The sequence below is a fragment of the Streptomyces sp. NPDC001902 genome, assembly GCF_042891295.1.
Taxonomy (GTDB): domain Bacteria; phylum Actinomycetota; class Actinomycetes; order Streptomycetales; family Streptomycetaceae; genus Actinacidiphila.
In genome coordinates, this window is record NZ_JBIATA010000014.1 from 111,575 (window position 1) to 167,637 (window position 56,063).

General features: G+C 73.8%; 53 protein-coding genes (2 of these 53 running past the window's edge). 33 read left to right on the forward strand and 20 right to left on the reverse strand.

Annotated elements, in window-relative coordinates; genetic code table 11:
* A protein-coding gene (locus ACFYYN_RS23130) for a GNAT family N-acetyltransferase (RefSeq protein WP_500547345.1) crosses the window boundary here: on the forward strand, positions 1–149 show its end. It extends 319 nt beyond the left edge of the window; the window shows 149 of its 468 coding nt (coding positions 320–468); its start codon lies beyond the left edge, outside the window; it ends in the stop codon at positions 147–149.
* Positions 150–165: 16 nt separating this feature from the next.
* Here ACFYYN_RS23130 and ACFYYN_RS23135 read toward each other — a convergent pair whose 3' ends face one another.
* Positions 166–1,311, reverse strand: coding sequence for a citrate synthase (locus ACFYYN_RS23135; RefSeq protein ID WP_500547346.1), 1,146 nt, complete (start codon positions 1,309–1,311; stop codon positions 166–168).
* 115 nt (positions 1,312–1,426) lie between these two features.
* On the opposite strand from ACFYYN_RS23135, the gene ACFYYN_RS23140 reads away from it, so the two are divergent.
* Positions 1,427–2,656: a citrate/2-methylcitrate synthase gene (locus ACFYYN_RS23140; protein ID WP_500547347.1), complete on the forward strand. Its 1,230-nt coding sequence runs from the start codon at positions 1,427–1,429 to the stop codon at positions 2,654–2,656.
* A gap of 19 nt (positions 2,657–2,675) precedes the next feature.
* On the opposite strand, the gene ACFYYN_RS23145 is transcribed toward ACFYYN_RS23140, so the two are convergent.
* Together ACFYYN_RS23145 and valS are read right to left on the reverse strand one after the other, a co-directional pair.
* Complete coding sequence (locus ACFYYN_RS23145) at positions 2,676–2,996, reverse strand: hypothetical protein (RefSeq protein ID WP_500547348.1); 321 nt, start codon at positions 2,994–2,996, stop codon at positions 2,676–2,678.
* A 210-nt stretch (positions 2,997–3,206) separates the two neighbouring features.
* Positions 3,207–5,780, reverse strand: a complete 2,574-nt coding sequence (gene valS / locus ACFYYN_RS23150; RefSeq protein ID WP_500547349.1) for a valine--tRNA ligase — start codon at positions 5,778–5,780, stop codon at positions 3,207–3,209.
* A gap of 106 nt (positions 5,781–5,886) precedes the next feature.
* Here valS and ACFYYN_RS23155 point away from each other — a divergent pair, with 106 nt between their 5' ends.
* Positions 5,887–6,366, forward strand: coding sequence for a MarR family winged helix-turn-helix transcriptional regulator (locus ACFYYN_RS23155; protein ID WP_500547350.1), 480 nt, complete (start codon positions 5,887–5,889; stop codon positions 6,364–6,366).
* A gap of 9 nt (positions 6,367–6,375) precedes the next feature.
* Positions 6,376–6,831, forward strand: a complete 456-nt coding sequence (locus tag ACFYYN_RS23160) for a universal stress protein (RefSeq protein WP_500323170.1) — start codon at positions 6,376–6,378, stop codon at positions 6,829–6,831.
* A 21-nt stretch (positions 6,832–6,852) separates the two neighbouring features.
* On the opposite strand, the gene ACFYYN_RS23165 is transcribed toward ACFYYN_RS23160, so the two are convergent.
* Positions 6,853–7,812, reverse strand: a complete 960-nt coding sequence (locus ACFYYN_RS23165; RefSeq protein ID WP_500323169.1) for an NADP-dependent oxidoreductase — start codon at positions 7,810–7,812, stop codon at positions 6,853–6,855.
* A gap of 215 nt (positions 7,813–8,027) precedes the next feature.
* Here ACFYYN_RS23165 and trxA point away from each other — a divergent pair, with 215 nt between their 5' ends.
* From trxA to ACFYYN_RS23225, 12 genes are all read left to right on the forward strand, one after another.
* Entirely contained in the window at positions 8,028–8,411 is a 384-nt protein-coding gene (trxA, locus tag ACFYYN_RS23170) for a thioredoxin (protein WP_499515391.1), read from the forward strand.
* Between the two features lie 45 nt (positions 8,412–8,456).
* Positions 8,457–10,115, forward strand: a complete 1,659-nt coding sequence (locus ACFYYN_RS23175; protein WP_500547351.1) for an AMP-binding protein — start codon at positions 8,457–8,459, stop codon at positions 10,113–10,115.
* A 222-nt stretch (positions 10,116–10,337) separates the two neighbouring features.
* Complete coding sequence (locus ACFYYN_RS23180) at positions 10,338–10,925, forward strand: endonuclease (RefSeq protein WP_500547421.1); 588 nt, start codon at positions 10,338–10,340, stop codon at positions 10,923–10,925.
* Between the two features lie 225 nt (positions 10,926–11,150).
* Positions 11,151–12,428 carry an ergothioneine biosynthesis glutamate--cysteine ligase EgtA gene (egtA, locus tag ACFYYN_RS23185; protein WP_500360195.1) on the forward strand — a complete coding sequence of 426 codons (1,278 nt, stop codon included), beginning with the start codon at positions 11,151–11,153 and terminating at the stop codon, positions 12,426–12,428.
* On the forward strand, positions 12,425–13,756 hold the full coding sequence (gene egtB / locus ACFYYN_RS23190; RefSeq protein ID WP_500547352.1) for an ergothioneine biosynthesis protein EgtB: 1,332 nt from the start codon (positions 12,425–12,427) through the stop codon (positions 13,754–13,756). The genes egtA and egtB overlap by 4 nt, the downstream gene beginning before the upstream one ends.
* Before the next feature lie 31 nt (positions 13,757–13,787).
* A complete protein-coding gene (gene egtC, locus ACFYYN_RS23195) occupies positions 13,788–14,543 on the forward strand; it encodes an ergothioneine biosynthesis protein EgtC (RefSeq protein ID WP_500547353.1) in 756 nt (251 codons plus the stop codon).
* Positions 14,540–15,502, forward strand: coding sequence for an L-histidine N(alpha)-methyltransferase (gene egtD / locus ACFYYN_RS23200; protein ID WP_500547354.1), 963 nt, complete (start codon positions 14,540–14,542; stop codon positions 15,500–15,502). Before egtC ends, egtD begins: the two co-directional genes overlap by 4 nt.
* 122 nt (positions 15,503–15,624) lie before the next feature.
* Positions 15,625–17,166, forward strand: a complete 1,542-nt coding sequence (locus ACFYYN_RS23205) for an FUSC family protein (RefSeq protein WP_500547355.1) — start codon at positions 15,625–15,627, stop codon at positions 17,164–17,166.
* A gap of 14 nt (positions 17,167–17,180) precedes the next feature.
* On the forward strand, positions 17,181–17,732 hold the full coding sequence (locus ACFYYN_RS23210) for a MarR family winged helix-turn-helix transcriptional regulator (RefSeq protein ID WP_500323400.1): 552 nt from the start codon (positions 17,181–17,183) through the stop codon (positions 17,730–17,732).
* 136 nt (positions 17,733–17,868) lie between these two features.
* Positions 17,869–18,651 carry a GNAT family N-acetyltransferase gene (locus tag ACFYYN_RS23215; protein ID WP_500323158.1) on the forward strand — a complete coding sequence of 261 codons (783 nt, stop codon included), beginning with the start codon at positions 17,869–17,871 and terminating at the stop codon, positions 18,649–18,651.
* A gap of 1 nt (position 18,652) precedes the next feature.
* Entirely contained in the window at positions 18,653–19,570 is a 918-nt protein-coding gene (locus ACFYYN_RS23220) for a lysophospholipid acyltransferase family protein (RefSeq protein ID WP_500547356.1), read from the forward strand.
* A gap of 155 nt (positions 19,571–19,725) precedes the next feature.
* Positions 19,726–20,595, forward strand: a complete 870-nt coding sequence (locus tag ACFYYN_RS23225; RefSeq protein WP_500323155.1) for a S1 family peptidase — start codon at positions 19,726–19,728, stop codon at positions 20,593–20,595.
* Positions 20,596–20,602: 7 nt separating this feature from the next.
* Here the strand turns inward: ACFYYN_RS23225 and ACFYYN_RS23230 are convergent, their stop codons facing one another.
* Entirely contained in the window at positions 20,603–22,426 is a 1,824-nt protein-coding gene (locus ACFYYN_RS23230; protein ID WP_500547357.1) for an AMP-dependent synthetase/ligase, read from the reverse strand.
* Positions 22,427–22,573: 147 nt separating this feature from the next.
* Here ACFYYN_RS23230 and ACFYYN_RS23235 point away from each other — a divergent pair, with 147 nt between their 5' ends.
* The 4 genes from ACFYYN_RS23235 to ACFYYN_RS23250 all read left to right on the forward strand — a co-directional run bounded on the left by ACFYYN_RS23235 (position 22,574) and on the right by ACFYYN_RS23250 (position 27,480).
* Positions 22,574–22,816 carry a hypothetical protein gene (locus ACFYYN_RS23235; protein ID WP_499515380.1) on the forward strand — a complete coding sequence of 81 codons (243 nt, stop codon included), beginning with the start codon at positions 22,574–22,576 and terminating at the stop codon, positions 22,814–22,816.
* A gap of 163 nt (positions 22,817–22,979) precedes the next feature.
* Positions 22,980–24,455, forward strand: a complete 1,476-nt coding sequence (locus ACFYYN_RS23240; protein ID WP_500323153.1) for an SDR family NAD(P)-dependent oxidoreductase — start codon at positions 22,980–22,982, stop codon at positions 24,453–24,455.
* 92 nt (positions 24,456–24,547) lie between these two features.
* A complete protein-coding gene (locus ACFYYN_RS23245; RefSeq protein WP_500323151.1) occupies positions 24,548–26,890 on the forward strand; it encodes an FHA domain-containing protein in 2,343 nt (780 codons plus the stop codon).
* A 5-nt stretch (positions 26,891–26,895) separates the two neighbouring features.
* Positions 26,896–27,480, forward strand: a complete 585-nt coding sequence (locus tag ACFYYN_RS23250; protein WP_500547358.1) for a hypothetical protein — start codon at positions 26,896–26,898, stop codon at positions 27,478–27,480.
* Between the two features lie 921 nt (positions 27,481–28,401).
* Here the strand turns inward: ACFYYN_RS23250 and ACFYYN_RS23255 are convergent.
* The gene (locus ACFYYN_RS23255; protein ID WP_500547359.1) at positions 28,402–29,700 is read right to left on the reverse strand and encodes a streptophobe family protein; all 1,299 of its coding nucleotides are present in this window, start codon (positions 29,698–29,700) and stop codon (positions 28,402–28,404) included.
* An 88-nt stretch (positions 29,701–29,788) separates the two neighbouring features.
* Here ACFYYN_RS23255 and ACFYYN_RS23260 point away from each other — a divergent pair, with 88 nt between their 5' ends.
* Positions 29,789–30,652, forward strand: coding sequence for a DUF6777 domain-containing protein (locus tag ACFYYN_RS23260; RefSeq protein ID WP_500547360.1), 864 nt, complete (start codon positions 29,789–29,791; stop codon positions 30,650–30,652).
* A gap of 148 nt (positions 30,653–30,800) precedes the next feature.
* Here ACFYYN_RS23260 and ACFYYN_RS23265 read toward each other — a convergent pair whose 3' ends face one another.
* Both ACFYYN_RS23265 and ACFYYN_RS23270 read right to left on the reverse strand, forming a co-directional pair.
* A complete protein-coding gene (locus ACFYYN_RS23265) occupies positions 30,801–31,256 on the reverse strand; it encodes a Crp/Fnr family transcriptional regulator (RefSeq protein WP_499515374.1) in 456 nt (151 codons plus the stop codon).
* 48 nt (positions 31,257–31,304) lie between these two features.
* Positions 31,305–32,594, reverse strand: a complete 1,290-nt coding sequence (locus ACFYYN_RS23270; RefSeq protein ID WP_500547361.1) for an alpha/beta family hydrolase — start codon at positions 32,592–32,594, stop codon at positions 31,305–31,307.
* A gap of 87 nt (positions 32,595–32,681) precedes the next feature.
* Here ACFYYN_RS23270 and ACFYYN_RS23275 point away from each other — a divergent pair, with 87 nt between their 5' ends.
* Positions 32,682–33,419 carry a DUF72 domain-containing protein gene (locus ACFYYN_RS23275; RefSeq protein ID WP_500323144.1) on the forward strand — a complete coding sequence of 246 codons (738 nt, stop codon included), beginning with the start codon at positions 32,682–32,684 and terminating at the stop codon, positions 33,417–33,419.
* Positions 33,416–33,700 (forward strand): acylphosphatase, encoded by a 285-nt coding sequence (locus tag ACFYYN_RS23280; RefSeq protein ID WP_500547362.1) that lies wholly within the window; start codon positions 33,416–33,418, stop codon positions 33,698–33,700. Before ACFYYN_RS23275 ends, ACFYYN_RS23280 begins: the two co-directional genes overlap by 4 nt.
* Positions 33,701–33,742: 42 nt before the next feature.
* Here ACFYYN_RS23280 and ACFYYN_RS23285 read toward each other — a convergent pair whose 3' ends face one another.
* The 4 genes from ACFYYN_RS23285 to polX form a co-directional block, all read right to left on the reverse strand.
* Positions 33,743–35,176: a lipase maturation factor family protein gene (locus tag ACFYYN_RS23285; protein WP_500547363.1), complete on the reverse strand. Its 1,434-nt coding sequence runs from the start codon at positions 35,174–35,176 to the stop codon at positions 33,743–33,745.
* 30 nt (positions 35,177–35,206) lie between these two features.
* Positions 35,207–35,989, reverse strand: a complete 783-nt coding sequence (locus ACFYYN_RS23290; RefSeq protein ID WP_499515369.1) for a VOC family protein — start codon at positions 35,987–35,989, stop codon at positions 35,207–35,209.
* A 129-nt stretch (positions 35,990–36,118) separates the two neighbouring features.
* Complete coding sequence (locus ACFYYN_RS23295) at positions 36,119–36,508, reverse strand: hypothetical protein (RefSeq protein WP_500547364.1); 390 nt, start codon at positions 36,506–36,508, stop codon at positions 36,119–36,121.
* A gap of 61 nt (positions 36,509–36,569) precedes the next feature.
* Entirely contained in the window at positions 36,570–38,303 is a 1,734-nt protein-coding gene (gene polX, locus ACFYYN_RS23300) for a DNA polymerase/3'-5' exonuclease PolX (protein WP_500547365.1), read from the reverse strand.
* Positions 38,304–38,432: 129 nt separating this feature from the next.
* On the opposite strand from polX, the gene ACFYYN_RS23305 reads away from it, so the two are divergent.
* From ACFYYN_RS23305 to ACFYYN_RS23315, 3 genes are all read left to right on the forward strand, one after another.
* On the forward strand, positions 38,433–38,648 hold the full coding sequence (locus ACFYYN_RS23305; RefSeq protein WP_500323137.1) for a dodecin: 216 nt from the start codon (positions 38,433–38,435) through the stop codon (positions 38,646–38,648).
* Positions 38,649–38,726: 78 nt separating this feature from the next.
* On the forward strand, positions 38,727–39,176 hold the full coding sequence (locus ACFYYN_RS23310; RefSeq protein ID WP_500547366.1) for a VOC family protein: 450 nt from the start codon (positions 38,727–38,729) through the stop codon (positions 39,174–39,176).
* A gap of 128 nt (positions 39,177–39,304) precedes the next feature.
* Positions 39,305–40,012: a type 1 glutamine amidotransferase domain-containing protein gene (locus ACFYYN_RS23315; RefSeq protein ID WP_500547367.1), complete on the forward strand. Its 708-nt coding sequence runs from the start codon at positions 39,305–39,307 to the stop codon at positions 40,010–40,012.
* Here ACFYYN_RS23315 and ACFYYN_RS23320 read toward each other — a convergent pair.
* Positions 40,009–41,295 carry an MFS transporter gene (locus tag ACFYYN_RS23320; protein ID WP_500547368.1) on the reverse strand — a complete coding sequence of 429 codons (1,287 nt, stop codon included), beginning with the start codon at positions 41,293–41,295 and terminating at the stop codon, positions 40,009–40,011. The genes ACFYYN_RS23315 and ACFYYN_RS23320 overlap by 4 nt on opposite strands.
* 95 nt (positions 41,296–41,390) lie before the next feature.
* On the opposite strand from ACFYYN_RS23320, the gene ACFYYN_RS23325 reads away from it, so the two are divergent.
* The 4 genes from ACFYYN_RS23325 to ACFYYN_RS23340 all read left to right on the forward strand — a co-directional run bounded on the left by ACFYYN_RS23325 (position 41,391) and on the right by ACFYYN_RS23340 (position 45,866).
* A complete protein-coding gene (locus ACFYYN_RS23325; RefSeq protein WP_500547369.1) occupies positions 41,391–41,930 on the forward strand; it encodes a CGNR zinc finger domain-containing protein in 540 nt (179 codons plus the stop codon).
* Between the two features lie 150 nt (positions 41,931–42,080).
* Positions 42,081–42,641, forward strand: coding sequence for a (2Fe-2S)-binding protein (locus ACFYYN_RS23330; protein ID WP_500547370.1), 561 nt, complete (start codon positions 42,081–42,083; stop codon positions 42,639–42,641).
* A gap of 4 nt (positions 42,642–42,645) precedes the next feature.
* Entirely contained in the window at positions 42,646–43,635 is a 990-nt protein-coding gene (locus ACFYYN_RS23335; protein WP_500547371.1) for an FAD binding domain-containing protein, read from the forward strand.
* Entirely contained in the window at positions 43,632–45,866 is a 2,235-nt protein-coding gene (locus tag ACFYYN_RS23340) for a xanthine dehydrogenase family protein molybdopterin-binding subunit (protein ID WP_500547372.1), read from the forward strand. Before ACFYYN_RS23335 ends, ACFYYN_RS23340 begins: the two co-directional genes overlap by 4 nt.
* Positions 45,867–46,152: 286 nt before the next feature.
* Here the strand turns inward: ACFYYN_RS23340 and ACFYYN_RS23345 are convergent, their stop codons facing one another.
* The 5 genes from ACFYYN_RS23345 to ACFYYN_RS23365 are packed head-to-tail and all read right to left on the reverse strand — an operon-like array spanning position 46,153 to position 51,009.
* Positions 46,153–46,800: a DedA family protein gene (locus ACFYYN_RS23345; RefSeq protein ID WP_500547373.1), complete on the reverse strand. Its 648-nt coding sequence runs from the start codon at positions 46,798–46,800 to the stop codon at positions 46,153–46,155.
* A gap of 4 nt (positions 46,801–46,804) precedes the next feature.
* Positions 46,805–48,013, reverse strand: a complete 1,209-nt coding sequence (locus ACFYYN_RS23350; RefSeq protein ID WP_500547374.1) for an ABC transporter ATP-binding protein — start codon at positions 48,011–48,013, stop codon at positions 46,805–46,807.
* 10 nt (positions 48,014–48,023) lie between these two features.
* The gene (locus ACFYYN_RS23355) at positions 48,024–48,863 is read right to left on the reverse strand and encodes a carbohydrate ABC transporter permease (protein ID WP_500323123.1); all 840 of its coding nucleotides are present in this window, start codon (positions 48,861–48,863) and stop codon (positions 48,024–48,026) included.
* Entirely contained in the window at positions 48,860–49,744 is an 885-nt protein-coding gene (locus tag ACFYYN_RS23360) for a carbohydrate ABC transporter permease (protein ID WP_500547375.1), read from the reverse strand. The genes ACFYYN_RS23355 and ACFYYN_RS23360 overlap by 4 nt, the downstream gene beginning before the upstream one ends.
* Positions 49,741–51,009, reverse strand: a complete 1,269-nt coding sequence (locus tag ACFYYN_RS23365; RefSeq protein WP_500547376.1) for an ABC transporter substrate-binding protein — start codon at positions 51,007–51,009, stop codon at positions 49,741–49,743. Before ACFYYN_RS23365 ends, ACFYYN_RS23360 begins: the two co-directional genes overlap by 4 nt.
* Positions 51,010–51,174: 165 nt before the next feature.
* Between ACFYYN_RS23365 and ACFYYN_RS23370 the strand changes: the two genes are divergently transcribed.
* The 3 genes from ACFYYN_RS23370 (at position 51,175) to ACFYYN_RS23380 (ending at position 54,355) form a co-directional block, all read left to right on the forward strand.
* Complete coding sequence (locus ACFYYN_RS23370; RefSeq protein ID WP_500547377.1) at positions 51,175–52,434, forward strand: FUSC family protein; 1,260 nt, start codon at positions 51,175–51,177, stop codon at positions 52,432–52,434.
* 20 nt (positions 52,435–52,454) lie between these two features.
* Positions 52,455–53,261: a 4-hydroxy-tetrahydrodipicolinate reductase gene (dapB, locus tag ACFYYN_RS23375; protein WP_500323118.1), complete on the forward strand. Its 807-nt coding sequence runs from the start codon at positions 52,455–52,457 to the stop codon at positions 53,259–53,261.
* A 152-nt stretch (positions 53,262–53,413) separates the two neighbouring features.
* Positions 53,414–54,355, forward strand: coding sequence for a hypothetical protein (locus ACFYYN_RS23380; RefSeq protein ID WP_500547378.1), 942 nt, complete (start codon positions 53,414–53,416; stop codon positions 54,353–54,355).
* A gap of 78 nt (positions 54,356–54,433) precedes the next feature.
* Here ACFYYN_RS23380 and chvE read toward each other — a convergent pair whose 3' ends face one another.
* Together chvE and panD are read right to left on the reverse strand one after the other, a co-directional pair.
* Positions 54,434–55,534, reverse strand: a complete 1,101-nt coding sequence (gene chvE, locus ACFYYN_RS23385) for a multiple monosaccharide ABC transporter substrate-binding protein (RefSeq protein ID WP_500547379.1) — start codon at positions 55,532–55,534, stop codon at positions 54,434–54,436.
* Between the two features lie 274 nt (positions 55,535–55,808).
* Positions 55,809–56,063 carry the 3' portion of an aspartate 1-decarboxylase gene (panD, locus tag ACFYYN_RS23390; RefSeq protein WP_500547380.1) on the reverse strand. The gene runs 168 nt beyond the window's last position, so the window shows 255 of its 423 coding nt (coding positions 169–423); the start codon falls outside the window, past its right edge; its stop codon occupies positions 55,809–55,811.

A 56,063-nucleotide genomic window follows, 5' to 3' on the forward strand; every position in this document is an offset into this window, starting at 1 on the left:
CCGCGCAGGCCCGCGCGGCCGGCCACGGGACGCTGACGCTCGGCGTCCACCGCGTCAACCCGGCCCTCCACCTCTACGAGGGCGCGGGCTACCACCGCACGGGCGAGGACGGCGACTACCTCCTGCTGGAACGCCCCTCGGCGCCCTGACCGGCCCCCGGACCCCTCACGTCGCCGGCACCGACTGGGGCGGCACCGGGCCGACGTAGCGGGCGGCCGGACGGATGATCTTGCTGTCCTCGGCCTGCTCCAGGACGTTGGCGCACCAGCCCACGACACGGGCGCAGGCGAAGGTGGGGGTGAACATCTCGCGCGGCAGGCCGCACAGCTCCATGACGACGCCGGCGTAGAACTCGACGTTGGTGTGGAGTTCACGGCCGGGCTTGAGCTCGGCGAGGATCGCCTCGACCCGCGCCTCGACCTGGACGGCGAGGTCGACGAGCGGGCCGCCGAAGGACCGGGCGATCTCCTTGAGCATCCGGGAACGGGGGTCCTCGGTGCGGTACACGGGGTGGCCGAACCCCATGATGCGGTCGCCCGCCAGGACGCGTTCACGGATCCACGGGTCGATGCGGTCCGGGGTGCCGATGGCGTCCAGGGTGTCCAGGGCCCGGCTCGGGGCGCCGCCGTGCAGCGGGCCGGACAGCGCGCCGACGGCGCCGGTGAGGCAGGCGGCGAGGTCGGCGCCGGTCGAGGCGATGACGCGGGCGGTGAAGGTGGACGCGTTGAAGCCGTGGTCCACGGTGGAGATCAGGTACCGCTCGACGGCCCGGGCGCGGGCCGGGTCGGGCTCCTCGCCGGTGAGCATGTACAGGTAGTTGGCCGCGAACGGCAGGTCGTCGCGCGGTTCCACCGGCTCCAGGCCCTGACCGAGCCGGTACAGGGCGGTCAGCAGCGTGGGCACGACGGCGGTCACGGTGAGCGCGTCGGACAGCCGACGCTCCGGGTCGATGTCGTACAGCGGGCGGAACCCCTCGGCCGCCCCCAGCAGGGACAGCGCCGAGCGCAGCCCGGCGAGCGGGCCGCTGAGCGCTCCGGAACGGGCGACGGCCGGCAGCGCGTCGCGGACGGCGGCGGGCAGTCGGCGCAGCGGGGCGACGCGCCGGGCGAAGGCGGCGCGCCCGGCGGCGTCGGGCAGCGTGCCGAGCAGCATCAGGTGCCAGACGTCCTCGAAGGTGCGGCTCTGCGCCAGGTCGACGGCCGAGTACTGGCGGTAGTGGTAGAAGCCCTCGGCGCCGCGGACGTCGCCGAGCGCGGTCTCGGTGACGACGACTCCCTTCAGGCCGCGGGGTACGTCGGGGGTGACGGGCATGACGGTCACGGTGGTCCTCCGGTGCTGCTTCGACGGCTCGGCATTGACTCGACCATCCATCATTGATTCAATCCCCGTCAATATTGATTGAATCAATGTATGGTGGGATGGAGTCATGACGACGGAGGAACGGCTGAGCACCCGCGAGGCGGCCGGGCGGCTCGGGGTCAAGCCGGAGACGGTGTACGCCTACGTCAGCCGCGGCCTGCTGAGCAGCCGGCGCGCCCCCGGCGGGCGCGGCAGCACCTTCGACCCCGAGGAGGTCGACGCCCTCGTGCGCCGCAACCGGCGCGCGGCGCAGCCGCCCCCCGAGGACGACGGCACGGGCCCCGTGCGCACCGCGATCACCCTCATCGACGGGGACCGCTACTACTTCCGCGGGGTCGACGCGACGGCCCTGGCCGAGCGGTACGGCTACGAGGAGGTGGCGGAATGGCTGTGGACCGGCGTCCTGCGTTCCGGGGTGCGTTTCACCGCGCCGCCGCAGGCGCTGCAGGCCGCCCGGCGGGCGGTCGGGGTGCTGCCCGGGCACAGCGGCCCGATGGACCGCCTGCGGGCGACCGCCGTCGCGGCGGCCGTGGCGGACCCGCTCCGGTTCGACCTCTCCCCCGAAGCCGTGCTCGGCGCCGCCCGCGGCCTCATCCCCACGCTGGTCCGGGCTCTGCCCTCGGCCGGGACCCCGCACCGGGGAGAGGGCCGGCTGGCCTGGCGGCTGTGGTCCCGGCTGTCCGATCACCCAGCCGACGACGCGTCACTGCGTGCGCTGGACGCGGCGCTCGTCCTGCTCATCGACCACGACCTGGCCGCCTCGACGCTCGCCGTGCGCGTGGCCGCCTCCGCCCGAGCGCATCCGTACGCCGTGGTCTCGGCCGGCCTCGGGGCCCTCGACGGCCCGCTGCACGGGGCCGCGAGCGGCCTCGCCCACCGCATGCTCGCCGAGGTCCTCGACCGCGGCAGCGCGGCGGCCGTCGTCGCCGACCACCTGCGCGCGGGCCGCCGTGTGCCGGGGCTCGGCCACCGCCTCTACCGGGCCGAGGACCCGCGCGCGGTCATGCTCCTGCGGCTGCTCGAGGACGTCCCGTACGCGGAGCGTGCGCTGACCGCCGCCCGCGAGGTGGCCGCCACGACGGCCCGTCACACCCCGGTCCACCCCAACGTCGACCTCGCCCTGGCAGTGCTCTCCGTCTCCGCCGGCATGGTCCCCGAAGCCGGCGAGACGGTCTTCGCGGTCGCCCGGACGGCGGGCTGGATCGCCCACGCCCTGGAGGAGTACGAGGAACCCCCACTGCGCATGCGCCCGAGCGGGCACTACGTGGGCCCGCGCCCTCCGCAGCCGCTGCCCTGAGGCCCGCCGCGGGGGTCCGTCAGCCGAGTTGCGTGGGCATCGGCACCTCGAGGGCGTCGGTGGGGAAACCGGTGGCCGGCGTCCAGTCCGGCGTCGGCGGCGTGCGCGGCACCGGCGATCCGTAGCCCTCGGGGTTCTGCTCGATCGTCGTTCCGGACCCGTGCCCCGGCCGGCCGTCCCGCCCTGGGTGGGGCGCGGCGGCGCGGCCGTCCGCCCGGGCCGGGGCGCTGAGCGCGCAGGGGACGCGGACCGCGTGGGGGAGGCGGATGCCGAGGGCGAGCACGAGGGGGACGCCGACGGGGACGGTGAGTGCGAGGGCGACACCGAGGCCGGGGCCCACGGCTCGGGCGGTGCGGAGGACGTGGCGCCCTCCCCCGGGCATCCGGCCACCGCCGGCGCCGTGAACAGCCCCGCCCCGGCCGCCAGTCCCCACCGGCCCGTTCCGTCGCTCACCGATCCACCCGCCCCGCACCGCTCACCGGCCCCATGACGGGCGCACCACCGGCTCGGCGCGCGGGCGGGGCGGGCGGGCCCGCCACGTCGCAGGCGTTCAGGGCGAGTCCGGGAGGCGCACCTCGTACGCCAGGGCGTCGCCGGCCGCCGGGACGACTTCCACCGCCGCCGCGCGGGCCGCGGCGCGGACGTCGTCCTCGGTCAGGGCGAGGAGCGCCAGCTGCGGGGCCGGGCCGGTGACGACGAGCCGGGCGACCTCCGCCCGCATCGACAGCCGCGCCTTGGACTTGGCCTTGCGGACCGCGGTGATCGCGTCGCGGGCGGTGGCCAGGACGCGCGGGTCGCCGTCGCCGGCGAGCGCCCGCAGGGCGTCCGCGTCGGGCCATTCGGCGCGGTGGACCGAGCCCTCGCGCCACCACGACCAGACCTCCTCGGTGACGAACGGCAGGAAGGGCGCGAACAGCCGCAGCAGGACCGACAGGGCGGTGGACAGCGTCGTGAGGGCGGAGGTGTCGCCGTCGTACGCGCGGCCCTTGACCAGTTCGACGTAGTCGTCGCAGAAGTCCCAGAAGAAGGACTCCACGCGTTCCAGTGCGCGGGCGTGGTCGAAGTCCTCCAGGGCGTCGGTGGCGGCGCGGACGGTCGACGCGAGGGCCGCGAGGAGGGCGCGGTCCAGCGGCGCGGCGACCGCCGGTGCGGTGCCGTCCACGACCGCGCCGGAGGTGACCGCGCCGGAGGTGACGACGAAGCGGCCGACGTTGAGGACCTTGGTGGCCAGGCGGCGGCCGATCTTCATCTGCCCGGTGTCGAAGGCGGTGTCCGTGCCCGGCCGGGCGGCGGCCGCCCAGTAGCGGACGGCGTCGGAGCCGTGCTGCTCCAGCAGGTCGCCCGGGGTGACCGCCTTGCCCCGGGACTTGGACATCTTCTTGCGGTCCGGGTCGAGGATCCAGCCGGAGATCGCGGCGTGCCGCCACGGCAGGACGCCCTGCTCGGCGTGGGCGCGGACGATGCTGCCGAACAGCCAGGTGCGGATGATCTCGTGGGCCTGCGGCCGCAGGTCCATCGGGAAGACCTTGGCGAACAGTTCGTCGTCGGTGCCCCATCCGGCGGCGATCTGCGGGGTGAGCGACGACGTCGCCCAGGTGTCCATGACGTCCGGGTCGCCGGTGAACCCGCCGGGCGCGCCGCGCTGCTCCTCGCGGTAGCCGTCGGGGACGTCGGTGCCGGGGTCGACGGGCAGCGCCGACTCGTCGGGGACCAGCGGCCTGCCGTGGACGGGCTCGCCGGCCTCGTCGAGCGGGTACCAGACGGGGACGGGGACGCCGAAGTACCGCTGGCGGCTGATCAGCCAGTCGCCGTTGAGCCCTTCGACCCAGCTCTCGTAGCGGACGCGCATGTGCTCCGGGTGCCAGCGCAGTTCGCGGCCCCGCTCCAGCAGCCGGTCGCGCAGGGCCTCGTCGCGGCCGCCGTTGCGCAGGTACCACTGGCGGGTGGTGACGATCTCCAGCGGCCGGTCGCCCTTCTCGTAGAACTTGACGGCGTGGACGACCGGTTCGGGCTCGCCCTCCAGGTCGCCGCGCTCGCGCAGCATCCCCACCAGCCGCTCGCGGCCGGTGTGCGCGGTGGCGCCGGCCAGCTCTCCGTACGCCTCACGGGCCTGCGCCGTTCGCAGGGCGGCCGGCGGCGCGGACAGGAAGCGTCCGTCGCGGCCGAGGACCGGGCGGGTGGGCAGCCGCAGTTCGCGCCACCAGGTGACGTCGGTGGTGTCGCCGAAGGTGCAGATCATGGCGATGCCGGTGCCCTTGTCCGGGTCGGCGAGCCGGTGGGCGTGGACGGGGACCTCGACGCCGAAGACCGGGGTCGTGACGCTCGTGCCGATCAGCTCCCGGTAACGCTCGTCGTCGGGGTGCGCGACCAGGGCGACGCAGGCGGGGAGGAGTTCCGGCCGGGTGGTGGCGACGACGACCCGGCCGCCGCCGGGGCGGTGGAAGGCCAGCCGGTGGTAGGCGCCGGGCCGTTCGCGGTCCTCCAGCTCCGCCTGGGCGACGGCGGTGCGGAAGGTGGTGTCCCACAGGGTGGGTGCCTCGGCCGAGTAGGCCTCGCCGCGCGCCAGGTTGCGCAGGAAGGCGCGCTGGGAGGCAGCGCGCGAACGGGCGCCGACGGTCTGGTACGTGAGCGTCCAGTCGACCGACAGGCCCAGGCGGCGCCAGAGTTGCTCGAAGGCCTTCTCGTCCTCGGCGGTGAGCGCCTCGCACAGTTCGATGAAGTTCCGCCGCGAGACGGACTGCTGGTGACTGCCGGGGCGCTCGGGCGGGGTGAAGCCGGGGTCGTACGGGAGCGAGGGGTCGCAGCGGACCCCGTGGTGGTTCTGGACCCGGCGCTCGGTGGGCAGGCCGTTGTCGTCCCAGCCCATGGGGTAGAAGACGGTCTGCCCGCGCATGCGCCGGTAGCGGGCGACGGTGTCGGTGTGGGTGTACGAGAAGACGTGGCCGATGTGGAGCGATCCGCTGGCCGTGGGCGGCGGGGTGTCGATGGAGAAGATCTCCTCGCGCGGCCGCGACCGGTCGAAGCGGTGTACGCCCGACTCGTCCCAGCGCCGCGACCATTTCGCTTCGAGCCCGTCGAGGGAGGGCTTGCCGGGGACGTCGTGGGGACGGGACGGGAGGTTCATGCCGTCCCATGGTAGGCAGGCGGGCCCCCGCGGCCGAACGATTTACCCGCCGGATCGTTCGTGTCACCGATGATTCGGTAACGGACCTTTTTGCTAGGCTCGGACCATGGGTCCCACGGTTTCCGCGCCCGACTTCACCGGGCTGCTGCAGTACGCCAGCCACGCCATGACGAACCGGCTGGCGGCGGCGCTGGCCGAGGTCGGGCTCACCCCCCGCGGGTACTGCGTGCTGCTGCACGCGCTCCCCGGGGAGCTGACGCAGGCTCAACTGGCCGAGGTCTCCCAGCAGGACAAGACCACGATGGTGGTCACCATGGACGAGCTGGAGCGGGCCGGCCTCGCCGAGCGGCACCCCTCCCCCACGGACCGCCGGGCCCGCATCATCACCGTCACCGAAGCGGGCCGGGAGCTCGTCGCCCTCGGCAGGGAGATCACCGCCCGCGTCCACGGCGACCTGCTGGCGGCCCTTCCCCAGGACGAACGGGCGGTCTTCACCTCCGCGCTGCAGCGGCTGGTGGACGGCCATCTCGCCGCGGGCGCGGATTCCCCGCGTCCGGTACGGCGCGCGCGGCAGTCCCGCAAGTAGGCTCGGAACGTGAGCGACAAGGCGGCTTTCGAGCGGGGCACGGACGGTCCCAAGGTGATCGTGGCGGGACTGGACGGATCGGAGTCGTCGTGGCGCGCCGCGGCGTACGCGGCGGGGCTGGCGCGGCGCCAGAGGGCGCTGCTGGCGATCGTGTACGTGCAGCCGGTCCTGGCGGCGGGGGCCGCCTTCGGCGCCCCGGTCGCGGAGGCGACCGCCGAGATCGCCGACGAGCTCAAGGCGGAGATAGAGAAGGCCGCTTCACGCTTCCAGTCGGTGTCCAGTCTGCGCTGGGAGTTCCACACCTTCACGGGCGACCCGTTCAGCGGGCTGTCCCAGGCCTCCGACGAGCTCAAGGCCGACGCGGTCGTGGTCGGCGCCTCCGAGAAGGCCGGGCACCGGATCGTGGGCTCGGTGGCGGTGCGGCTGGTCAAGGCGGGCCGCTGGCCGGTGACGGTCGTCCCGTAGGCCCTCGCCCGCCTTGGGCGGTCAGGCCCCGTCGGCGACGTGGATGACGACCTTGCCGCGGCGGTGCTCGTGCTCCAGCGCCTCGTAGGCGGCGCGGGTCTCGGCGAGCGGCACCACGCGGTCGACCCGCGGGGTGAGCTTGCCGCCGTCGATGAGCCGGGAGACCGCCTCCAGGCCCGTCCGGTCCGGCTCGACGACGAAGAAGACGCCGCGGGCGCCGTGCGCGCGGGCGCTCTCCTCGTCCGGCGGGGACACGATGCTCACCAGCAGCCCGCCGGGGCGCAGCACCGACCAGGAGCGGTCCTGCGTGGCGCCGCCGACGGCGTCGAAGACGACGTCCACGTCCGCCACCTCGTCCTCGAAGCGGCTGCCGGCGTAGTCGACGACCCGCTCCGCGCCCAGTCCGGCGACGAATCCCGCGTCGCGCGCGGCGGCGGTCGCCGTGACCCGCGCGCCGAGCGCGGCGGCGATCTGGACGGCGAAGGAGCCGACGCCTCCCGCCGCGCCGTGGACCAGCACGTGCCGGCCCGGGGTGACCCCTGCGTGCCGGGCGAGCGCCTGCCAGACGGTGAGCGCGGCGAGCGGGACCGAGGCGGCCGTGTCGTGGTCGAGACGCCGGGGCTTGGCGGCCAGGATGCCCGCGGGGAGGGTGACGAACTCGGCAGCGGCACCGTCGTGGACGAAGGGGATCAGTGCGTAGACGGCGTCCCCGACCCTCGGGGTGATCACCCCGGGGCCCACCCCGGCGACCACGCCGGAGACCTCGTGCGAGGGGATCGTGGGGGTGCGGTCGCGGCCCGAGCCGTCGAAGCTGTCGGTCCAGGTCGCGTCCCAGCCGAGCTCCCCGGCCGTCACGGAGGCCGCCCGCACCGCCACCAGCGCCTCACCCGCGTCCGGCTCGGGGCGGGGCACGGTCTCGTAGCGGAGCTGTTCGGGCCCGCCGCGCCGATGCGCCCGTACGGCGTGCATCGTCGTCACCATCGGCCGCTCCCGTGGGTCGCCCCCGCGTCTGACCGGCGGGGGCGACGGACGTCCCCGCTCCCTCCAGCATCCGGCCCCGCCCGGCTCCCGGCATCCCGTTCCGTGGGGCGACGGGGGGACGCGCCGGGAGGGCGGCGTTCGGAATAGCGCAGCGCTGCCCTCGGTTACGGTCAGTGGGTCCCGACCGACGGCACCCGGAAGCAGGTAAGGGAAGCATGAGCACTGTTGAGCTCACCAAGGACAACTTCGACGAGGTCGTGGGCAACAACGACTTCGTCCTGATCGACTTCTGGGCGTCCTGGTGCGGCCCGTGCCGGATGTTCGCCCCCGTCTACGAGTCGGCCGCGGAGAAGAACACCGACCTCGTGTTCGGCAAGGTCGACACGGAGGCGCAGCCCGAGCTGGCCGCCGCGTTCCAGATCCAGTCCATCCCGACGCTGATGATCATCCGCGACAAGGTGGCCATCTTCTCCCAGCCTGGCGCGCTGCCCGCACCCGCGTTCGAGGACCTGATCAAGCAGGCCCGTGACCTGGACATGGACGAGGTCCGCAAGTCCATCGCCGAACAGGGCGCGGACCAGGAGGCCCCGAAGGCCTGACATCTGACGAGGCGTCAGCTATGGTGCGGCCGTATGGGGCGCACCATGGCGGAGCTTGTCGAGGGCCAGTGGGGCGACCGGCGCCACGGCCTGCTGTACGGGGAGCGCAGGCTCAGCCGCCATGACGTGGCGGCCGCTTCCGCCGCCCGCGCCGCGCTCCTGGCCGACCTGCTGCCGCACGGCGCCGAGCCGCACGTCGGGGTGCTCCTGGGCAACGTCCCGGAGTTCCCGCTGTGGCTCGGCGCCGCGGCGTGTGCGGGGGCCGCCGTGGTGGGGGTCAACCCGACCCGGCGCGGTGCGGAACTGGCCCGGGACATCACGCACACCGAGTGCGCGCTGCTGGTCACCGAGCGCGCGCACCTGCCCTTGCTGCGCGGTCTCGCGCTCCCCCTCCCCCGGGAGCGGATCCTGGTCGTGGACGACCCGGCGTACGCGGCGCTGCTGCGCCCGTACGAGGACGCCGGTCCGCCGCGCGGCGGCCGGATACGCCCCGGTTCCCGGCTCCTGCTCTACTTCACCTCCGGCTCGACCGGCGCCCCCAAGGCCGTGGTCGTCTCCCAGGGCAGGCTCGCCGACGCGGGAGCCTCCCTCAGCGGCTTCCTGGGCCTCGGACCGGACGACGTCCACTACCTGTGCATGCCGCTCTTCCACGGCAACGCCGTGATGGCCGGCTGGGCACCCGCCCTCGCGGGCGGCGGCGCGGTCGCGCTGCGCCGGTCCTTCTCCGCCTCCCGCTTCCTGCCGGACGTACGCGCCTACGGGGCCACGTACTTCACCTACGTCGGGCGGGCCGTGCAGTACCTGCTCGCCACCCCCGAGCGCCCCGACGACCGCGACCACGGCCTGCGCCGGGGCTTCGGCACCGAGGCCGGGGCGGTCGACGCGGCCCGGTTCGCGGAGCGCTTCGGCGTGCCCCTCACCGAGGGGTACGGCTCCTCCGAAGGCGGGGCCGCCATCCAGCGCTCCCCCGGCACGCCGCCCGGCGCGGTCGGGCGCGCCGCTCCCGGAGCCGACCTCGCCGTGGTGGACCCGGCGACCGGCGCCGAGCGGCCCCGCGCGGTCCTCGACGCGGCGGGCCGGCTGCTCAACGGCGACGAGGCGATCGGCGAGCTCGTCAACCGCGGGCCCTCCCGCTTCGAGGGGTACTGGCGCAACCCCGAGGCGGTCGCCGCGCGCACCCGCGACGGCTGGTACTGGACCGGCGACCTCTTCTTCCGGGACACCGAGGGCTGGTTCCACTTCGCGGGCCGCGCCGACGACCGGCTGCGCGTGGACGGCGAGAACCTCGCCGCCGCCGTCGTGGAGAACGTCCTGGCCCGCTTCCCCGCCGCCGCGGCCGTCGCCGTGTACGCAGTCCCCGACCCCGTCTCGGGCGACCAGGTGATGGCGGCCCTGGCCCTCCGCGAGGGCGCCGCCTTCGACCCCGGCGCCTTCGCCGCGTTCCTGGCGGCGCAGGCGGACCTCGGCACGAAGTCGGCCCCCCGCTTCGTACGGGTCGTGCCGCGCATGCCGGTCACCGCCACCAACAAGGTGCGGCGCGCCGCCCTGCGCAGTGAGGGCTTCCGCTGCCCCGACCCCGTGTGGTGGTCCCCGCCCGGCGAGGGACCCTGCGGCGCGGCGTACCGCCGCTTCACCGCCGCGGACCTCGCCCCGCTGCTGGAGCGCTACCGCACCCAGGACCGCGCCGGGCTCCTGGACCGCTGAGCCCACCGCCCGGACCCGCACCCTCGGGCAGCCGTTTCATGCCGGTCCGTCCGGGAACACGCACCCCATGCGCCACGACCAGCTCCGGCCGCCGCGCCGGGCACCGCGCACGGGAACGGGCCCGACGTGACCGCCGGCCGGAGTACGGAGAACGCCCGGGACGTGCGGGACGCCCGGGCGACGGTGCGGGCGCTGCTGGCGGCGCACGGCGAGACGTACGCCATGGAGGCGGGCATCCGGTTGCGCGACACCCCGCAGCCGCTCTACCAGTTGCTCGTCCTCGCGATGCTGCTCGGTGCCCGCATCCGCACGCGGACGGCGATCGCCGCGGCCCGCGCCCTGTTCGCGGCGGGGCTGCGCAACCCCGCCGCGACGGCCGGCGCGACCTGGCAGCGGAGACGGGACGTGCTGGACGAGGGCGGCTACCGCCGGTACGACGAGCGGACCGCGACCCGGCTCGGCGACGCGGCGCAGTTGCTGCTGGACCGGTACGACGGCGACCTGCGCAAGGCCCGCGCGGCGGCCGACGGGGACGCGGAGCGGCTGTGCCGGCTGCTGCGGGAGGTACCCGGCATCGGCCCGGTCGGGGCGGGCTTCTTCCTGCGGGAGGTGCAGGCGGTGTGGCCGGAATTCGCCCCCGCCTTCGACGGGAAGGTGCTCCAGGGTGCGCAGCGGCTGGAGCTCCCCGGCACGGCCGCCGAGCTGGCGGAGCTGGTCCCGGAGGGCGAGGAGGCCGTCCTGGCCGCGGCGCTGGTGCGCGCCGCGGTGGACCGGAAGATCGTCGGGGAGGTCCTGACATCCACGCTCTGACCTGCACAGACGCGCTCTGGAGATGCGGGCCGCCAGGTCGCGGTCCACGCTTGATTCGGACCGGACGGCAGGGGCTGCCCTCGACTCGGTGTCATCTGCCGTCCCTCGGCCGTTCGTCCGGGGCGCTCTTGAGCGGCCCGCACCGAAGGGCTTAGGTGGTACGGACACCGCCCGGCCGTGGCCGGGCGGGACACGGAAAGCCGCCTTCGACGGGAGGTCCCGGCCATGCCCGGCACCAGCCAGCGGATGGAGACATCCGAACCGATCACCGAGACAGCAGCGGAGGAACACATCCAGGGCATCTGTTTCAAGACCGGCCCGCCGCGCCGCATAGGCGTGGAACTGGAATGGTTCCTTCACGACCCGCACGACCCGGCCCGCCCGGTGGGCCGCGCACGGCTCGGCGCCGCCGTCGCCGCACTGCACGACCTGTACCTCCGCTCCCGGCTCACGACCGAGCCCGGCGGCCAGCTGGAGCTGAGCTCGCTGCCCGCCCCCTCACTCACCGCGTGCGTCAACGCCGCGGCCGCCGACCTCCACTCCGTACGCCACCGGCTCCGCCGGGAGGGCCTGGCCCTGGCGGGCCACGGCCACGACCCCTGGCGCCGGCCCCGCAGGCTGCTGGACGAGCCCCGGTACGCGGCGATGGAGACGTACTTCGACCGCTCAGGACCCGCGGGCCGGTCCATGATGTGCTCCACGGCCTCCGTCCAGGTCTGCCTGGACTCGGGTACGGAGGAGCCGGGCCCCTTCGGGCTCGGCAGACGCTGGCTGCTGGCGCACCTGCTGGGCGCGGTCCTGGTCGCGGCGTTCGCCAACTCGCCGCTCAGCGCGGGCCGTCCGACCGGCTGGCGGTCCACGCGGCAGGCGGTGTGGGCCGCCCTGGACCCGGGGCGCACCCTCGCCCCGCCCACCGGGGCCGACCCGCGGACGGCCTGGACCGCCTACGCCCTGGACGCCCCGGTGCTGTGCATCCGCGGCGACCAGGCACCCTGGGCGGTGCCCGACGGGCTCACCTTCCGCGACTGGATCCGTGACGGGTCGTACCGGCCTCCCACCGCCGCCGACCTGGACTACCACCTGTCGACGCTGTTCCCGCCGGTGCGGCCACGCGGCTACCTGGAACTGCGCATGATCGACGCGCAGTCGGGGCGGGACGGCTGGATCGTGCCGCTGGCCGTGGCCGTGGCGCTCTTCGACGACGCCGCCGCCTCCGAGGTCGCCTACCGGGCGGTGAAGCCGCTCGCCGACGCGGCGGGCCGGGACCCGGCGCCGCGCAACCCGCTGTGGCGGCGCGCCGCCCGCCACGGCCTGGCCGACCCCGAACTCCACGCCACCGCCATGACCTGCTTCGCCGCCGCCCGTGAGGCCCTGCCCCGGCTCGGTGCGGACCAGGCCGTGCAGCAGGCGGTGGACGACTTCACCGAGCGCTACGTCCAGCGTGGCCGCTGTCCCGCCGACGACATGCTCGACGCCTTCCTACGCAAGGAGAGCCGCACGTGACCGCACCCGCGCTCGACCCCGAGACCCTGCGCCGGCGGGCGCTGGACGCCCTGACCACCGCGCGCGACCGCACCCGGGCGCTCACCACCTGCGTCGACGACCACGAACTCGCCGCGCAGCACTCCCCGTTGATGTCGCCCCTGGTCTGGGACCTGGCCCACATCGGCAACCAGGAGGAGCAGTGGCTGCTGCGGAACGTCGGCGGCCGTGAGGCCCTGCGCCCCGACATCGACCCGATCTACGACGCCTTCGAGCACCCGCGCTCGGAACGGCCCACGCTGCCGCTGCTGCCGCCCGCGGAGGCGCACGCGTACGCGGCCGAGGTCCGCGGGCGCGTGCTGGACATCCTGGAGCGGGCACCGCTGCACGGCACGCCGCTGACCGATGCGGCCTTCGCCTTCGGCATGATCGCCCAGCACGAACAGCAGCACGACGAGACGATGCTGATCACCCATCAGCTGCGCCGCGGCCCGGCGGCACTGACCGCGCCCCCGCCGCCGCCCGCACCCGCGGACGCGGCGCTGCTGCCGGCCGAGGTCCTGGTCCCCGGCGGTCCGTTCACCATGGGCACCTCGGCCGAGCCGTGGGCGCTGGACAACGAACGTCCCTCGCACGTGCGCGAGGTGGCGCCGTTCTTCATCGACACCGTGCCGGTGAGCAACGGCGCGTACCTCGCCTTCATCGAGGACGGCGGCTACGGGGACGAGCGCTGGTGGACCCCGGCCGGCTGGGCGCACGTCCGCGAGCACGGGCTGTCCGCGCCGCTGTTCTGGCAGCGGGAGGGCGGTACGTGGCTGCGCCGCCGCTTCGGGGTGACCGAGCCGGTGCCGCGCGAGGAGCCCGTGCTGCACGTGTGCTGGTACGAGGCCGACGCGTACGCCCGCTGGGCAGGACGCCGGCTGCCCACCGAGACGGAGTGGGAGAAGGCCGCCCGGCACGACCCGGGGAGCGGCCGCTCCCGCCGCTACCCGTGGGGCGACGCCGACCCCGGCCCGGAGCACGCCAACCTCGGACAGCGGCACCTGCGGCCGGCCCCGGTGGGCAGCTACCCGGCCGGCGCCTCGCCGCTGGGCGTACGGCAGCTGGTCGGCGACGTGTGGGAGTGGACGGCGAGCGACTTCCTGCCCTACCCGGGCTTCGCCCCGTTCCCGTACAAGGAGTACTCGGAGGTCTTCTTCGGCCCCGACCACAAGGTGCTGCGCGGCGGTTCGTTCGCCGTGGACCAGGTGGCCTGCCGGGGCACGTTCCGCAACTGGGACTACCCGATCCGGCGGCAGATCTTCTCCGGTTTCCGCACCGCCCGCGACGCCCGCCCGGAGCAGGTGTGAGCGCCGCCCCGAGCAGACGGGGGCGCGGCTGATGTGCCGGCACCTGGCGTACGTCGGGCCGCCCGTCGCGCTCCGTGAACTCGTCATCGACCCGCCGCACTCGCTGTACCGCCAGTCGTGGGCGCCGCGCCGGCAGAAGTACGGCACGGTCAACGCCGACGGCTTCGGGCTCGGCTGGTACGCGGACGGGGATCCGCTGCCCGCGCGCTACCGGCGCTCCGGGCCGGTGTGGGACGACCCGTCCTTCGCCGACGTGTGCCGGGTGACGCGCTCCGGAGCGCTGCTCGGCGCGGTCCGCGACATCACGGAGGGCTCGGTGGCCGACGAGTCCGCCGCCGCGCCGTACACGGCGGGCCCCTGGCTGTTCAGCCACAACGGCGCGCTGCGCGGCTGGCCGCACTCGGTCGCCGAGGCGGCCCGCACGCTGCCCCCCGAGGAGCTGCTGACCTTGGAGGCGCGCTGCGACTCCGCCCTGGCCTGGGCGCTGACCCTGCACCGGCTGCGCGCCGGCGCCGCGGCGGACGAGGCGCTCGCCGACACCGTCGGCCGGCTGGCCGCACTGACCCCCGACTCACGGCTCAACTTCCTGCTGACCGACGGCCGGGCGATCGCCGGTACCGCCTGGGGCGACACGCTCTGGTACCTGGACACGCCCGGCCGCTCCCTCGTCGTGGCCTCCGAACCGTACGACGACAGTCCGCGCTGGACCGAGGTCCCCGACCGCCACCTGCTGTACGGCGATCCCACCGAGGTCCTGCTGATCCCGCTCAAGGAGCCGCACCTGTGAGCCCGTTCACCCTCACCCGCACCCTGCCCGCCGACGCCACCGCGGCCGCGCTGCGCGCCGACGTGGCGCACGGGCTGACCCGCAGCCCCAAGCAGCTCCCGCCCAAGTGGTTCTACGACGCCCGCGGCAGCGAGCTGTTCGAGGAGATCACCCGGCTGCCCGAGTACTACCCGACCCGCGCCGAACGCGAGATCCTGCACGCGAGGGCGCCGGAGATCGCCAAGGCGACCGGCGCCCGCACCCTCGTCGAACTGGGCTCCGGCTCCTCGGAGAAGACCCGGCTGCTCATCGGCGCGCTGGGCGCACCGCTGACGTACGTGCCGATCGACGTCAGCGAGTCCGCGCTCAGGGGGGCCGGCGACGCCTTGCTCGCCGACCACCGGGAGCTGACCGTGCACGCGCTCGTCGCCGACTTCCAGCACGGCCTGACCCTCCCCGGGACTCCCGGGCCGCGGCTGGTCGCCTTCCTCGGCGGCACGATCGGCAACCTGCTGCCGCAGGAGCGGGCCCGTTTCCTCTCCTCGGTCCGGGCCCTGCTCTCCCAGGGCGACGCGCTGCTGCTCGGCACCGACCTGGTCAAGGACGAGGCGACGCTGGTGGCGGCGTACGACGACGCGCAGGGGGTCACGGCCGCCTTCAACAAGAACGTCCTGTCGGTCATCGACCGCGAGCTCGGCGCGGACTTCCACCCGGACGACTTCGACCACCTCGCCGTGTGGGACCGCGAGCAGGAGTGGATCGAGATGCGTCTGCGGGCGCGCGCGGACGTGACCGTGAAGGTCCCCGCGCTCGACCTGTCCGTGGACTTCGCCCGCGGCGAGGAGATGCGCACCGAGGTCTCCGCCAAGTTCCGCGAGGAGGGGGTGCGCGCCGAGCTGGCCGCCGCCGGTCTCGCCCTGCGGCACTGGTGGACGGGCGCCGAGGGGCGGTTCGCGCTGTCGCTGGCGTTCCCCGCCTGATCCGCGCGGGTCCGCGGTGGCCGGTCCCGGAACGGGGCCGGCCACCGCGTTCGTCCCCGGTCCGTCCGGGCCGGTCGTCCGGGACATCTTTCACGAGTAAAACATCTGCTAAGCTTTCTCGTATGCCCGGTTTCCCCCTCCCCGTCCGCGGCGCCTTCCGGCTCCGCTCCGTCCAGGACCTCTGGCACCGCCGGGCCCTCAGCGTCGTCGTCGCCGTGGGCCTGGTCGAGGTGACGCTGCTGGCCCTGGGGCGGCTGGACCTGGTGCTGTACGCCGCCGGCGGCGGCCTGTGCGCCCTGTACGCGCACGGGCTGCCCTTCGCCGCCCGGGCCCGGACGCTCGCCCTGGTCGTCCTGGGCATGGCCGCCGGGGCCGGGGTGGCGCTGACCACCGCCGCGCTGACCGAGTCGACGCCGGTCCGGGTGGCGGTGGCCGCCCTGCTCGCGGCGGTGCACAAGGTGGTGTGCGACGCGACACGGATCGGGCCGCCCGGGAACGTGATCTTCACCTTCGTGGCGGCGAGCGCGGCCTTCGTCCCGCAGACCCTCGGGCAGGTGCCCGCACACACCGGGCTGGTGCTGCTCGGCGGGGCCGTCGCCTGGCTGGTGTGCATGGCCCCGGTGCTCGTGCGGCCGCACGCCCCCGAGCGCACCGCCGTCGCGCGGGCCCTGGAGGTCCGGGCCCGCGCGCTGACCGACGGGGGCACCCCCGGCAGCCGGCACGAGGCCACCCTCGCGGTGCACACCGCCTGGCACACCCTGCGGGCGGCCCGGACCACCGTCCATCTGGTGGGCCTGGAGCGGCTGCTGGCACGCGCCGAGGCCGCCGAGCCGGCCGACGCCGACCGGCTCACCGAGTGGGCCCGCGCCCTGCGCCGTACCCGTACCCTGCCGGACCCCGGCCCCGCCGCGCGCACCCCCGCCCCTTCCGTCGGCACCCGGACCGGCCGGGCGGGGCGGCTCCGCCACCCCGGCCTGCGGCACCTGCTCCCCCTCGGGCTGCGCGTCCTGCTGGGCAGCGCCCTGGCGGGGTGGGGATCGATGGCCCTGGGCGTGGACCGGCCGTACTGGGCCGTGGTGACCGCCGCGGCCGTCTTCGCGGCCAACACCACCCTGTCGTGGCACCGCGCTCTGCAGCGGGTGCTCGGCAACCTCCTGGGCGTGCTGCTGTTCACCGTCCTGGTGCCGTTCACGGCCACCGGGGCCGTGGCCCTCATCGTGACCGCGCTGGCCTGCAATGTCGCGGCCGAGGCGACCATCGCGCGCAACTACTGGATCGCCAGCGCTTTCGTGACGCCCATGGCCATGATCATGACCGAGTTCGCGGGCGCGCAGCCCGCCGGCCGGCTGGTGGCCGACCGCTGGCTGGACACCCTCGTCGGCGCCGCCGCCGGGCTGCTCGCCTGCTTCGCCGTGCCGAACCGCCGGGCGGGCCACCGGGCGGGCGCCGCGCTGCGGCGCCTGGAGCACGAGCTCGCCGCGCCCGCCGCCCGCGAGGCCCGGCTCGTGGCCGCCCTCCTGGAGCTGCGCGAGGCCGCCGACACCGCCTCCGGCGAGTGGTGGAGCCGGGCCCTGCCCGAGCGCCGGATCGCCGCCGCGGAGGACCGCGGCCACCTGATGCTGGCAGGTCGGCGCGGGGACGGCCGGTCCGTCACCGTGCCGTGACGACGCGTACGATCATGCGCACGCCGCCGGAGCCGCCGGCGTACGGAGGAAGGACAACCCGCGTGGAGGACGCCGTCGCGACGGTGCTGCGCCAGTGGCAGGACGTCTACCCGGACCTGGACTTCGGGCCGGTCGCCGTGATCGGCAGGCTGAACCGCTGCGCCGCACTGCTGCAGCAGGTCACCGAGACGCCCCTGGGTCGCGAAGGCCTCACCCGCCCCGAGTACGACATCCTCATCGCCTTGCGCCGCGTCGGCGGCGAGCTGACGCCGGGCCGGCTGGCCCGGGAGACCTTCGCCTCGGGCGCCGCGGTCACCAAGCGGATCAAGCTGCTGGAGGAGCGCGCCCTGGTCGCCCGCCGCCCGGACAGCCGCGACCGCCGGGTCTCCCACCTGCGGCTGACCGAGGAGGGCCGCACGCTCGTCGACCGCGTCCTGCCCGAGCAGCTCGCCTACGAGACGGGGCTGCTGTCCGGGCTCCCGGAGGGCCGCCGCGAGGAGCTGGCGGGCATCCTCGGTGAGCTCCTGCTGCTGCTCGAAGGCCGCTTGGGAGCGCTTTCCGGGTGAAGCGGGCGGCCCGCGGACCCACGGCACCGGCACTTCAGCGAGCGCACATCTGCGCGCTCCGTCAAGGACACGCCAAGGCAAGGCCGCGACGGGACAGATAAGGGTGTCCCCGTCCCCCTGACCAGGGAATCGCGCCATGACCGCTTCGTACGAACTCGCTCCCGTCGTCGACACCCCGACCGACCGCCCCCGCTATTCGGTGAGCCTCGCCCAGGACGAGGCGGAGGTGCGGGCCGCACAGCGTCTGCGGCACCAGGTGTTCGCCGGGGAGATGGGGGCCGTGCTGGACACGCCCGAGCCGGGCCTGGACGTCGACGCCCTCGACGCCTTCTGCGACCACCTGCTGGTGAAGGACGACCGCACCGGCGAGGTCGTCGGCACCTACCGGCTGCTCACCCCCGCCAACGCCCGACGCGCGGGCCGCACCTACTCCGAGTCCGAGTTCGACCTGACCCGGCTCGCGCCGATCCAGCACGACATGGTCGAGGTGGGCCGCTCGTGCGTGCACGCCGACCACCGTGACGGGGCCGTCGTCGCGCTGATGTGGGGCGGCATCACCCGCTACATGGCGACCACCGGCCACAACTGGGTCGCCGGCTGCTGCTCGGTGCCGCTCACCGACGGCGGTGCGCTGGCCGCGGGCGTGTGGGACCGGGTCTCCGCCAAGAACATGGCCCCCGAGGAGTACCTGGTCTCCCCGCGCCGCCCCTGGGACCCGGCGGGCATCGTCCGCCCGGCCCGTACCACGCTGCCCGCGCTGCTCCGCGGCTACCTGCGGCTGGGCGCCTGGGTGTGCGGCGAGCCCGCCTACGACCCGGACTTCGGCGTCGCCGACCTGTTCATCCTGCTCTCGCTGGAGCGCACCGACGAGCGCTACCTGCGCCACTTCGGCGCCATCGGCTCGCTCGGATCGGTCTGAGATGGCCGCGGCGTGGTGGTCGCCGGTCGCCCCCTGCACCCCGCAGGCGTGCGTGACCGGTGACGGTCAGGTGGTGGGCCGGGTCCGGCGGCTGCTGCGGTACGCCGCCGCGCTGGTGGTGCTGCTCACCGGCGTCGTGCTCTCGGTGCCGGTCGGCGCGCTGTGCGGCCCGGTGGGACGCGAGCGGCTGATCCGGCGCTGGACCCGCTCGGTGGCGGCGGCCTTCGGCGTCCGGGTGCGGCTGCCCGAGCCGGCGCCGCGGGAGCCGGGCCGCGGCCTGCTGGTGGTCTCCAACCACGTGTCGTGGCTGGACATCCTGCTGATCGCCGCGGTCTTCCCGGGCCGCAACGTCGCCAAGCGGGAGATCCGCGACTGGCCGGTGATCGGGCGGCTGTGCGTGCGCGGCCGCACGATCTTCATCGACCGGGAACGGATCCGCGCGCTGCCGGACACGGTGGCCGAGGTCGCGGCGGCGCTGCGCTCGGGCGCGACGGTGGTGGCCTTCCCGGAGGGCAGCACCTGGTGCGGCCGTGAGGAAGGCCGGTACCGCCGGGCGCTGTTCCAGGCCGCGCTGGACGCCGGCGCCGACGTGCAGCCGCTGCTCATCCGCTACCGGCACGCCGACGGGAGGCCCAGCACCGAGGCGGCGTTCCTCGGCGAGGACACCCTGATGGACTCGGTGCGCCGGGTGGTGGCGGCCCGCGGACTCACCGCGGAGGTGGCGGCGTTCCCCCGCATCGCGGCGGTCTCGCTCCCGGACCGGCGTGCGCTCGCGGCCGCCGCCCGCCACGCCTCGGTCGCCCCCGCGCCGAGCGCGGCCGTACCGGTCCAGGCGGGTCCCCGCGAGCGCGGGACGGACGTCCGGATCGGGTCGCCCGCCCGCCGGCCGGGCGACCGGGTCGTGGGGCTTCCCGGCTGACGTCCCGTCACCGGACCGCGCCCGCCGGCAGCCGCCCACGGCGCGCCGCCGGGCACGGTCCGGCCGCATGGGGCCCTCTTGTGACCACCCTCTCGAGTTCACAACAATGTCCATGCCAAAACCGAAAGAACTTCGGTCTCGAGAGGACCCCCCACATGAAACGACCTCTCAGAGGAGTCTTCGCGGCTGCCCTTGCGGCCCTCGCCGCGGTCGCGTCCCTCGGGCTGTCCGCAGCCCCCGCCTCGGCGGCCGGCCGGCACGCCGCGGCCGCACCGGACGCCAGGGCCGCCGTCACCGTCGACTTCGCCGGGACGGTGTCGCTCAGCAACTGCTCCGGGTCGCTCATCCGCTTCCCGGGCTCCGCTTCCACCGACCCCGCCCTGGTGCTCTCCAACGGGCACTGCCTGACCAGCGGTTTCCTCGACGCCGGCGAGGTGCTGGTCAACCAGACGTCGACACGCACCTTCGGCCTGCTCAACTCCTCCGGCCGCTCGGTCGCCACGCTGCGCGCCACCAAGCTGGCGTACGCGACCATGACCGACACCGACATCTCGGTGTACCAGCTGAACCGCACCTACGCGCAGATCCAGTCCTCCTACGGGATCTCCGCGCTGGAGGTCTCCGGTACGCACCCGGTGCAGGGCACGGCCATCAAGGTCGTCTCCGGCTACTGGAAGACCATCTACAGCTGCAGCATCGACGGCTTCGTCCACCTCCTCAAGGAGGGCGACTGGACCTGGAAGGACTCGGTCCGCTACACCTCCTCGTGCAACACCATCGGCGGCACCTCGGGGTCGCCCGTCATCGACACCACGACCGGCAAGGTCGTCGCCATCAACAACACGGGGAACGAGGACGGCGGTCGCTGCACCCTCAACAACCCCTGCGAGGTGGCCGAGAACGGCACCGTCACCGTCCGCCAGGGCATCAACTACGCCGAGCAGACCTACGGGATCGGCACGTGCGTGACCACGGGCAACCGGTTCGACCTGACCCTGCCGGGATGCCTGCTCCCCAAGCCGTGACCGCGGTTCAGCGCCGGTACATCGCGTCGATCTCGGCGGCGTAGGCCTCCTCGACCGCCCGGCGCCTGAGCTTGCGGGAGGGGGTGACCAGCCCCCGCTCCTCGGTGAACGAGGCGGCCAGCACGCGGAACGAACGGATCGACTCCGCCTTCGACACCCGCGTGTTGGCCGCCGACACCGCCCGCCGCACCTCGGTCTCCAGCTCCGGGTCGCGAACCAGCTCCTGCAACCCGGCCTCGGCCTTGCCGCGCAGCCTCAGCCACTGGGTCGTCGCCTCGGTGTCCAGGGTCACCAGGGCCGTCACGTAGGGCCGGTCGTTGCCGATGACCAGGCAGTGCTCGACCAGCGGATGCTCGCGGACGCGTTCCTCCAGGACGGCAGGGGAGAGGTTCTTGCCGCTGGTGGTGACGATGATCTCCTTCTTGCGGCCGGTGATCGTCAGGTAGCCGTGCTCGTCGAGGAAGCCGATGTCGCCGGTGTGCAGCCAGCCGTCGCGCAGGGCCTGCGCCGTGGCCCCGGGGTCGCCGAGGTACCCGGAGAAGACGGCCGGGCCGCGCAGCAGGATCTCGCCCTCGTCCGAGATCCGCACGTCCGTGCCGGGCACGGGGAGGCCGACCGTGCCGTAGCGCACCCGGCCGGGCGGGTTGGCGGTGGCGGCCGAGGTGGACTCGGTGAGCCCGTAGCCCTCGTACACCGTGACCCCCGCGCCCTCCAGGAATAGCCCGAGCCGCCGCCCCATGGTGGAGCCGCCGCTCACCGCGTTGCGGACCCGGCCGCCCAGCGCCTCGCGGACCTTGGCGTACACCATCCGGTCGTAGACGCGGTGCAGCACGCGCAGCGCCGCGCTCGGTCCCGGGCCGGTGCCCAGCGCACGGCGCTCGCGGGCCTCGGCGAAGCGCACGGCCACGTCGACGGCCTTGTCGAACACACCCAGGTGGCCGGCCTCCTCCGCCTTGTCGCGCGCGGCGTTGAAGACCTTCTCGAAGACGTACGGCACGGCGAGCACGAACGTCGGCCGGAACAGCGCCAGGTCCGGCAGGAGCTCGGCGGCCGTCATCTCCGGCTGGTGCCCCAGGCGCACCCTCGCCCGCACCGCCGCCACCTGGATCATGCGGCCGAAGACGTGGGCCAGCGGCAGGAAGAGCAGCACGGACGGCTGCGCGGAGGTGCCGCTGTCGAAGACCGGCCGCCAGCCGGCGATGAGGTTGTCGGTCTGGCACATGAAGTTGCCGTGGGTCAGGACGCAGCCCCGCGGGCGTCCGGTGGTGCCCGAGGTGTAGATCACGGTGGCGACGGCGTCGGGCGTGACGGCGAGCCGGTGCCGGTGGACCACGTCGTCGGAGATCCGCTCCCCGTCGGCCACCAGCTGCTTCACTGCCCCGGAGTCCAGCTGCCAGACGCGGGTCACGGCGGGCAGCCGGTCGATCACCGAGCCCAGCGTCATGGCGTGGTCCTCGTGCTCCAGGACGCAGCCGACGGCGCCGGTGTCGTGGAGGATCCAGCGCAGCTGCTCGGCGGAGGAGGTCGGGTAGACGGGCACCGGCTGCGCCCCGACGGTCCACAGCGCGAAGTCGAAGAGCGTCCACTCGTACCGGGTGCGCGACATGATCCCCACCCGGTCCCCGAACCGCACCCCGTGCGCGAGTAGCCCCTTGGCCAGGGCCGTCACCTCGTCGCGGAACTCGGCCGTGGTCACGTCCCGCCAGCGGCCGTCCTCCTTGCGGCCCAGCCGCACCTCGTCCGGGGCCTGCGCCGCGGTCTCGAACACCACGTCGGCCAGGCCGCCGGCGAGGGTGGCCGGGACCAGCGCGGGCAGACTGAATTCGCGCACGCGGGCACCTCGTGGGGGGGTTGGAGCGGGCGGAGAAGCGTAACGTAACGGATCTCTCACGCACTGTCGGCCCGCGGCCGGGTCGCTGTCCCGGTTCTTCACCAAACCTCCCCCGGCGAGAGATCATGGATGCAGGAGGTGACCTCCATGACCACCAGGATCCGACTCCACGGCGGCCCCGGGGACGGTCTCACCCTCGGCATCGCACTGGGAGCCGGGGGGCAGCCCCCCGATGGCATCCTGTACGACCCGCTGGCCATCAGCGTGCAGGACGCGGGGGCGCACCAGGCGTGGCCGGACAGCGCCGCGTACTACAAGCGCCTCGAGCACATGGCCGACGAGCCGTGGGACTACGCGTACGAGAGCGAGGCCACCGCCCCCCTGGAGTGACCCGCCGGCACACCGCGGACCGTCCCGGGGCCGCCCGGCGGCCGCCGGCTGCGGCCGCCGGGGACGCACGGGCGAAAGCCGCCGTTTTGGCCGGGCGCCCCGGCCTCCGTAGAGTTCCGCAGGACACCAGTGGGAACACACGATCCAGGGAACGACGGCGGGCATGACGGCGACCGAGAACGAGCAGAGCACGGCAACGGCCTGGGAGGGCGTCCCCGGCATCGACCCGGCGCGCCTGGAGCTGTGCCTCAGCGTGCTCAGGGAGCTCGACGAGCTGCCGATCGACCACCCCGACGCGGTCACCGTGCGCAAGGCCACGGCCGGCATCTACCGGATGGTGAAGCAGCGCCGCCGGCAGGACCGGCGGGCCGCCAAGACCGCCCACGACAAGATGGTCACCGAGTCCACCGCGACCGGCTCCGCCGAGCGGATCGACGACGAGACCCAGGGGCTGCTGCCCTCCTCGTCGACGACCGGTGCGATCGCGGGCATCCTGCGGCGGCCGCGCTCCTGCTACGTGTGCAAGGGGCGCTACGTCGAGGTCGACGCCTTCTACCACCAGCTGTGCCGGGAGTGCGCGGCCGCCAACCGTGCCCGGCGCGACGCGCGCACCGACCTGACCGGCCGCCGCGCGCTGCTCACCGGCGGCCGGGCCAAGATCGGCATGTACATCGCGCTGCGCCTGCTGCGCGACGGCGCCCACACCACCGTCACCACGCGCTTTCCCGCGGACGCCATCCGGCGCTTCAAGGCGATGCCGGACAGCGAGGAGTGGATCCACCGCCTCAAGATCGTGGGGATCGACCTCCGCGACCCGGCCCAGGTCGTCGCGCTCGCCGACTCGGTGGCCGCCGAGGGCCCCCTGGACATCCTGATCAACAACGCGGCGCAGACCGTGCGCCGCTCCCCCGCCGCCTACGCGGAACTGGTGGCCGCCGAGTCCGCCCCGCTCCCGGCCGGGGCACTGCCCGCCTCGGAGGTCTTCGGGGCCTTCGGCAGCGGTGCCCAGCCCGCGCTGCCCGCCCCCCGTGCGGAGCTGTCGGCCCGGGCCCAGGAGGTCACGGACCTGGCGCTGGTGAGCGGTTCGGCCTCGCTCGCCCGGATCGAGGCCGGCACGGCGATCGACGCCGGCGGCCTGGTCCCCGACCTCGACGCGGCGAACAGCTGGAGCCGGGCCGTGGGCGAGGTCGACCCGGTCGAGATGCTCGAAGTGCAGCTGTGCAACGAGACCGCGCCGTTCATCCTGGTCAGCAGGTTGCGCCCGGCGATGGCGGCCGCCGCCGCCCGCCGCAAGTACGTCGTGAACGTCTCCGCGATGGAGGGCAAGTTCACCCGCGGCTACAAGGGCGCGGGCCATCCGCACACCAACATGGCGAAGGCCGCGCTCAACATGCTGACCCGCACCAGCGCGCGGGAGATGCTGGAGACCGACGGCATCTTGATGACCAGCGTCGACACCGGCTGGATCACCGACGAGCGGCCCCACCCGGACAAGATGCGCCTCGCCGAAGAGGGATTCCACGCCCCGCTGGACCTCATCGACGGCGCGGCCCGGGTGTACGACCCGATCGTCCGCGGCGAGCAGGGCGAGGACCTGCACGGGGTGTTCCTCAAGGACTACGCGCCGACCGAGTGGTGAGGGCCCCGGCACCGTCCCTCAGGGCCATGTGACGGCCCGTTGCGGGACAGGTGGGACAGGCGGGGCGGCCGGTCCGCGGCTACGATCGAAGCGTGGCCGAGCGAGGTTTCGCGCCCACCGCGCCCAAGCTCGTGCTCGAGACCGACGGGGACACCCGGATCCTGGTCCCGGGTCGGGAGTATCACGTCGGTCGCGACCCCGACGGTGACGTCGTCCTCGACGACCCCCGGGTGTCGTGGCACCACGCGGTGATCCGGCCCGCGGGCGACAGCTGGATGCTGCACGACCTGGGCAGCACCAACGGCACCTTCGTCAACGGCCGGCAGGTCCGGCAGTGGGGCGTCGGCCCGGGCAGCGTCATCCGCTTCGGGCACGCCGAGCAGGGGCCGTGCGCCCGGCTGAGCAGCGCCGAGGCGCCCACCGGGGTCTACCGGGCGCCGCCGATGGCCTCCCCCGCGGCGACCGGCACCTTCCGCCGCCCGACGTCGGTGCGGTCGCTGCCCGACCGCACGATCCACATCGGGCGCGCCTCCGACAACGACCTGGTCGTCTCGGACCTGCTGGTCTCGCGGCACCACGCCGAACTGCGGTCGCTGCCGGACGGCGGCTACGAGATCGTCGACCTGCACAGCCACAACGGCACCTATCTGGACGGTCAGCGCGTCGAGCGGGCGGTCGTGCACCAGGGCGACATCATCGACGTCGGTCACGCGGTGTTCCGGCTGGTCGGCGACAAGCTGCAGCAGTTCACCGACACCGGCGAGGTCTCGCTCAACGTCCGCGACCTGTCGGTGCGGGTGGACGACGGCGGCAAGGTGCTGCTGGACGACATCAGCTTCCCCGTCGGCGAGAAGTGCCTGCTGGCGGTGGTCGGGCCGAGCGGCTCCGGCAAGTCGACGCTGCTGAACGCGCTGACCGGCCTGCGCCCCGCGAACCACGGCACGGTGCTCTACGACGGACGCGACCTGTACCGCGAGTACGCGGACCTGCGCCAGCGCATCGGCCTCGTCCCGCAGGACGACATCCTGCACCAGCAGCTCCCCGTCGGGCGCGCCCTGTCGTACGCCGCCGAACTCCGCTTCCCCGGCGACACCGCCAAGGAGGAGCGGCAGGCCCGGGTGGACGAGGTGATCGCCGAACTCGGCCTGGAGGCCCGGGTGAAGCAGCCGGTCCACACCCTCTCCGGCGGCCAGCGCAAGCGCGTGAGCGTCGCCCTGGAACTGCTGACCAAGCCCTCGCTGCTCTTCCTGGACGAACCGACCTCCGGCCTGGACCCGGGGATGGACCGTTCGGTGATGACGATGCTGCGCGAGCTCGCCGACGACGGCCGCACGGTCATCGTGGTGACGCACAGCGTGCTCAGCCTGGAGGTCTGCGACCGGTTGCTGGTGATGGCCCCCGGCGGGCGCATGGCCTACTACGGGCCGCCCAGCAAGACCCTCCCCTTCTTCGGCTTCCGGCAGTGGCCGGAAGCCTTCGAGGCCTTCGAGAACGAGGAGAACCGCGACTGGGCGGGCCAGTACGAGGCCTCCCCGCTCTACGACGAGTACGTCGCGGCGGCGCTGGAACCCGCAGGACCGCAGCCCCCGGCGGAGCTCGAACCCCTGGAGCCGCCCAAGCCGCAAGGCTGGGGCGGCCAGTTGTGGACGCTGGTGCGCCGCTACACGGCGTCGCTGGCCGCCGACCGCACCTTCCTGGCGATCATGGTGGCCCTGCCCTTCGTGATGGGCGGGATGGCGCGCGCCCTGGCCGGCGGTGCGCTGGGCCGGAACAACGCGCTCAACGTGCTGCTGATCCTGTGCGTCGGCTCGGTGCTCACCGGGGCCGCCAACGCGGTCCGCGAGCTCGTCAAGGAACGGGTCATCTACCAGCGGGAGCGGGCCGTGGGCCTGTCCCGCTCGGCCTACCTGGCGTCCAAGGTCGTGGTCCTCGGAGTGATCACCGTCGCGCAGGCGGTGGTCCTGACGATGGTCGCCCTCGTCGGCGTGCGTCTGAGACCCCAGGGCGGCAGCGGGGTCCTGTTGCCGCCGCTGCTGGAGATCACGCTGGCGGTGGCGCTGCTGGCGTTCACCTCGATGATGCTCGGGCTGCTGATCTCGGCCCTGGTGCGCAAGGAGGAGGTGACCATGCCGCTGCTGGTGCTGATCGCCATCGTGCAGGTCGTCTTCTGCGGCGCCCTGCTGCCCCTGCACGGGGTGCCGGGTCTGGAGCAGTTGTCCTGGCTGGTGCCCTCGCGCTGGGCGCTGGGGGCGATGGCCGCGACGCTGGACCTGCATGCCTTCACACCCAGCAACGTGACGTCGGACCCGCTCTTCCGGCCCGTGCCCTCGATGTGGCTGCTGGACATGGGCATGCTCGTGGTGCTGTCGGTGGCCTTCGGTCTCGTCGTGGTCAGGCTGCTGCGGCAGCACGAGCCGGCCGTCATGCGGAGGTAGGCCTGATGTACGAGCCGGAGTTCGTCCCCACCCATGTCGCCCCGGCGGGCGGACTGCCCACCTGGCGGGCGCCGGACGACTCCAGCCCCTCCGCGGGGCTGGACCCCCTGCTGCCGGTGCGGGTGACCGAGCACCGGGGCGACTGGGCGCGGATCGTGTGCTCCAACGGCTGGTCCGCGTGGGTGGACGGACGGCTGCTGATCACGGTGCCGCAGGGCCCTCCTGCGGCGGGCGGCTCCCCGGCGCGCACGGCGGACGCCCGTCCGCTGCTGGGCCGGCTGGTGGAGGCGCTCGGCTCGTACCGAACCCTGGTGCAGGACCTCGCGGCCGGGACGATCGACCTGGAGACCTTCGACCGGGGAACGAGCGGGATGCGGATCGGCGCCGTCGTGGACGGCGACGCCGTCTGGCTCTTCGACGCCGAGCACGACCGCTGGTGCTACTGCGACGGCGCCCGCATGGCGACCTACGCCGCCGCCGAACCGCCCGCGATGCGGCCCGGCGAACCCCCGCCCCCGGCGGAGCCGCCGCTGCGCGATGACGCGTCCCCGACCGAGACCCACCCGATCACCTGGACGAGCGAATCCTGAGGCGGATGCCAGGGCCGACGGCCGGTACTGCCCGGGCCACGCGCCGATGCCGATCGTCCGCCGCAGGCCCCAGGACACAGCCGTCGCCGCCGCGGCGACGGCCGGCTCGCCCGGGCCAGGATGGAGGCGGCCCGGCCGGCCGCGGCCCCCCACGCGACGGTGCCCGGATCGCCCCCCGCAGAGCCCGAACCGGCCCCGGCCCGGCAGACGTGCCGCCGGACGGCCTGCCGCATGGCGCGAACCCGTCGGATCACCCGGACGGGCAAACCTCCGCCTTGGACGGGCAGCCGTCAGCGGGACGGGCCGGTGCCAAGATGCGGGCGGCCATGCTGCCGAGCAGGTGTGCCGGCACGCCCGACAGCCCGGAATGCCAGCCGCGGCTCCGCACGCGACGGCGCCCGAACTGCCCGCAGGCCGGCCCCGGCCCGGCAGACGTGCCCCCGCGAGAACCCCGGCACGGAACCGTCGGATCACCCGGACGGGCAAACCTCCGCCTTGGACGGGGCAGCCGTCAGCGGGACGGGCCGGTGCCAAGATGCGGGCGGCCATGCTGCCGAGCAGGTGTGCCGGCACGCCCGACAGCCCGGAATGCCAGCCGCGGCTCCGCACGCGACGGCGCCCGAACTGCCCGCAGGCCGGCCCCGGCCCGGCAGACGTGCCCCCGCGAGAACCCCGGCACGGAACCGTCGGATCACCCGGACGGACTAACCCCGAGGGGCCGCCCGGCACGGCCTCAGGTCGCCCTGCGACCACGCGTTGACCGCGGCAACCGGTCGCAGCCCGCCGCGACGGCCCCAGCGGGCCGGAGCGCCCGGGCGGGCGGTGCGGCCGCGGGCCAGCAGGTGGACGGCCATGCTCCCGAGCAGGCCTGCCGCCGCACCCCACAGCGCGGCGATGCCGGCCGCGGACCCCACGCGACGCTCAGCGGGCCGCAGCGTCCCGACGGGCGGTGCGGCCGCGGGCCAGCAGGTGGACGGCCATGCTCCCGAGCAGGCCTGCCGCCGCACCCCACAGCGCGGCGATGCCGATCGCGGGGAGCAGGTTCGGGAGCAGCACGATGGAACCGCCGAGGCCGCCGGTGTCGGACGGGTCGCCGATGCCGAACAGCGACAGGCCGTAGTGCGCGTCGATCCGGGTGAGCACGCCGATCAGCAGCATGGCCGCCGCGGACGCCACCCCCAGGTGGACGGCGTTGCGCACGTGCCCCGTGCCGGGTCGCGCGCGCCAAGCGGTGGCCCAGCCCGCGCCCAGCATGGCGACGGCGGCGGCGACCACCAGCCACCAGGCCCTGCCGTCGTGCTCGGAGAGCGACGCGAGGTCGAGGGTGGCCTCCCCGTCCCCGCTGCGCAGCACGGCGGCCAGGGCCTCCGGCATCGGCACACCCAGCGCCCCCTGCACGCTGCCGTGCCATGAGGCGCCCATGCCGAGACCGAGGGCGAGCCATGCCACGTTCGGCAGGCCGAGGAAGACGACGGCGAAGCTGTCCGCGGGCTCCGCGCGCGTGGAGGCGGTGACCACCGCGACCACGGCGCCGCCGACCACGTAGGCGAGCAGGACGCCCACCATGGCGCGGGCGGCCGGCCGGACGACGGTGTGCACGGGCACCAGCCGGGAGGGCAAGGGCGCCCGCCGTGACACGGCGAAGGCCAGGAGGAGGACGACGGCCAGCCAGAGCAGCCCGGCGACGACCGTGACCGGGACGTCGGCGCGGAAACCGACGGTGGGGGTGATGCCCAACAGGTCGCCGAGGTCGTTGAGAAACTCCTCGCCCGTGGAGATGGTGAAGGTGTGGCGTGCGCCGAGGGCGATCAGCAGCGTGACGAGGGCCCACAGCACGCCCGTCCGGACGAAGAGCCACAGCAGCCGGTCCCCGGCCACCACCGCGTGCCGGCGCAGCGGCCGTACGACCACGTAGGCGGTGACGAGGGCTCCGGCCAGGGCGACGGACAGCGGGAAGACGGTCACCGCCGCGTCCGACCGGGCGATGGTGCCCGCGCCGCCCTCCAGGCCGACCCGGCCCCCGACGGCCATGACCACGGTGGCCGCGATGACGGGCAGGAAGGCGCCCTGCGGCAGCTCGGAGGCCCCCGCGAGCCACAGGCCCAGGGCCGCCACGACCACCATGACGGCGTACCCGGCCACGACCGCGGCGAGTGCGTGCAGCCAGCCGTGGGTGGGCCCCGGGGCCGGGTGCGGGGCGGAGGGCGGATGCCGGGTCACGGTGTCAGGCTAAGCAGCCCCGCGGCAGCCTGCCCGTCCGGAATGTCCCGGCTTGCGGCCCGGCCGGAGGGTGGACGGAGAATGCGGGGTGACCTCACCCCCGCCCCAGGAGCCACCCGGCCCCCCCAGCCCCGGCCACGACCCGCCCGCGCACGCACGCCGTCCGTGGTGGACGTCGAGCGCCGGGCTGTCGGCCCTGGCGGCGCTGGGGGCCGCGGCGCTCGTCCTGGCGGTCTTCCTGGTCACACGGGGCGGCGACGGAGGCACGGCGGCGCCCGGGCGCAGCCCGTCACCGACCCGGCCGCAGGTCGTGCTCCAGCCGGCGCGGGTGGCGGGCCTCGACTCCTTCACCGCGAGCACGGCCGAGGAGTCCCCGCCCCCGGACGCCCCGGCGCCCACCCTGACCCCGAAGCCCTCCGCCACGTACGGGGCGCCGAGCGTCTCCGGTGGTACGCGCGCCCTGTACGGCGGCACCAAGGGCGAGGCCGCCTGCGACGTCGCCGAGCAGACCGCATCCCTGACCGCGGACCCCGGCAAGGCGGCCGCCTTCGCCCGGGTGGCGGGCATCGACGCCGACGGGATCGGGCGGCACCTGAAGTCGCTCACCCCCGCGCTGCTGCGCGCCGACACCAGGGTCACCGACCACGGCTTCGCGGACGGCTCCGCGACCTCCTTCCCGGCGGTGCTGGAGGCGGGCACGGCGGTGCTCGTCGACGACCGCGGCGTGCCCCGGGTGCGCTGCGCGGGCGGCAATCCGCTGTCGGCGCCGAAAACGGTCGAGGGTGCCGGCCACTCCGGGCAAGCGTGGCCCGGCTTCCGGGAGTCGGAGGTGGTCGCGGTGCGCCCCGCCCCGCAGGCGCACCGGTCGTTCGTCCTGTACGACGCGGGGCGCGACGAGCTGTTCCGCCGCCCGGTGGGCACGAGGGGCGCCGACGACACCTGGGTGCGCTGACCCGGGCCACCGGGGCCCGTGGGCTACGCCACCGTGAACCTCGCCTTGAACGCCGCCGTGAACGGCGCTGACCCGTCGGGGACTTCGCGGACGGGGAGCGCTACCGGCAGGTGCCCCGCGTACCGTGCACGTGGCCGGTTTCCGTCGGTCAGGAGTGCTCCTGCAGGCGCGGGCCGTACATGTCGAGCATCCGGGCCCGGGCCGAACCCAGCCGCTGGGCGATGGTCTGCGCGGCGGCCAGCACGATGGCCTGGCCCAGCACCGGGTTGTCCCGGCACAGGTCGCGGATCTCGGCCGCCCCGAACTCGTACGCGCCCACCGAGCCCAGCGCGTGGGCGCCGACCTGCCAGCGGTAGGGAGGGAACAGCCAGGACCAGCCGACGAGTTCGCCGGGCCCCAGGGTCTCGACGGAGACGGCACCTCGGCCGGGCACGTCCATGTCGATGGAGACGGCACCCGACTCGACCACCCAGAACCGGTCGGCGAATCTGCCCTCGTCGCAGATGCGCCAGCTCTGCGGGAAGCTGACCTTCCTGGCGTGCTCCAGGAAGGCTCGGCGATGGGCCGGCGGGAGTGAGTCCAGCATGGTCACCGTGCTGCTCATCGGCGCATCCTCCTGCTCCCTTCCACACCCCCTGACCTCAGGGTACGGTCACTCACCTGCCGTCGCAGGGAGGTGACCGGCCAACCAGTCACGCGCCAGGTGAGCCACCTCGTCGAGCGCTCCCGGCTCCTCGAACAGGTGGGTCGCGCCGGGCACCACGTGGAGCAGACTGGGGCACTCGAGCGCCTCCTGTGCGCGCTGGTTCAGCTCCAGGACCATGGTGTCCCGGCCGCCGACGATGAGCAGGGTGGGCGCCCTGACCTCGCCGAGCCGGGGCATGGCCAGATCGGGACGGCCGCCCCGGGACACCACCGAGGAGACGTACGGGGCGGCCCGGGGGTCGGCCGCGGCCCACAGCGCGGCGGCCGCGCCGGTACTGGCCCCGAAGTAGGCGAGCGGCAGGTTCTCCCCGCGGGCCCACGCGGTGACCTCGACCAGACGGCCGGCGAGCAGTTCGACGTCGAAGACGTTGGCCCGGTCCGCCTCCTCTGCGGAGGTGAGGAGGTCGAACAGCAGGGTGCCGAGGCCGGCCTGGTTGAGGGCGGCGGCCACGGCCCGGTTGCGCGGGCTGTGCCGGCTGCTGCCGGTGCCGTGGGCGAAGACCACCAGGGCCCGTGCGTCGGCGGGCATGGTCAGCGTCCCGGCGAGCCGCACCCCGGCCTCGCCACCCACGGCCAGGTCCACCTCGGTGGTCCGCGGTCCCCGGGCGGCGGCCTGTTTGAGCAGCCCGGACACCTCGTGGTCGGCGGTCTGGGAGAAGTCGTGGTACCACTCCCCCACCGCGAAGAAGGCGCTCGGCGCCGACAGGCACACCACGTCGTCGGCGGCGTGCCGCAGGGCGGGCAGCGACTGGGGCGAGGCCACGGGCACGGCGAGGACGACCCGGGCGGCGCCCTGGGAGCGGGCCACCTCGCAGGCGGCGAGGGCGGTGGCGCCGGTGGCGACGCCGTCGTCGACAAGGAGCACCGTACGGCCGGCCAGTGGCGTGCGCGGGCGCCCCTCGCGGAAGCGGTGCGCCTGCCGGGCCAGCTCGGCCTCCTCGCGGTGCTCGACGGTGTCGATGTCGGCGCGGGAGACGTGGCTCATGCGGACGATGTCGTCGCTGAGCACCTTGGCGCCGCCCTCGCCGATGGCGCCGAAGCCCAGCTCCCGGTGGTACGGGACGCCGAGCTTGCGGACGACGATCACGTCCAGGGGTGCGTGCAGGGCGCGGGCCACCTCGTAGGCGACGACCACGCCGCCGCGGGGCAGCCCGAGCACGATGGGGTTGTCGAATTCCAGATGCCGCAGCCGCTCGGCGAGCTGCCGTCCGGCATCCGCGCGGTCTGTGAAGTGCATGGTTCCACCCCCGCGAGCGGGGAGATGCGGGACTTCTTACGACCTACCCTGAATGGGGAGCAGCAAGCAACCGGCAGGGACCGCGCGATGTCCGTGCTCGTGGGAACCTCGGGATGGCAGTACCGGGACTGGCGCGGCGTGCTCTACCCGCCCCAGGTGCCGCAGCGGCTGTGGCTGGAGGAGTACGCGCGCCGTTTCGGCACGGTCGAGAGCAACAACGCGTTCTACCGCCTGCCGTCCCGGGAGCTCTTCGCGAGCTGGCGCGAGCACACGCCCGAGGGCTTCGTGATGGCGGTCAAGGCCAGCCGCTACCTGACCCACATGAAGCGGCTGCGCGACCCGGAGGAGCCGGTGCGGCGGCTGCTGACGCACGCCGAGGGGCTCGGCGACCGGCTGGGGCCGGTGCTGCTGCAGCTGCCGCCGAACCTGAGGGCCGACGCCCGGGTCCTGGAGGCGTGCCTGCACTGCTTCCCCGAGGGCGTACGGGTGGCCGTCGAGCCGCGGCACGCCTCCTGGTGGACCCCCGAGATCCGGGCCCTGCTGAAGCGCCGCGGCGCCGCGCTGTGCTGGGCCGACCGGCGGGCACGCCCTGCGACGCCGTTGTGGCGCACCGCGGACTGGGGGTACGTGCGCTTCCATGAGGGCATCGCCCGGCCGTGGCCCCGCTACGGCTCCCGGGCGCTGACCACCTGGGCACACCGCATCGCGGACACCTGGCCGGAGGGCTCCGACGTGTTTGTGTACTTCAACAACGACCCCGGCGGGGCGGCCGTCCTGGACGCCGACGCCTTCCGTGAGGCGGTCCGCCAGGTGCGGCCGTCGTGATCCGGCGGCGGGTCGTCGTGACGGGCGACGTCCAGGGGGTGTACTTCCGGGACACCTGCCGAATGACGGCGGACGAGAGCGGGGTCGCCGGCTGGGTCCGCAACCGGCCGGACGGCACGGTCGAGGCGGTCTTCGAGGGTCCGCCGGAGGCGGTGGAACGGATGGTGGCCTGGTCGCACGAGGGCTCACCGCTGTCCATCGTGGACCGTGTGGAGGTCGTCAAGGAGGAGCCGGAGGAGCTCACCGGCTTCGAGATCCGTCCCACCCCCTGGCGCGGCTGAGGGCCCGCGCGAGGGCGGCGCGGCCGATGTGCGGCGCGGCCGTCACCGGCCCTCGCGTCGCAGGCCTTCGCGGTCGACCGGCGGCAGGTACTCGCGCACCAGGCTCCGCTCCCACCAGGCCCCGGTGGCCCGCAGGGTGCCCCGGTCGGTGAAGCGGTAGTGGTACAGGCGGGCCCGGACGTACGTGGGCGGGGCGTGCGGGAAGGGGTTGCTGCGCAGCAGGCGCAGCGTGCGGGGGTCGTTCTCCAGGAGCTTGCCGACGAACGGGATGAACCAGCTCCAGGCGTAGGCCGGGGAGATCCCGGCGAACCACATCAGCCAGTCCAGCCGCAGGTGGTACGGGGCGAACTGGCGGGGCAGCCGGTGCCGGTCGGTGGGCTTGCCCTTGAAGCCGTACTCCTTCCACACCGTGCCGGGACCGGGTTCGGCGGCGTCGGTGCCCTCGACGACGACCTCCAGGCGCATCCGGTTGATGCTGCCGAAGGCGCCGTAGGAGTTGACCAGGTGCAGCCGGTTGAAGGAGACGTTCATCATCTGGCCGCGGGAGAGCAGGTTGCGGGCGGGCCAGTAGCTGAGGACGGCGACGAGGACGGTGGCGGCGATCACCAGGGCCGCATACCAGGCGGGCGGGGGGACGGACGCCGCGGGCGGCGGCGCGGCCACGTACGAGCCGTCGAGCGCGGCGACGGCGAGGACGATGGTCAGCCAGTTCAGCCACGCGAAGTTGCCCGAGAGCACGAGCCACAGCTGGGTGGCGATGACGACGCAGGCGGCGATGCCCGCCACCGGTTGCGGGGTGAACAGGGCGACGGGCACGACCAGCTGGGCGAAGTGGTTGGCGGCGGTCTCGGCCCGGTGCACCCCGCGCGGCAGGTGGTGGAAGAACCAGCTGAGCGGGCCGGGCATGGGCTGCGTCTCGTGGTGGTAGTACAGGCAGGTCAGGTCGCGCCAGCAGGCGTCGCCCCGCATCTTGATCAGTCCGGCGCCGAACTCGACGCGGAAGAGCAGCCAGCGCATCAGCCACAGGATCAGCACGGGCGGCCCGGTCTCGTCGTTGCCGAGGAACACCGCCAGGAAGCCGGCCTCCAGCAGCAGGGACTCCCAGCCGAACGCGTACCACGTCTGGCCGACGTTGACGATCGACAGGTAGAGCAGCCACAGCGCCGCCCAGACCAGCAGGGCGGCCCACAGCGGCACGAGGTCCGTCACGCCCGCGACGACGGCCGCGGACAGCGCGACGCCGCCCCACGCGACGGCGGCGAAGAGGCGGTCGGAGTAGCGCAGGTGGAACAGGCTCGGCGCGTGGCGGAACGGCACGCGCCGCAGGAAGTCCGGGACGGGCAGCAGACCGTGCTCGCCGATGAGGGCGCGGAACTGGTTCGCGGCGGTGAGGAAGGCGACCAGGTAGAGCACGCCGAGGCCGCGCTGGACGACGACGCGGCTCAGCCAGTAGTCGGGTGCCGTGAACCACTCCATGGCCGCTTCTCCCGGCGGGCGGGCGGCGTGCTATTCGTGGTCGGCGACGAGGGAGAGCAGTCCGCCCTCCGGGTCGCGGATGCCCGCGACCCTGCCGTAGGCGCTGTCGAGGGGTTCGCCGGTCACCTCGCCGCCGAGGTCCTTGGCGCGCCGGACGGCCTCGTCGACGTCGGCGACGGTGAAGAAGACGTGCCACCGTGGCCGGACCTTGGGGTCGGCCGCGGCCTCGACGCCGCCTCCGCGGATGCCCGCGACGCTGTGCCCGTCGACGTAGAGGACGACGCGGTCGTTCTCCCACTCCACGACGTAGCGCGGCCCGCGCCGGTCCCAGTGGAAGACCTCGCCGTAGAACAGGGCCGCGGCGAAGGCGTCGCGGGTGCGCAGCTCGATCCAGGAGGGGGCGCCGTGCATCCGCAGCTTGCGGGCGGGGCCGTGCTCGCCCTCCCAGATGCCGAAGGAGGCGCCCATGGAGTCGGCCACCAGGGCCAGCCGCCCGGCGTCGAAGTCGAGCGGGCCCACGGCCACCGTGCCGCCGCGGTCGCGGATGTCGGAGGCGGTGGCGTCGGCGCTCTCCACCCCGAAGTACGTGGTCCAGGACACCGAGGTCTCCCAGTCCCGGGCGATGGCCCCGATGCCGGCAACCTCCGTGCCGTTCACCAGTGCGCGTTCGTACGGGCCCCAGCGGGAGGGACCGGGTTCGAACTCCCAGCCGAGCAGTGGTCCGTAGAACGCCTTCGCCACGTCCAGGTCGCGTGCCATCAGGCTGACCCAGCACGGGGCGCCCGCCACACAGCAGATCTTCGCGGTGGACACGTACCGGCCTCCTTGTCCTGCCCCGTTCCCAGAATGGCGGCAGCGGGTCCGGGAGGCATCTTCGGCGGTCCGTCGTACGTACCGGTGGGCGGGCGCCACATGCGCCGGATGGTGCGCTCCTGCTCCGGCTCAGTGGCCGAACAGGTGCATGCCCCGGCGGCGGGCGGACGCCGTGGGGGTCTTCGTGGTCGTGTCCGTGTCGTCGGCGGTCCCGGTGGCGACGGTCGGGGCGGTGGCGTCGGGCGCCGTCTCGGCGGCGCGGGCCCGGCGGCGCAGCCGGCGCAGCTCCGCGCGGCGGCTGCGCTCGCGTCCGGCGCCGGCCAGGGCGATGACCGAGGCCAGGCAGAACACCAGGGCGAGCGCGAGACCGGCGAGGAACGCGCCGAGGGTGTTGACGGTGGCGATGTCCGAGCCGAACAACGTCACGGTGTAGTCGGGTCCTCCGCCGAGGTTCTCCGCGATCAGGAGTCCGGTGAAGGCGGCGGTGGCGCCCATGAGCACGAATCCCAGCAGCAGCATCGTGTCCTCCTCGAAGTCGGGCGTGGTAGGGGCCCTCGCGCTGCGCCTACCCCGGGTACGGTCACGGATGCGTACGGCCGCCCTTGCGCAGGAAGCGCCGCAGCCGGGTGAGCGGCCAGGCGTTGACGACGTCGTCCTCGGTGAGCCAGCCCCGCTGCGCCGTACCGACGCCGTAGCGCATGAAGTCCAGGTGGACGGTGGCGTGCGCGTCGCTGTCGACGGCGAACTTCACGCCGTGCCGGCGGGCCCGCAGGATCAGCTCGTCGCCGAGGTCGAGCCGGTCGGGCTGGGCGTTGACCTCCAGCGCCGTGCCGGTGCGGGCGCAGGCCGCGAAGACCTCGTCGAGGTCGGCGTCGACGCCCGGGCGCCTGCCCAGCAGCCGGGTGGTGGGGTGGCCGATGATGTTGACGTACGGGTTCTCCGCCGCGCGCACCAGGCGCCGGGTGAGGGTTTCGCGGTCCTGGTGGAAGTGGGAGTGGATCGACGCCACGCACAGGTCGAAGCCGGCCAGGAACTCCTCCGGCCAGTCCACGCCCCCGTCGGGGCCGATGTTGAGTTCGGTGCCGTGCAGGACCCGCATACCCTTGTGGGCGCGGTCCAGGCGGCGGGCCTCCTCGCGCTGGGCGAGGATCTTCTCGTCCGTCATGCGCTGCATGGACAGGTCGGGTGCGTGGTCGGTGACCGCGTAGTAGGCGTAGCCGCGCGCGGCCGCCGCTGCCACCATCTCCTCCAGGCCGGCGAGGCCGTCGGTGAGGTCGGTGTGGGTGTGCAGGTCACCGCGGACGGCGCGCAGCGCGAGCGGCTCGGGGAGCTCCCCGGCCAGCCCGGCCTGGATCTCGCCCCGGTCCTCGCGCAGGGTGGGCGGTATCCAGGGCAGCCCGAGCCGGGCGTAGACCTCCTCCTCGGTGCGGGAGACGACGCGCTCGCCGGTCGCGGTGTCGAAGAGCCCGTACTCGGAGAGCTTGAGGCCGTGGTGGACGGCCATCTCGCGGGTGCGGATGTTGTGGGCCTTGGAGCCGGTGAAGTACTGCAGCGCAGCGCCCCAGGAGTCGGGCGGCACGACCCGAAGGTCGACCTGGAGGCCCTTGGTGGTCCGGATCGAGGTCTTCTTCGCGCCCCGCACGATGACCTCGGCGGTGCCCGCCATCCGGGTGAACGCCTCCATGAAGGGCCCGGACCGCTCGGCGGCGACGAGCACGTCGACGTCGCCGACGGTTTCCCGCATGCGGCGCAGCGAGCCGGCGTACGTGCAGCGCTCGCAGCCGGGGAGCGCGGAGAGCTCGGCGACGACCTCCTCGGCGACCGCGGTGGCGACGTCCAGCGGGACCCGGCCGGCCGAGGACCGCATCAGGCCGATGCCGTGCAGGATGGCCTCCTCGGTGCGGGCGCCGAAGCCGGGCAGGTCGCGCAGGCGTTCGGCGTGGATGGCGTCGGCGAGTTCCTGCACCGAGGCGATGTGCAGCTCCTGGTAGAGCATCATGGCCCGCTTGGGGCCGAGCATCGGGATCGCGGTCATCTCCCGTACGCCGGCGGGGATGCGGGCGCGCAGCTCCTCGACGGCGGGGACGGTGCCGGTGCGCAGGTACGCGGTGACCTTCTCGGCCACGGACTTCCCCACGTCGGGTATCTTCCGCAGTCCCTTGTCGTCGAGCCGGGAGACGTCCTCGTGGTGGCCGCCGATGGCGCGGGCGGCCTTCTCGTAGGCGCGCGCCTTGTACGCGTCGCCGCCGGTGATCCGGATGAGGTCGGCGTACTCGCGGAGCAGGGCTTCGACCTCGGCGTTGGCCCTGGCCATGTGGAGCCCCTTCCCGTGGCACGCCGTCGGCTAACGCCCGGGACCGTCCTTCCCCTCGCGGCCCGCGGGGCGATGAGGCACCGTGGAGGGGCGGCGGAACCGCCCGTTCCCACTGATCAGGGAGGACCCATGACCGACCACACGTACCGGGTGACCGAGATCGTCGGCTCGTCCGGCGAGGGCCTGGACGCCGCCATCCGCAACGGGCTGAGCCGTGCCTCGGAGACCCTGCGCAACCTCGACTGGTTCGAGGTGACGCAGATCCGCGGTCATTTCGCGGACGGGCAGGTCGGGCACTTCCAGGTCGGGTTGAAGGTCGGCTTCAGGCTCGAGGGGAGCGACTGAGCGACTGTCGTACCCGTCGGGCAGCATGGGCCCCACCGGTGCAAAGCACCGGGCGGGCCCATTCGACGGAGGCACACCATGGTCGCGTTCCAGCTGACGATCGACTGCGCGGATCCCGGGGCGCAGGCGCGCTTCTGGGCGGACGCGCTGCGCTACCGGATGGAGGACGCCCCGGACGGCTTCCCCACCTGGCGGGAGTACTGGCTCTCCGTCGGCGTGCCGGAGGAGGAGCTCGGCGACGGGGAGTGCAGCGACTCCATCGTGGACCCGGAGGGTGACGGGCCCCGGATCTGGTTCCAGCAGGTGCCCGAGGGCAAGGTGGTCAAGAACCGGCTGCACCTCGACGTCAAGGTGGGCGGCCGGCGGGCCGAGGTGCCCCTGGAGACCCGCAGGGAGCGGGTCGAGGCCGAGGTCGGCCGGCTGGTGGCGGCGGGGGCCTCCCGGCTGCGCGTGCTCGCCCAACCGGGCGTGGACCACTACGGGGTGGTGATGCAGGACCCGGAGGGGAACGAGTTCTGCGTGGCGTAGCCGGTGCCCGGTCCGCCGGACCGCCTTGCCTGCCCCAAATGGCGCATTTAGGCTCGAATCGACGGGGTGCCACAGCGGTGTCGACCGCCGCGACGAGCACCGAATCCCGCAGGGAAGAGGGCAGTGGCATGCCTGCGACCAAGAAGATCCTGGTCATCGTGACCAACGTCGACGAGTACGAGAAGGTCGGCATGCGCACCGGGCTGTGGCTCGGGGAACTGACGCACTTCTGGGACGTGGTCGAGCAGGACGGCTACTCCATGGACATCGCCAGTCCGGCCGGCGGCAAGGTCCCCCTCGACCCGGAGAGCCTCTCCCACGAGGTGCTGGGGGAGCTCGGCACCGGCAGGCACTACGCCGACCGCGCGTACATGGACCTCCTCGAGGACACGTTGCCGATCACCGACGTGAACCTCGAGGACTACGACGCCATTTACCTCACCGGCGGCCACGGCGTGATGTTCGACTTCCCGCAGAGCCGGGAACTGGAGGACCTGATGGCCAGGTTCTACGAGTCGGGCCGGATCGTGTCCACGGTCTGCCACGGCGCGACGGGGCTGCTCAACGTGACGCTGAGCAGCGGCGAACCGCTGGTCCGGGGCAGGCGGGTGACCGGGTTCTCGTGGCCCGAGGAGGAACTCGCCCACCGGGCCGAGGCGGTGCCCTACAGCCTCCAGGAGGAGCTGACGAAGCTCGGCGCCGACTACTCCACGGCCAGGCGGCCGTTCGACGCCTACGTCGTCGAGGACGGGCGGCTGATCACCGGCCAGAACCCCGGCAGCGCCCGCGCGGTCGCGGAGGCGGTCGTCCGGCAGCTGGAAGACGCCCAGCGTTAGGCACGCGCCGGGGCCGCGATCCGCAGGAAGGGGACGAGCGCCGCGGCCGCGACGACGGCGAGGACCGCGAACACCAGCCGGGGGCCGCCGAGTTCGGCCAGTACGCCGGCCAGGGCGGCGCCGAGCGGCATGGCGCCCCAGCTGAACAGTCTGCTGACGGCGCTGTAGCGGCCCATCATGTGCTCCGGCACGATGTCCTGGGCGATCGTACGGGCGTTGACCGCCCACAGGGTGCCGCCCATGCCGCCGAGGAAGGCGCCGGCGGCCACCGGCCAGAAGGCGGTGGTCAGCGCGGGCAGCGCCATCATCGCGGCGGTGCCGGCGATGTCGGCGGACATCGCGCCGCGGCGGCCCAGCAACCGGTTGACCCGGCCGACGGTGAGCGCGCCGGTCAGCCCGCCTACGCCGAGGGCGCTCAGCAGCAGCCCGTACCGCCCGGCGTCCAGGCCCATCGTGTGGGTCGCGTGCAGGGGCATCAGCGCCAGCCACGCGCCCCAGCAGGAGCACAGGACGGTGAGGACCAGCGAGAGGGTGCGCAGCAGGTCGTGCCGCCACACGTGGCGCAGGCCCTCGGCGATCTGCGTGCGGACGGCGGCGGGGGCGCGGTCCGCCACCGCGCCCGTGCCGCGTGCCCCGGCCACCCGCCCGGCGAGCAGGAACAGGGCGAGGGAGGCGAGCGCGTACGCGACCCAGGTCGCGCCGAGCGCGAACCCGGTGCCCACGGCGATCAGCACCCCGCCGACCAGGGGGCCGCAGAACTCGTTGCACACGGTCTCGGCGCCGGTGATCCACGCGTTGGCGCGTTCACGCCCGGCCGGGGGCACCACGGACGGTACGAGCGCCGCCTCCGCCGTCAGCGCCACCACCTCCGCGACGCCGAGGACGGCACCGGCCGCGCAGAGCACCCCGATGCCGAGCCCGCCACCGGCCGCCGCCGCGAGGAGGCAGGCCACGACCGCCATCCGCACGCCGCCCGCGGCCCACAGCAGCCCCCGGCGGTCCCGGCGGTCCACCAGGACGCCCACGGGGAGGGCGACCAGCAGCCAGGGCAGGGTGAGCGTCAGGGACACCGCCGTGACCTGCAGCGGCGAGCCGGAGGCCCGCGCCGCGAGCAGGGGCAGCGCCATCTTGGTCACCCCGTCGGCGAGATTGGTGACCGCGGTGAAGCCGACCAGCACGGCCGTGTTGCGGGTGCCCCGGAGGACCGTCGGCGGCGCGGTCGCGGACGCGGCCGTCGGGGCGGCGCCGTCCTTCACTGGCGTGACGCGGGCGCGGTCCCCCATGTGAACTCCCCCTACGCTAACCGGCTATCGGCTTCACCGGTCATTCTAACCGCCGTTCACGATAGCCGGTAGACTTCGGCGACAGGAGGTGCCCCGTGCTCGAACCCCCGCCCGCCGCCGTCCTGGTGGAGGCCTTCGCCAACACCGTCGACCTCGACCTCGGCACGGACGACCTGGCCGCGCCGGACCGGTTGTCCGCCTTCCTCGCCTCCCGCGGCCTGCTCGACGACGGCACGCCGGTCACGCCCGGCGAGCACGACCGCGCCCTGCGCCTGCGGGCCGGCATCCGCGAGGTGCTGGGCGCCAACGTCGGCGACACCCCCGACCCCGGGGCCGTCGCGGCCGCCGACGAGGTGCTGCGGGGGCTGCCCGTCCACGTCGCGGTCGGCGGGGACCGGCCCGTACTGTCCCCCGCGCCGGGGCTGCCGCCCGTGGAAGGGGCGCTCGCCCGCATCGCCCTGGCCTGGAGCGCGCTGGTGACCACCGGCGACGCGGCGCGCCTCAAGCGCTGCGCCGAGCACACCTGCGGCTGGGTCTTCTGGGACGTCTCCAAGAACCGCAGCCGCCGCTGGTGCTCGATGCGCGTGTGCGGCAACCGCAACAAGGCACGGGCGTACGCGGCCCGGCAGCGGTAGCCGCCCCGCGAGGACCCGGAGCCGGGGGCGCCCGGGCACGGCCCGGCGATCCGGTCCGCCCCCTGTGCCGCCGCGCGGGGGCATGATCCCGGTTGCGGGTCGTTGACGGGCGAAACAGCATGAAAGGGAGACCGATCTGGAGGTGGACCGGTGTCCTCACATGTTTCGGCGAACACCGCGGCGGAATCCGGCGTACTGCCGGAGCGCGGCCCGGACCCCGTCCCGGTCACCTTGCACGTCAACGGGGAACGGCGGGCGGTGGACATCGAGCCCCGGGTGAGCCTGCTCGACGCGCTCCGCGAGCACCTCCGGCTGACCGGCGCCAAGAAGGGCTGTGACCAGGGCACCTGTGGGGCCTGCACGGTGTTCGTGGACGGGCGGCGCGTACTGGGCTGCCTGACGCTCGCCATCGCGTGCGAGGGCCACGAGGTCACCACGATCGAGGGCCTCGCGCGGGAGGGCCGGCTCGACCCGATGCAGGAGGCGTTCATCGCGCAGGACGCCTTCCAGTGCGGCTACTGCACCCCGGGGCAGATCATGTCGGCGGTGGCCCTGCTGCGGGAGGGGCACGCCTCGGACGACGCGGAGATCAAGGAGTGGATGAGCGGCAACATCTGCCGCTGCGCCGCGTACCCCAACATCCGTGCGGCGATCCGCGCGGTGCGCGACGCGGGACCGGACACCGCTCCCGGAACCGGCAGCGGAGCGTGACACCGTGCGGCCCATCAGCTACACCCGCGCCACCGGCACGGCGGACGCCATCGCGGCCGTCACTGCCGACCCGCAGAGCCACTTCCTGGCCGGCGGCACCACGGAGGTCGACCTGCTGCGGCAGAACGTGCTCACGCCGCGACGGCTCGTCGACATCAACGACCTCCCCCTGACCGGCGTGGAGGGCATGCCCGACGGCTCGCTGCGGATCGGCGCGCTGGCCCGGATGAGCCAGGTCGCGCAGGCGCCCGTCGTACGGGAGCGCTTCCCGCTCGTCGCCCAGGCGCTGGAGCTCGGCGCCTCGGCGCAGTTGCGCAACATGGCCTCCATGGGCGGCAACATGATGCAGCGCGTGCGGTGCGGCTACTTCCGTGACTCCGCCTCACCCTGCAACAAGCGTGTACCCGGCAGCGGTTGCTCGGCGATCGAGGGGACGAGCCGCGGGCACGCCGTCCTCGGCACGAGCGCGCACTGCATCGCCGCCCACCCCTCGGACGTGGCCGTGGCCCTGGCGGCGCTGGGCGCGAGGATCCGGACCCAGGGGCCCGGCGGCGAACGCTCCTACTCCTTCGACGAGTTCTTCCTGCTGCCCGGCGACACCCCGGACCGGGAGCACCCGCTGGAGCACGGCGAGCTGATCACCGTGATCGAGGTGCCCTCGGTGCCGATCGCCCGTCGTTCCACCTACCTGAAGGTCAGGGACCGCGAGTCGTACGAGTTCGCCCTGGTCTCGGTGGCGGCAGCGCTGGCGCTGGCGGACGGGCTGGTGCTGGACGTCCGCCTCGCGCTCGGCGGGGTGGGCACCCGGCCCTGGCGGGCCGAACGCGCCGAGGAGTTCCTGCTCGGGGCCCCGGCGATCCCGGAGAACTTCCACGAGGCCGCGCGGGTCGAACTGACCGCGGCACGGCCCACGGCGATGAACGCGTTCAAGGTCGAACTCGCCTGCCGGGCCGTGGTCCGCGCGCTCGGGACCCTCACCGGGAGCCCGTCATGAGCCCGGCCGTCGGGCAGCCCATGGACCGTGTCGACGGCCGCCCCAAGGTCACCGGCTCGGCACGGTACTCGGCGGAGGTCCCGCTCCCCGGCATGGCGTACGCCGCGCTCGTCGGGGCCCACATCGCCTGCGGGCGGATCACCTCGATCGACGCGGGCGAGGCCGAGGCCGCCGAGGGCGTCCTCGCCGTCCTCACCCACGAGAACATCCCACCCATCGCGGCGCAGCCGCCGCTGATCCCCTCCCTGGCGGGGACGGCGGCGCCCGGCCAGACCTTCTTCCCCCTGCAGGAGGACGTCGTCCACTACGCGGGCCAGCACATCGCCGTCGTCGTCGCCGACACGCACGAACGGGCCCAGCACGCGGCGAGCCTGCTGCACGTGCGGTACGCGGAGGAGCCCTCCGTCACCACCCTCGACCAGGGCCGGGACCGGGCCCACGTGCCCGAGGCGATCTTCGGCGGCTTCATACCGGGCCGCATGAGCCGGGGCGACCTGCGGAAGGGGATCGACGAGGCCGACGTACGGCTCGACGTCACCTTCACCTACGCCGCCAACAACCACAACCCCCTCGAGCCTCCGGCGACCACCGCGTCCTGGGAGGGCGACGAACTCACCCTCTGGGACGCCACGCAGGGCATCACCTCCACCCAGCAGACGGTCGCCGCGCTGCTCGGCCTGCCGGTCTCCCGGGTGCGGGTCATCGGGCACTACACGGGCGGCAGCTTCGGCGGCAAGGCCATGATCTGGCACCATCCGGCCCTCGCCGCGATCGCCGCCCGGCAGGTGGGCCGCCCGGTGAAACTGGCGCTGACCCGCGAGCAGATGTTCACCTCGATGGGACACCGCGAGGAGCAGGAGCAGACGATCACGCTCGCCGCGGCCGGGGACGGACGGCTCACCGCGCTGCGCCACCACAAGCTCTCCCCCACCTCGCACTTCGACGACTGGGCCGAACCCTCCCTCGGCGTCGCCTCGCAGATCTACGGATGCCCCCACTACGAGGGCGAGTACCGGCTGTTCCGCGCGAACACCATGACGCCGACCTTCGTGCGCGCGCCGGGCGAGGCCTCGGGCATGTTCGCCATGGAGTGCGCGATGGACGAGCTCGCCGAGCGCCTCGGGATGGACCCGCTGGAACTGCGGCTGCGCAACATCACGGCGACCGACCCCGGCACGGGCGACCCGTGGTCGAGCTGGGGGCTGGAGGAGTGCTACCGCCGCGGCGCGGAGCGTTTCGGCTGGGCGGACCGCGATCCGCGACCGCGCTCCCGGCGTGAAGGGCACTGGCTGATCGGCACGGGCATGGCCAGCGCCGGCTACCCCGTCGCCCAGCCCGTCACCCCGCAGCGCGCCCGCGCCCGCCTCTACGCCGACGGGACCGCCCTGGTGCAGGCGGCCACCCCCGACTTCGGGACCGGCGTGGCCACGGCCATGACGCAGGTCGCCGCCGACGCCCTCGGCCTGCCGGCCGGGCGGTGCCGCTTCGAGAACGGCGACACCGCCTTCCCCCAGATCGCCGCGGCCGTCGGCTCGGCCGGGGCGGGCATGATCAGCGCGGCCGTCCACACCGCGGCCACCACCCTGCGCGACGCGCTCGTCGCGCGGGCGGTCGCGGACGCGGAGTCGCCGCTGCACGGCGCGGCCCCCGAGGCCGTCGAGGTCCAGGACGGCCGCATGGTGCTCCGGGACGACCCCGGCACCGGTGAGACCTACGCCGACATGATGCACCGTCAGTTCCTCCCCGACGTGGAGGCCCTGGGCTCCTGGACCCCCGACGCCGGCGCGAACGGGCACGCCCTGATGACCTTCGGCGCCCAGTTCGCCGAGGTCGCCGTCGACGCCGACCTGGGCCTCGTCCGGGTCCGCCGCATGGTCGGCGCCTTCGCCCCCGGGCGGGTCCTCAACCCCAAGACCGCCCGCAGCCAGCTCACCGGCGGCATGATCTGGGGACTGGGTCAGGCCCTCCTCGAGGCCAACCACATGGAGGCCCGCACCGGCCGCTGGGCGGCGTCGAGCCTCGGCGACTACCTGGTCGCCGTCAACGCGGACGTGCCGGACGTCGACGTCGAGCTCGTCGAGGTCGAGGACACCGTCGTCAACCCCCTCGGCGTCAAAGGCGTCGGCGAGATCGGCCAGGTCGGCGCCGGCGCCGCCATCGCCAACGCCGTCCACCACGCCACGGGCCGCCGCGTCCGCAAGATGCCGATCACCATCGAGGACCTGCTCTAGCCTCCGCCGGGCCCCGGGCATCACGCCCACGGGCGGCAGGTGGCGGGGCCGAGCCCCCACGCGCGGCCTCGCACCGCGCCGACCCCGCCGCCCGCGGCCGAAGCCCTGGTCCTGGGCCGGACGTTGCCCGAAGGTGGGAGTACGCAACGGCGAACCGGCGACATGCGCCCTGCATGACCGTCCCGCTCCGCCGGCGGCCTTGAGCAACGGGCAGCCGCATGGGGTGTCCGTGTACCGGAGCCGGATCTGGCGACGCTGGTGGCCTGCGCCGGGGCGTGAGGACCCCTCAGGGGCCGACGTCGCGGCGGCGGACGCGGCGGCGGATGTGGCGGGCGGTCAGGGCGGCGGCGAGGAGGGCCACGGCGATCAGGGCGTAGAGCTGGAAGCGGGTGAGCCAGGCGTAGAGGGGGCCGAGGCGGGTGCCCGCGGCGTAGGCGAGGGCGGCCCACACGCCGACCCAGAGGATCGCGCCGAGGGTGTTGCAGAGCAGGAAGCGCCACCAGGGCATGCCGGCGGTGCCGGCGATGATGCCGTTGGTCTGGCGCAGGACGTCGACGAACCGGGCGAGGAGGACGACGAGGTCGCCGCGGCGGGCGAAGAACTCCTCGCCGCGCACGAAGCGTTCCGGGGTGAGCAGGACGTAGCGGCCCCAGCGGTGGACGAAGGCGCGGCCGCCGATGCGGCCGATGAGGTAGCCGAGGCAGTCGCCCGCGACGGCCGCGGCGACGGCGACCACGACGACGCCGGCGATGTCCATCCGGCCGGTGCCCGCGTAGGCGGCCGCGACGACGAGGACGGTCTGCCCGGGTACGGGGATGCCGCAGTTGTCGAGCAGGACGAGGACGCCGACCGCCAGGTAGCCCCAGTCGTCGAGGAGCGGGGCGAGGTGCGCGAGGGGGCCGGGCAGCGGCGGCGGGACGGTGGCCGGGGCCATGCGCTCACCCCGCGGTCGTGTCGCCGGGGCGTTCGGGGAGCGTGAGGTTGTCGCCGGTGGCCGGGTCGAAGACCTGGGCCTGTGCGGTGTCCAGCCACAGCCGCAGGCGTTCGCCCTCGCGGGCCCGGGTCCTGGCGGAGAGCCGGGCGACGACCTCGGGGCCGCCGGCGCCGGAGTCGGCGAGCCCGGAGTCGGCGGCGAGCTCGGCCAGTTGCTCCGCGGCGGCCGCGGCGGCCGCGCCGCCCTCCTGGGCGACGTGGACGTAGACGTCGGAGCCGAGGGACTCGCGGACGTCGACGGCGACGGTGACCGTGGCGCCGCCCCGGCCGGGGTCGACGAGCGCGGCGTCCTCGAAGTGCTCGGGCCGGAAGCCCGCGATGACCTCGCGCGGTGCGTCGTGGCGTGCCAGGGCGGTGCGGAGGCGGTCGTCGAGCGGCAGGTCGCCGAGGGGGGTGCGCAGCCGGTCCTCCTCCACGGCGGCGGGCAGGAAGTTCATCGCGGGCGAGCCGATGAACCCGGCGACGAAGAGGTTGCGCGGCCGGTCGTACAGTTCCTGCGGCGAGCCGGTCTGCTGGACGACGCCGCCGCGCATCACGACGACGCGGTCGCCGAGGGTCATGGCCTCGGTCTGGTCGTGCGTGACGTACACCGTGGTGGTGCCCAGGCGCCGCTGCAGCCGGGCGATCTGGGTGCGCATCTGGACCCGCAGCTTGGCGTCGAGGTTGGAGAGCGGCTCGTCCATCAGGAAGGCCTTGGGCTCGCGGACGATGGCCCGGCCCATGGCGACGCGCTGGCGCTGCCCGCCGGAGAGGTTGGCGGGCTTGCGGTCGAGGTGGCCGGTGAGGTCCAGGACCCGGGCGGCCTCCTCGACCTTCTCCTTGATGACGGCCTTGTCCACGCCGGCCAGCCGCAGGGCGAAGCCCATGTTCTGGCGGACGGTCATGTGGGGGTAGAGGGCGTAGCTCTGGAAGACCATGGCGATGTCGCGGTCCTTGGGGGCCTTGTCGTTGACGACCTGCCCGCCGATGCGCAGGGTGCCCTCGGTGATGTCCTCCAGCCCGGCGATCATGTTGAGGGTGGTGGACTTGCCGCAGCCTGACGGCCCCACGAGGATCACGAACTCGCCGTCCCCGATGGCGAGGCTGACGTCGCGGACGGCGACCGCGCCGTCGGGGTAGCGCTTGGTGACGCCGTCGAGGGTGATCTCGGCCATGTGCGGTCCTTCAGCCCTTCACTGCGCCGGAGGTGAGTCCGGCCACGATGCGCCGCTGGAACAGCAGCACGAAGACGACGATCGGGACGGTGATGACCACGGCGGCCGCGGCGATCGAGCCGGTGGGCTGCTGGAACTGGGAGCTGCCGGTGAAGAACGCGATCGCCGCCGGCACGGTGCGGGCGGTGGTGGTGGAGGTGAGGGAGATCGCGAACAGGAAGTCGTTCCAGCAGAAGATGAAGACCAGGATCGCCGTGGTGAACACCCCGGGCGCCGCGAGCGGTGCGATGACCAGCCGGAAGGCCTGGGCCGGGGTCGCGCCGTCGACCTTGGCCGCCTTCTCCAGGTCCCAGGGGATCTCGCGGAAGAACGCCGACAGCGTGTAGATCGCCAGCGGCAGCGAGAAGGTCATGTACGGGATGATCAGCCCGGCCCAGGTGTCGAACAGTCCGAGGAAGCGCTCGATGTTGAACAGCGGCGACACCAGGGAGATCGGCGGGAACATCGCGATCAGCAGCGAGGTCCCGATCAGCAGCCCTTTGCCGGGGAAGCGCAGCCGGGCCACGGCGTAGGCGGCCATGGTGCCCAGCGTGACGGCGACGACGGTGGAGATCAGGGCGATCCCGATGGAGTTGACCAGCGCGCGGGTGAACTCGGAGGTCGCGAAGATGCCCCGGTAGTTCTCCAGCGTCCACGTACGAGGGACGAAGCTGCCGTCGGAGAGGGTGGCGGGGGCCTTGAAGGACAGGGCGACGATCCACCACACCGGGAACAGCGCGTACAGCACCACGACGGTGTTGACGACGCTCCAGCGGGCGATCCGCCGCCGCTGCGCCGGGCTCGTGCTCATCGTCCGGTGTCCTCCGATCCGGGGGCGGCCGTGCCGAACAGCCGGATGAAGGCGAAGGCGATGACCGCCACGCACACGAAGATCAGCACCGAGATCGCCGAGCCGATGCCGAGGTTCAGCGCCGTGAAGAGGTTGTCGTAGCCGAGGATCGACACCGAGCCCGTGCCGTTGGAGCCCTGCGTGAGCACGTAGATGTTGTCGAAGATCCGGAACGCGTCGAGGGTGCGGAACAGCAGCGCCACCAGGATGGCGGGCTTCATCAGCGGCAGCGTGACCAGCCGGAAGCGCTGCCAGCGGCCGGCGCCGTCGACCATGGCCGCGCGCAGGGTCTCCTCGGGCACCAGGGCCAGCCCGGCGAGCAGCAGCAGCGCCATGAAGGGCGTGGTCTTCCAGACCTCGGCCAGGATGATCAGTCCGATGGCCTTCCAGTGGTCGGTCAGCGGGGCCTGTCCCGCCGCGTCGACGAGGTAGCCGATGCCGGGGGTCCAGGCGTACTGCCAGGAGAAGGCGGCGACGACGGTCACGATGCCGTACGGCAGCAGGATCGCGGTGCGCACCGCGGAGCGGCCGAGGACCGCCCGGTGCATGACGACGGCCAGGCCCATGCCGAGGGCCAGTTCCACCGCGACGGACACCACCGTGATCAGGCAGGTCACCCAGAAGGCCTCCCACCAGAACCCGGAGCTCAGGACCGCGGCGTAGTTGTCCAGGCCCACGAAACGGGCCAGCTGGGGGAAGCGCAGGTCATAGCGGTGCAGGGACAGGTAGACGGCGTAGAACACGGGGTAGGCCGTCACGACGAGCATGACGACCACGGCGGGGGCGCAGAGCAGCCAGCCCAGCCGCCGCTCCTGGCGGGCGCCCTCCGAGAGCCGCGTCACGGGACCAGCCCCTTGGACTGCAGGGCGTCCTCGATCTGCCCCCGCAGGTCCCGGACGGACTCGGCCGGCCGGATGGCGGCGGGTGGTGACAGGGTGTGGGCCACCGCGATGGACACGTTCTGGTAGGCGGGGGTCTGCGGCCGCAGGGCGGCGTTCTCCAGCTCGGCGAGGATGTCCTGCGCGAAGGGGTAGCTGCGTTTGATCCGGGGATCGTCGTAGAGGCCGCGTAGGGTCGGCGGCAGGCCGCCCCGCAGCGCGGCGGTCCGCTGGTTGTCGCGGTCGCGCAGGCACAGCGCCGCCTCGAAGGCGAGGGCAGGCCGGCGGCTGTAGGCGCCGACGGCGAGGTCGATCCCGCCGATGGTGACCCGCGCGGGACGGCCGGCGTCGACCCGCGGGTAGCGGGCCCACCGGAAGTGCCGGAACAGCTCGGGGTTGTCGGCCTTCATCGCCGGATACACGAAGGGGTAGTTCAGCTGGAAGGCGGCGGTGCCGGACTCCATGGCCAGCCGGTTCTGGTCCTCCGTCTGGTTGGGCAGCGACGGGTCGGCGGCGGGCGAGACCGCCAGGTCGCGCATGATGCCCGCGGCCCGCACCGCCGGCGCGCCGAGCGAGGGCGCGGTCGCGTCGGCGTTGAGGATCGACCCGCCGGCGCTGGCGACGAGCGTGTTGAACCAGACGGTGAGCCCCTCGTACTGGGCGCCCTGGACCTCGATCCGGTGGGGCTTGCCGGCCTTCGCCAGGGCGCGGGCAGCATCGAGCATCCCGGCCCAGGTCGTGGGCGGCTCCGGCACGAGGTCCGACCTGTACCACAGCAGCTGGACGTTGGTGTTGTACGGGACGGCGTAGAGGCGGCCCTTCCACGTGGCCGTCCGCAGCGGCGCGGCGAGGGTGTCCCGGACGGCTTCGGCACGCCGGTCGCCCGTCCACGGGCGGATCCAGCCGGCCTCGGCGAATTCCGGGGCCCAGGTGACGTCCAGGCCGAGGACGTCGAGCGCGGGGTCGTGTGCGGCCAGCCGGCGTACGAGTTGCTGCCGCTGGCCGTCCGCCGTCCGGGGGAGCTTGTTGTAGCGGATGACGTAGCGTCCGCCGGAGGCACGGCTGCAGCGGTCGGCGGCCTGCTGGAGCGCCCCGGAGTCGTCGGGGAAGTTGTACCAGTCGAGCGTCGCCCGTCCGGACGTCCGCGACGCGCCGCCGCACGCGACCGCGGCGGCCGCGAGGACGACCACCGCGGCAAGGGCCCCGGAGCGCCATACCGCGCACGCCATAGGCACCTCGCTCCCCTGCTCGGACACACTCGGCCCGGACCATGAAGCCCCCGCCGCGGCCGCCGACGGTGCCTCAGGGGCGTGTCGGGGCCGGGTATTCACGCGGTCGGCGCAACCCGTGCCGCCGACCGGTGCCGGCGTCCCCCGCGTGGGGAGACTGGCAGGGTGCCCGGCGTCCTCCCCGCCCCGCTCGCCGACCTCCTGCGGCGCAACAACGACCCGATCGTCGTGCAGACGGTGCGCTCCACCGTGGCCGCGGTGCTGTCGTACGCCGTGGCCGTCTGGCTGCTGCCCAACCCCGCGCCGCTGACGGCTCCGCTGACGGCCCTGCTCGTGGTGCAGGTGACGCTCTACACGACGGTGACCACGGGCGTCCGACGGGTGGTCAGCGTGGTGGCGGGCGTCCTCATCGCGGTCGGCTTCGCGGAGCTGATCGGGCTGACCTGGTGGAGCCTCGGGCTGATCATCCTGGCGTCGCTGGTGATCGGTCACTTCATCCGCGTGGACGAGTTCGTGGCCGAGGTGGCGATCAGCGCGATGCTCATCCTGGCCGTCCCCGCCCCCTCCGGCGAGGCGCTGGACCGCATCCTGGAGACCCTGGTCGGGGCGGTCGTCGGGGTGCTGCTGAACGTCGTCGTGCCGCCCCCCGCCTTCGTGGAGCCGGCCGGTGACGCGGTGCGGGAGCTGGCCGAGCACATGCGGGCGCTGATGCTCCGTATGGGGCGGGAGGTGCGCGACGGCGCCACCGCCGGGCAGGCCCGCTCCTGGCTGATGGACGCACGCCGGCTGGACAACGAGATCGCACGGTTCGACGCCTCGCTGCGCAGGGCGGAGGAGGGGACCCGGCTCAACCCGCGGGTGAAACCGGCGGAGGGCGCGATGGCCCGGCTCCTCCTGCGCAGCGGGCTGGACACCCTGGAGGTGTCGACCGTGCTGCTGCGGACGCTGTGCCGCTCACTGACGGAGCTGGACCGCGAGCGCGGCGCGCGGGAGCCGCTGTTCACCGGCGAGCTCGCCGCCGGCATCGACGAGTTGTTCGCCGACATGGCCGACGCCGTCGACAGCTACGGCCGGCTGATCGCCGCCCAGGTCACGGAGGGCGCGGACCAGGCGGAGGCCCGGCTGGAGGACGCGCTGCGGCGCGGCCGGGAGGAACGGGACCGGATCGCGGCGCTGCTGCGGGCGGAGACGGAACGGCGCTGGGAGAGCTGGGACCTGTACGGGGCGCTGCTGGCCAACATCGACCGGCTGCTGGACGAGCTGGACCTGGAGAAGCGCTCGCTGTGGCTGTCGGAGCAGCTCGTCGCCGCCGCGCCGCACTCGACGACGCTGCCCGGCCGGATGCGCCGTCAGGCCCGCTCCGCCGCCGCCCGGCTGCGCCTGAGGTCCCCCGGTGGGACCGGTTCCGGGCGGGAAGGACGGTGATCATGCCTCATGCTGGTGGGATGGACCTGCTGAACGTGTGCGTCGCCGGGGCGACCGGCTGGACCGGGGAGGCGGTCGCGCGCGCCGTCCTGGACTCCGGGGACCTGCGGCTGCGGACGGCGGTGGCGCGGTCGGCGGCCGGCGCGGACCTCGGGGCGGTGTGGGGCGGTCCGGAACTCGGGGTGCCCGTCTTCAGCACGGTCGACGACGCTCTGGACGGCGTGGACGTGCTGATCGACTACACCTCGCACACCGCTGTGGGGCGTCATGTGCGCACCGCCGTGGTCCGCGGGGTCAACGTCGTGGTCGGCTCGTCGGGCCTGTCCGGCGCGGACTACGAGGAGATCGCCGCGCTGGCCGAGGAGCACGGTGTCGGCGTGGTGGCCTCGGGGAACTTCTCACTGACCGCGGCCATGGCGCAGGCCTGCGCCCGGCTGGCCGCCCGTCACCTGCCGCACTGGGAGATCCTCGACTACGCCTCCGCGACCAAGCCCGACGCCCCCAGCGGCACCGCGCGCGAACTCGCCGAACAACTGGGCGCCGTACGGCGGCCCGAGTACGCCGTGGACCCGGGACGCACGGCGGGACACCCCGAGGCCCGCGGCGCGTCGATCGCCGGCACGCAGGTCCATTCACTGCGGTTGCCGGGCTACACCCTCGCCGTGGAGGCACAGTTCGGGCTGCCCGACGAGCGCCTGGTGATCCGTCACGAGGCGGGCACCTCCCCCGCCCCCTACGTCGCGGGGACCCTGCTCGCCGCTCGCGCGGCCGCGACACGCCGGGGTCTGGTACGCGGTCTCGACACGCTGTTGCTCAGCGGGGACTGACGTTCCGTACCTCGTGGCACTGCGTCACTTCCTTGGCCACGCTGTCGCCCGGACGCTCCGCTCGACGGGCGGCCGTTGACCGCGCGACGTACGACTGGATCGCAGGGGCGGCGGCGACCGCCGTCCGCCACCCGTCCGAAGGAAGGACACTCATGCGAACCAGTCTGATGCGCCGCACCGCTCTCGGCGTCGCGACCGGACTTCTTGCCACCGGCCTCTTGGCCGCCTCGACCGGCAGCGCCGTCGCCACGGCGGCCAGCGACGACGGCGGGAACGGCTCCTACAGCAAGGGCAGCGACGACTACGGCGACGACGACAACGGCTACGGCGACAACGGCGGGGACAACGGGAACAACGGCTACGGCGACAGCGACAGCGACAGTGGCCGCGGCGGAGGCGGAGGCGGTGGCAACGGCCGCGGCGGCGGGGGCGGAGGCGGCGGCGGGGACAACGGCGACGACGACGGCGGCTACGGCGACAACGGCCGCGGCGGCAGCGGTGGCGGTGGCGGCGGCCGGGGCAACGGCGACGACGACGGCGGCTACGGCGACAACGGCCGCGGCGGCAGCGGTGGCGGTGGCGGCCGTTCCGACTGGAACGACAACGGCGCCAGCGGTCGCGGCGGCGACAACGGCGACGATGACGATGACGACAACGGCAACGACAACGGCGGGGGCAAGGGCGGAAAGGGAGGCGGTAAGGGCGGCAACGGGAACAACAGCGACAACGGAGACAACGCGACCTACAAGGACAAGGACGACAACAACGGGAAGGGCAGCAGCAAGGGCAGCAAGGGCAAGAGCGGAAAAGACAACAAGGGCAAGAAGGGCAACAAGGGCGGAAAGGGCCACGACAAGGGCCACCACAAGAAGTACAAGAAGCACCACAAGAAGCAGTGCAACAAGCACGGCTACCGGTTCAGCTTCAGCTACAAGTACAGCGTGAGCTATGGCTATGGCGTTGGGTTCGGCAACGGCGTCCACACCCTCGGTCTCGGCAAGGGCCACAACGACTTCGACTACGGGTTCGGTGACAAGTCCGGCCGCGGCTACGGCGGCCTGTACAACTCGGGTTCGCTGAACGTGCTCATCTGACGCGGGGCTGCCGCCGGGTACGACGAGGGCCGGGAGGAACGTTGTGTTCCTCCCGGCCCCGCGTACGTGCGCTTTGCGTCAGCCGAGGTCGGACGCGTTGATGTAGCCGCTCTTGACCAGCAGCTTCTCGTAGTTGCCCTTGTCGACGCCGACCGGGGAGATCAGGTACGACGGCACGACCTTGTTGCCGTTGTCGTACGTCGAGTTGTCGTTGATCTCCGGCCGCCTGCCGCTGAGGATGTCCTGAGCCATCTGGACCGCGCGGGCCGCGAGCTTGCGGGTGTCCTTGTAGACCGTCATGGACTGCTCGCCCTTGATGATCTCCTTCACCGAGTCGACCTCGGCGTCCTGGCCGGTGATGACCGGCATCGGCTTGGCCGTGGTGCCGTAGCCGTTGGCCTTCAGCGCCTGGATGACGCCGCGGGCGATGCCGTCGTTGGGGGCGAGGACGGCGTCCACGGTGGAGCTGCCCTTGTAGTGGTTCTTCAGCCGGGTCGCCATCGACTCGGTGGCGATCGCCGCGTCCCAGTGGAACGTCGCCACCTGGCTCAGGCGGGTCTGGTCGCTCTTGACGACCAGCTGGCCCTTGTCGATGTAGTCCTGGAGGACGTCCATCGCGCCCTTGAAGAAGTACGAGGCGTTGTTGTCGTCGGGGTCGCCGGCGAAGACCTCGAGGTTGTACGGCCCGTTGCCGGACTTCAACCCGAGCTTCTGCTCGATGTACTTGCCCTGGATCGTGCCGACCTGGGTGTTGTTGAAGCTCGCGTAGTAGTCGACGTTGCTGGAGCCCAGCAGGAGGCGGTCGTAGGCGATGACCTTGACACCCGCCCTCGACGCCTTCTGGAGGGCGTCGCCGAGCTCGAATCCGTCGACCGCTCCGATGATCAGGAGCTTGTCGCCCCGGTCGATCATCGCCTCGACCTGGTCGACCTGCGTGTTGACCTTGTCGTCGGCGTACTGCAGGTCGGTCTTGTACCCCTGGGCCTTGAACAGCTTGGACATGTTGTCGCCGTCGGCGATCCAGCGGGTCTGCTTCTTGGTGGGAAGGGCGATGCCCACCGTGACTTCGCCGCCCTGCCCGCCCGAATCGCCGCCGCAGCCGGTGGCCGCTGCCGTCAGGGAGAAGGTGAGGACCACCAGGGACGCGGTACGCAGCCTGGCAGTTCTGCCAGCGTGCATGGGACTCAGTTCCTTTCGGGCCGAACAAAAGTGTGCTCTCATCGCCCACCCCCGAGAGCGACAGTGTCCGGGCCCGTCACGGAGATCCGTGGCAGCCCAGCGATCCGCCGGAGCCCGGTGAACTGCTGATGCGTCAGGCCCGAGGAATGCTGTGGGAGGACGACGGCAGCACGCCACGCTCCCGGTCCCGGCGAGGCCCGTGACCACCGGACCCCACCTGGACGGATACCTCGAAGTTGGATCCGGACAATAGCACAGCCACTCGTACGGACGTTCAGCCGACCGGCACCGCGTTCGGGCTCGTCTGGGTTCCGCTCCCGGGGACCGGCTCGGAGGCGTCGGCGCCCAGCGCGACGATCCTGTTGTCGGCGTCGACGTGCACCACCCGCGGCCGCAGCGCGCGGGCCTCCGCGTCGTCGACCTGCGCGTAGCTGATCAGGATGACCAGGTCCCCGGGGTGCACCAGGTGCGCGGCGGCACCGTTGATGCCGATCACCCCGGAGCCGCGGCGGCCCTCGATGACGTAGGT

Bases quoted from the DNA above. Each gene is read 5' to 3' on its own strand.
- ACFYYN_RS23275 (WP_500323144.1), top strand. From the start codon at position 32,682: ATGTCCGTGCTCGTGGGAACCTCGGGATGGCAGTACCGGGACTGGCGC.
- ACFYYN_RS23345 (WP_500547373.1), bottom strand. From the start codon at position 46,800: ATGGCCCCGGCCACCGTCCCGCCGCCGCTGCCCGGCCCCCTCGCGCAC.
- ACFYYN_RS23155 (WP_500547350.1), top strand. From the start codon at position 5,887: ATGGGTCCCACGGTTTCCGCGCCCGACTTCACCGGGCTGCTGCAGTAC.
- ACFYYN_RS23365 (WP_500547376.1), bottom strand. From the start codon at position 51,009: ATGGCGTGCGCGGTATGGCGCTCCGGGGCCCTTGCCGCGGTGGTCGTC.
- ACFYYN_RS23270 (WP_500547361.1), bottom strand. From the start codon at position 32,594: ATGCACTTCACAGACCGCGCGGATGCCGGACGGCAGCTCGCCGAGCGG.
- ACFYYN_RS23340 (WP_500547372.1), top strand. From the start codon at position 43,632: ATGAGCCCGGCCGTCGGGCAGCCCATGGACCGTGTCGACGGCCGCCCC.
- ACFYYN_RS23305 (WP_500323137.1), top strand. From the start codon at position 38,433: ATGACCGACCACACGTACCGGGTGACCGAGATCGTCGGCTCGTCCGGC.
- ACFYYN_RS23250 (WP_500547358.1), top strand. From the start codon at position 26,896: ATGTACGAGCCGGAGTTCGTCCCCACCCATGTCGCCCCGGCGGGCGGA.
- valS (WP_500547349.1), bottom strand. From the start codon at position 5,780: ATGAACCTCCCGTCCCGTCCCCACGACGTCCCCGGCAAGCCCTCCCTC.
- ACFYYN_RS23235 (WP_499515380.1), top strand. From the start codon at position 22,574: ATGACCACCAGGATCCGACTCCACGGCGGCCCCGGGGACGGTCTCACC.
- ACFYYN_RS23210 (WP_500323400.1), top strand. From the start codon at position 17,181: ATGCGCACGCCGCCGGAGCCGCCGGCGTACGGAGGAAGGACAACCCGC.
- ACFYYN_RS23310 (WP_500547366.1), top strand. From the start codon at position 38,727: ATGGTCGCGTTCCAGCTGACGATCGACTGCGCGGATCCCGGGGCGCAG.
- ACFYYN_RS23320 (WP_500547368.1), bottom strand. From the start codon at position 41,295: ATGGGGGACCGCGCCCGCGTCACGCCAGTGAAGGACGGCGCCGCCCCG.
- ACFYYN_RS23220 (WP_500547356.1), top strand. From the start codon at position 18,653: ATGGCCGCGGCGTGGTGGTCGCCGGTCGCCCCCTGCACCCCGCAGGCG.
- ACFYYN_RS23350 (WP_500547374.1), bottom strand. From the start codon at position 48,013: ATGGCCGAGATCACCCTCGACGGCGTCACCAAGCGCTACCCCGACGGC.
- ACFYYN_RS23135 (WP_500547346.1), bottom strand. From the start codon at position 1,311: ATGCCCGTCACCCCCGACGTACCCCGCGGCCTGAAGGGAGTCGTCGTC.
- ACFYYN_RS23265 (WP_499515374.1), bottom strand. From the start codon at position 31,256: ATGAGCAGCACGGTGACCATGCTGGACTCACTCCCGCCGGCCCATCGC.
- ACFYYN_RS23205 (WP_500547355.1), top strand. From the start codon at position 15,625: ATGCCCGGTTTCCCCCTCCCCGTCCGCGGCGCCTTCCGGCTCCGCTCC.
- ACFYYN_RS23315 (WP_500547367.1), top strand. From the start codon at position 39,305: ATGCCTGCGACCAAGAAGATCCTGGTCATCGTGACCAACGTCGACGAG.
- ACFYYN_RS23225 (WP_500323155.1), top strand. From the start codon at position 19,726: ATGAAACGACCTCTCAGAGGAGTCTTCGCGGCTGCCCTTGCGGCCCTC.
- chvE (WP_500547379.1), bottom strand. From the start codon at position 55,534: ATGCACGCTGGCAGAACTGCCAGGCTGCGTACCGCGTCCCTGGTGGTC.
- dapB (WP_500323118.1), top strand. From the start codon at position 52,455: ATGGACCTGCTGAACGTGTGCGTCGCCGGGGCGACCGGCTGGACCGGG.
- ACFYYN_RS23355 (WP_500323123.1), bottom strand. From the start codon at position 48,863: ATGAGCACGAGCCCGGCGCAGCGGCGGCGGATCGCCCGCTGGAGCGTC.
- ACFYYN_RS23295 (WP_500547364.1), bottom strand. From the start codon at position 36,508: ATGCTGCTGCTGGGATTCGTGCTCATGGGCGCCACCGCCGCCTTCACC.
- ACFYYN_RS23140 (WP_500547347.1), top strand. From the start codon at position 1,427: ATGACGACGGAGGAACGGCTGAGCACCCGCGAGGCGGCCGGGCGGCTC.
- ACFYYN_RS23175 (WP_500547351.1), top strand. From the start codon at position 8,457: ATGGCGGAGCTTGTCGAGGGCCAGTGGGGCGACCGGCGCCACGGCCTG.
- polX (WP_500547365.1), bottom strand. From the start codon at position 38,303: ATGGCCAGGGCCAACGCCGAGGTCGAAGCCCTGCTCCGCGAGTACGCC.
- ACFYYN_RS23240 (WP_500323153.1), top strand. From the start codon at position 22,980: ATGACGGCGACCGAGAACGAGCAGAGCACGGCAACGGCCTGGGAGGGC.
- ACFYYN_RS23215 (WP_500323158.1), top strand. From the start codon at position 17,869: ATGACCGCTTCGTACGAACTCGCTCCCGTCGTCGACACCCCGACCGAC.
- egtA (WP_500360195.1), top strand. From the start codon at position 11,151: ATGCCCGGCACCAGCCAGCGGATGGAGACATCCGAACCGATCACCGAG.
- ACFYYN_RS23285 (WP_500547363.1), bottom strand. From the start codon at position 35,176: ATGGAGTGGTTCACGGCACCCGACTACTGGCTGAGCCGCGTCGTCGTC.
- trxA (WP_499515391.1), top strand. From the start codon at position 8,028: ATGAGCACTGTTGAGCTCACCAAGGACAACTTCGACGAGGTCGTGGGC.
- egtC (WP_500547353.1), top strand. From the start codon at position 13,788: ATGTGCCGGCACCTGGCGTACGTCGGGCCGCCCGTCGCGCTCCGTGAA.
- ACFYYN_RS23165 (WP_500323169.1), bottom strand. From the start codon at position 7,812: ATGGTGACGACGATGCACGCCGTACGGGCGCATCGGCGCGGCGGGCCC.
- ACFYYN_RS23180 (WP_500547421.1), top strand. From the start codon at position 10,338: ATGGAGGCGGGCATCCGGTTGCGCGACACCCCGCAGCCGCTCTACCAG.
- ACFYYN_RS23380 (WP_500547378.1), top strand. From the start codon at position 53,414: ATGCGAACCAGTCTGATGCGCCGCACCGCTCTCGGCGTCGCGACCGGA.